Here is a 57671-nt window from a genome sequence, read left to right as displayed (position 1 = left end):
ACTCAAATCGTATGTCATCAGTCCCATTCCAGAGATGTCATAGTCGAGGTCAAAACGGTCCGTTTTGATGGCGGTTCAGTATCTATAGTTGGAGTTATTAAAGATGTAACGGCTCTCAAAAAGGCAGAAACGGCACTTTGCGAACGCAGGGACTTGCTGCACCGTATTACCGACAATATGTTGGATCTGGTCAGTGAAGCCGATCTGCATGGATTTTTCCGCTATCTTTCCCCTTCTCATGGACCGATTTTGGGTTTTGCACCAGAGGAATTGATAGGTTCCTTCCTTTATGACCTGATGCATCCGGATGATTTGGAACGCATGCGGAACACTTTTCAAGTGACTCTGCCCGCACTCAAAAGCGTGCGCGCCGAATTTCGTTATCGCCATGCCGACGGGCATTATATTTGGTTGGATACCATTGCCAAAGGCACCACCGACAGATTTGGTCGAATCAACGGCGCCGTTTTTGCCAGTCGCGATGTAACCGAGCATGTTCGGGCCGAAAAAGCTCTGCGCAACAGCGAAGAACACTTGCGGCGCATCACGGACAACATGCCGGCCCTGGTCAGTACCGCTGACCGGTACGGTGTTTTCACCTATCTCAGTCCTTCCCATCGGGGGATTCTGGGGTTCGATCCCGAGGCGCTGGTCGGGACCTGTCTCTGGGATTGGATGCATCCCGAGGATATGGAGCGCATGCGGGAGGCATTTCAGGTCACCTTGCCCGCCCAAAAAAAGGTGCGCGCCGAATTTCGCTACCGCCATATCGACGGGCATTACATCTGGCTCGAAACGGTGGCCAAATGCACCATGGACGGATTGCAAGTTACGGGCTCGATTTTCGCCAGCCGCGACATCACAGAGCGGCGTCGGGCCGAAATCGCCCTGCGTGAGGTCAACCAGACCCTGCAGGCGACCATTCAGGCCTCCCCGCTGGCCATTTTTGTCCTGGATCGGAACGGATGCATCCAACTCTGGAATCCTGCTGCTCAACAGATGTTCGGCTGGGCCGAGGAGGAGGTGTTGGGGCAATACTATCGACTGGTTCCCGACGGGCTGGACCCCGAGTTTCGGGAAAACCTGGCGCGCATGAACCGGGGCGAGAAATTTCACGGGCAGGAAACCCGCCGCCGCCGGAAAGATGGAACCCTGCTTGATATCAGTTTCTCCACCGCGCCCTTATACGATCAAGGAGGTGAGATTATCGGTACCGTCGGCATTTTAGCCGATATCACCGAGCGCAAACGCACCGAAGTTGCTCTAAGAGAGAGTGAGGAACTCTTCCGGCAGATCTTCGAGCAGCATGAAGACCCGGCCTTTTTGCTCGATCCCGAGACGCTGGCCATCCTCGACGTCAATGCCGTAGGGGTGCGGCTCTACGGTTACAGCAAAGAGGACCTGCGGGCCGGCGGCCTTGAGTTGCTCATGAAGCCGGAGACGCGGGCATTGTTTGCCCAGAAACTTGCGTGCGAGCAGAATGCTTTATGCGACGATGCACCGTGGCGACATGTTTCGCCCCTAAACACCACAGACAGTCGCGGTATTACCGTGATGGCTGCGTTTCGCGGCCGTTTGTTGCGTTCCAGAGGACAAGACTATCTTTACGGAACGTTTCGCGATATCACCGAAAAACTTCGCATTCGCAAGGAGCGCAGCGAATTGCAGGCCAAATTGATCCAGGCCAACAAAATGACCGCCATCGGTACCCTGGCTTCAGGAATCGCTCACGAAATCAACAACCCGAACAATTATCTTCTTGCCAATGCTCAGTTTCTGGAAGGGGCCTGGCCCGATATCTGCCACATCCTCGAAGATCATGCCGACCATCAACCTGATCTGACGATTGGCGGCTTGCCTGTTCAGGAGGCTCTCGAGGATATTCCTCAATTGCTGCAAAGTCTTGTCGAAGGGTCCCGGCGCATTAAAAATATCGTCGCCAGTCTCAAGGATTTTTCCCGGCAGGATGACGAATCCATGCGGCGTCCTTTTGAAATCAACCGAGTAATCAAGGCCGCACTGGTTATCCTGGCTAACAAGATCAAGAAGAGTACGGATCATTTTTCTTGCCAACTGTCGGCGGAACTCCCCCAGGTCGTGGGCCACTATCAGAAGATTGAACAGGTCGTCATCAATCTGCTCATCAACGCTCTGCAATCCCTGCCCGATCGGCGTGCGGGCGTATTTCTTTCCACCTCACTGCAGGAATTGCCGCGCTGTGTAATCATCAAGATTCGCGATCAGGGTATAGGCATTCCCGAGGAAATTCGGGGCCGTATTCTGGATCCCTTTTTCACCACCAAGCACAAGTCCGGCGGCACCGGACTCGGCCTGTCCATCTGCTATGCGATCATCAATGATCACAAGGGCACCATGGATTTCGATTCCGAGACGGGGGTTGGGACGACGGTGACGGTGACGCTGCCGGTTGCTTAATCGCTCTGCCGTGGCGGCAGGTCGCCCCAAGGGAACTTCGGGTCATAACTTTTTCCACAACCTTGCAAGGCTGGCTTGCAAGGCGAAAAGGCAGAACCCGCCCTGTTGGAAAGCGGCCATAATCCGGGTAAACTGGAAAACTGCCCGGATAAAGTTACGGTGGCATCGGACGAAATCGTCCCTGTGCTGCCTGACGCTGCAATATTCATTGCTTTTGCAAGGTATCCTTTTCCCGTCTGAAAAACTCGCTTCTGCGCCCGTACCTTGGTCGCTGCCCTCCCTCAAGACCCTGCTCCCCTTGCATCCCCAAGAGCGCCAAAAATAAGCTTCATAAAAAATATTTCGTAATAAATACGATATTTTAGAAGATTTTTCGGCGCTGGCATATGGCTTGCTCTCAGAATGCTTTCCTGTCGGATCTCCGGTCAAAGCCGGATATCAAAACAAAAACAGCTGCCAAGGATAAGCAAATGTCAACATCGACCGTACATCGCATTCTCGCCATCAATCCAGGATCCACATCGACCAAGGTTGCCCTGTTCGAGAACGAGGCCTTGCTCCTGCAGGATACGCTGCGCTACGACACGGAAGACCTGGTGTCCTTTGACCATGTGCCCGATCAGTATTGCTTCCGGCGGGACACGGTGCTGCAGTGGCTGGAAAAAAACCGCATCGAAGTGTCGGGACTGGACGCCGTCGTCGGTCGGGGCGGCCTTTTCGGCCCCCTTGAGAGTGGAACCTATGCCGTCAATCAGGCCATGCTGAAGGAAATGCGGGCCATCGGTCCCCGCCAGCACGCCAGTAATCTGGGCGTGTTGATCGCTGACGAAATCGCCGGAATGGCCGACGCCCAGGCATTCACCGTCGATCCCGTTACCGTCGATGAGATGGATGATGTCGCCCGGTATTCGGGCCTTGCGCAAATCCAGCGGCAGAGCATCGCCCATGCCCTGAATATCAAGGCGGTGGCGCGGCGGGCGGCGGCCGATCACTTTGCCGAGTATCGAGAGCTCAATCTGGTCATCGCCCACCTTGGCGGCGGGGTCTCCGTCACCGCCCATCGGCAGGGGCGCATGGTCGATGTCAGCGGCGCTCTCGACGCCGGTCCCTTTTCTCCGGAGCGCAGCGGTTCCCTGCCGCTGCTGGAGGTGGTGGAACTGTGTTGCGCCGGTAACTTCACCCCGGAACAGATCAAGAAAAAGCTCATCGGACAAGGCGGGCTGGTTTCCTACCTGGGGACCAATTCGGCTATCGAGGTTGGCCGGCGCATCGCCGGCGGGGATAGCGAAGCCCTGGAGGTGGCGCAAGCCATGGCCTACCAGGTCGCCAAGGAAATCGGTGCCATGGCGACGGTGCTCAATGGCGCTGTCGACGCCATCCTTCTTACCGGCGGAGTGGCGCACTGGAGCGACATGGTCGATTGGATCCGCGACCGGGTCGGATTTATTGCCACGGTTTGGGTCTATCCCGGTGAAGACGAGATGCTGGCCCTGGTTGAAGGCGCTCTACGGGTCCTCCGGGGGGGCGAGGAGGCCCGGCAGTATGTTCCGAAATGATGGTTGCGGGGGTGTCCCCGGGAACTGTGTTGCATAGCGAGCCGCGGCAGAAAGCTCATCATTCAAAACCAATATCAGGAGGTTATCCGTATGAAAACCGTACCAGCCATGCATCTGAGCAAGGAACCGTCCACCGGGCCGATGGAGGTTCTCTGTGCCATCCCCGACGCGACGGCCAATCCGGCACCCCTGGGCCTGTTCGGCTTCGGCCTGACTACCATGCTGGTCAATCTGCACATCGTCGGATTGTTTCCCACCGACAGCATGATTCTGGCCATGGGCATCTTCTACGGCGGCTGCGCCCAGATCCTTGCAGGCATTATGGAGTGGCGAAAAAACAACACCTTCGCCACCACCGTGTTCACATCCTATGGCCTTTTCTGGCTCAGCTTCATCGGTCTGATGGCGTTGCCGAAACTCGGTATCGGTCAGGCCCCCGGAATCCCTTCCATGGTTGCCTACCTGGTGATCTGGGGTTCGTTCACCTCAGCCATGTTTGTGGGAACCTTCCGACTTAATCGGGCGCTGCAGATCACCTTTTTTCTCGCCATCCTGCTTTTTTTCGGGCTGGCCCTCGGCGAGGCGTTGGACAGCCACAGCATCAAAGGGGCCATTGGGTTCGTGGGGATCTTGTGCGGCCTTTGTGCGGCCTATACCGGACTGGCCCAGGTACTCAACGAGCTTTACCGTCGCAATGTTCTGCCCCTTGGCCCAGTGATTCGATAACTTCATGACCGCATGAAATCAAACAGGTATGAACAAAGGTGTAGAGAAAAATGGATTTTTACAGGTTTTTTGATTCGACGACCAAAGCCATTATTGTGCTGGAAGGCTTATCCGGACGACCAGTGCCGGAAATATGTCAGGAATACAGGATTCGGGAAGAGCAATATCGGTGCTGGATGAAATTTTTTCTGCAAAACTCTCCCAAAGTATTTGATTGGGATTTTGAAGATCGCTATAGCTGTGGCGCAGGAGCACAAGGCATGAACTGATATGCTTTTCATGGCTTGAAAAATTGAGAATATGGCCAAGGAATAGATGCCGTTTCCCGGCCGTCTCAGACAACCGAGTTTGCCGATCTTTTATGTCTGACGCGGTCGCTGACTGCGAGCCCCCGGTTCTTCGGGCAGGAACCGGGGCTTTTCATTCCAGTCCCACATCAGGACGCGAGCAGTTCAGATGTCCTGCCAGTGACGGATTTGTTGCACCTCCTTGTATCCGGAAAACCTATTAAAAATTCGATAAATATATGAAATAAAATGAGTTTTTTAAGTTTGATGAAATGGCATGGTCGCTGCTGATTGAAGGCCGTATCAGTAAATGGTCCGGCGGATGGCTGTCGTAAATGGATTGATTTTTGATTCCAGTGAGGAAAACAACATGGACCTGATTGCCGATATCAAGGAAAAAGCCCGTCGACAGATGAGAACCATCGTGTTGCCGGAAAGTTATGATGATCGCATGCTGCTGGCTGCCGCGCAGCTTGCCGCCGAGGGACTGGCCCGTATCGTTCTGCTCGGTGACCCCGAATCCCTGAGGAGCAGGGCCGCGGCGATGGGCGCGGATCTGAGCCGGACAACCCTCCTGTCTCCCGCCGCCAGTCCCCGGTTGCAGGAGTATGTCGATGAGCTGGTGGCCCTGCGTCGCCACAAGGGGCTTGCCGCGGACGACGCCCGCAAACAGCTGCTGGCCCTTGACCAGCTGTATTTTGCGGCCATGATGGTACGCACAGGACAGGCCGACGGTGCTGTGGCGGGAGCCTTCAACAGTACCGGCGACGTGTTGCGCGCGGCTTTGCAGGTGGTGGGTACCGTCCCCGGCATCCGTACCGTCTCTTCCGTGATGCTGATGGTGACCCCGAATCCGGAATTGGGCGAAAACGGCACCCTGCTGTTCGCCGATTGCGTGGTCAATCCCCGCCCCGATGCGCAGGCCCTGGCTGAAATCGCCGTCACCACGGCGCGCAGCTGCCGCAGCCTGCTCGGGGTGGAAGCGCGCGCTGCCATGCTGTCCTTCTCCACCATGGGCAGCGCCGGCCATGAAGAAGTGGACCGGATCCGACAGGCCGCGGATATGGCCCGAGCGATGGCGCCGGATCTGCTCATCGATGGCGAAATGCAGTTGGATGCGGCCCTGGTGCCCGGTGTGGCGGCCCAGAAAGCACCGGATTCGCTGGTTGCCGGCCGTGCCAACACCTTGATATTTCCTGACCTCAATGCGGGCAATATCGGCTATAAACTGACTGAGCGGATTGCCGGGGCCAAAGTGGCCGGCCTGATGGTGCAGGGTCTGGCCAAACCGTTCAACGATATGTCGCGCGGTTGTACGGTGGAGGATATTGTCAGCACGGTGGCCATGACCGCCGTTCAGGCGCAAGGCTGAATCTGCGAAGGTCCGAAGCCGGCGTGGTATGCTGGCCAAATTCGACCATCACAGGTATATTGCTTTTGATGCCGGCGATGGCCGGAAAACATGATGTCTTAAATAGCCCTCTTCTTTTTCTGGAAGGCGAGGAAAGCATGTTGCCTGCGTGCGATAATCTGTCCGTTTTGCTGGTCGACGATGAACCCAATATCCTGCTCGGTTCCCGCACCACCTTGCGCAGTGCCGGAATCCGCGAAGTTGAAACGTGCGATGACAGCCGCCTGGTTATGCCGCTGCTGGCCAAGCGTAATTTTGGGGTGATTGTTCTAGATCTCTTTATGCCGCATGTTTCCGGACTGGAACTGCTGATGGAGATTGCTCGAAAATATCCCCATATTCCGGTATTGGTCATGACCGCCAGCGATGAACTGGATCTAGCGGTGCAATGCATGAAGGCCGGGGCCCATGATTACCTGGTAAAACCCGTGGATAGAACCCGCTTCATCACCAGTGTGCAGCGCACCCTTGAATTGTGCAGTCTGCGCAATGAGGTCCATCTGCTCAAGGAACACCTGCTTTCCGACCAACTGGAACATCCTGAAGTTTTTGCGCCGATCATCACCAGCAGTAAGAAGATGATGGCCATTTTCCGTTATATGGAGGTTGTGGCCCGTTCCAGGCAGCCCATCCTCATTACCGGGGAGACCGGTGTTGGCAAGGAAATGTTTGCCTCGGCCATCCACAAACTCAGCGTTCTGCCTGGTAAGTTGGTGTGTGTCAATGTCGCCGGTTTGGATGACAACCTGTTTTCGGATACTCTGTTCGGGCATGAGCGGGGCGCGTTTACCGGGGCCGAGCGCCCACGGGCGGGGCTGATTTCACAGGCTGCGGGCGGTACGCTGTTTCTGGATGAATTCGGCGATTTGAAGGAAGCTTCCCAGGTCAAGCTGTTGCGTTTGCTGCAGGAGGGGGAGTATTACCCCATTGGCTCGGATGTGCCGCGTAAAAGCGATGCCCGAGTGGTGGTTGCGACCAACAAAAATTTGCAGCAGATGATGGCCAAGGAACGCTTTCGCAGCGACCTTTACTACCGGCTATGCGCTCACCATGTCCATATTCCGCCGTTGCGGGAGCGAAAAGAGGATATCCCCTTTCTGCTCGAGTACTTTATGAGCCAGGCGGCCCGGGAATTTCAAAAGAAACCGCCGGTATCCAATCCGGAACTGCTGCGCCTCCTCAGCACTTATGCCTTTCCCGGGAATGTGCGGGAACTGCAAGCGATGATCTTTGATGCCGTGGCCCGGCATCAATCCGGTATTCTTTCCATGGACAGCATTAAAAACATCATCTGCCGCGAGCACGTGAAGCAGACACCCGGCGTTGATCCGGACCTGCCCGACGGAGAGCGACTGCGAAATTTTTTCGGGCGTTTTCCCACCCTCAAAGAAGTCGATGTCTTGCTGGTATCCGCAGCGATGAATCTTGCCAAGGGCAACCAGGGGATTGCCTCCAACCTCCTGGGCATTTCGCGTCAGGCCCTCAACCAGCGCTTGAAGCGGCAAGCGGGGCACGGCTAAGGCTGGTGCTGCCAAGTAAGCCAAATTTTGAATTCGGTCCTCTGCCAGGCCCAAATAAATCCTTTTCTGCGTTTTCCGTGGGACACTAGGCTGAAAATTCGAAACTACTCTGCTCCGCATAAACCCATCTTGCATTTCATCAATTTTTCTTTCATCCCAAGCCAACCTTCTCTGACCTTGCCTTTTGCCTGGCCATTATAAGTAGAACCCAGTTTTTGTCTTTTGGGCAGGGTGGAACATTGCACCCTCCGGGGGCGAACGTCTCCCGGGTCATATACTTAACATTTCGAAATAACTACCTTTTTTATGTTTACGGTTTTTGGTACGGTCCCTGCTCTGTTCTCCGACAGTGCCGGATTCGGCCAGCGATTTCGAGGTGTCCGAAAACCGGGTTCTATCATTTCATGTCGTCAGCATCGGCATGTATTCAACCCCTCGACGAGGGAAGGAGAGGTGCATTATGGGCGTAATGGCAGAACAGGTTTATGGGTTTTTCATGCCTACCACTTCCTTGCTCGGTAATGGAGCTGTAAAGGAAATTGGCAAGCAGGCGAAAGTGCTTGGCGGCACCAAGGCCCTGATCGTTACCGATGTCGGTCTGGTGAAGCTCGGCATGGTCGATACGGTGAAGGGCTATCTCGAACAGGCCGGCCTGCAGGTGGCGGTCTTCGACGGTGCCGAACCCAACCCTACCGATATCAATGTACGTGACTGTTTGAAAGCGTGGAAAGAGAACGGCTGCGATCTGCTGATTACCTTCGGTGGTGGCAGCTCCCACGACTGCGGCAAAGGCATGGGTATCATGGCTACCAGCGGCGGGGATATTCGCGACTGGGCCGGCATCGATACCCTGCAGGCCGATCTGCCGCCCTATATTTCGATCAATACGACCGCCGGAACCGCCAGTGAAATGACTCGATTCGCGGTCGTCACCAATACCGATACCCACGTTAAGATGATTTTTGCCGATGCCCGCCTGACTGCCGACGTCGCCATCAACGATCCCGCTCTGATGCTCGGCCTGCCGCCGGCGTTGACCGCCGCCACCGGCATGGATGCCCTGACCCATGCCGTTGAAGCCTATGTGACCACGCTGCTGTCCAATCCCATCACCGATGCCTGCGCCATCCAGGCGATAACCCTGATTGGCAAATGGTTGCGCAAGGCGGTGGCCAATGGCTCCGACATGGAAGCCCGCGATGCCATGGCTTACGCCGAGTATCTCGCCGGTATGGCTTTTAACAGCGCCGGCCTCGGCATCGTCCATTCCATGGCCCATCAGCCCGGCAGTCTGCTGGGTAAGCCGCACGGTGTCTGCAACGCCATCTGCCTGCCGGTTGTGTGCGAATTCAACCTTATGGCCAATGCCGAGAAATATGCCAGGGTGGCGGAGTTGCTGGGCGAAGATATCTCGGGCTTGAGCGTCATGGAGGCCGCCGAGAAAGCCGTGGCAGCCATTCGTCGCCTTTCCCGGGACATTGGTATTCCGGCCGGTCTGGCGGAAATAGGGGTCACCGAAAAAGACATACCTTTTATGGCTGAAAATGCCCTTAAGGATGTTTGTACCCTGTTCAACCCCCGCAGCGTCAAGCTCGAGGATATTGTCGGCTTGTATAAAAAGGCCATGTAAGTTCGGCGGGGCGTCGCCAGCGAGGGGCGCCCCGTCTTTCCAGTCCGGGGCGGAGCCTTGGCTTGACGCCGAGGGACCCGGGGGCGGCAGCCGTAAACGGGCGGAAGGGCTGCCGCAGGTGATTTCAATGCATCAATCATTGCCCCGTCTGGGGTATTGGGGAGGCAGGTATATGAAAAAAACCTTACTGATCGGCATTCTGCTGGGCAGCTTCTTTCTGCCCGATCTGGTCGGGGCGACGGACCCCAGGGATTACATCCCGTTGCCGGCCGGCTCTTTCCTGTTCTGCACCTATCTGCAGCACACGACCGGGCACCGCCTGAAGGTCGATGACCAAGTTGTTTCAAGCGATTTCAATCTCAGTCAGAACATCGTCATTTTCCGCCCGGTATATTACACCAATCTGGGGCCTTTCGTGGTCGATCCCCAGGCTTTGATTATTGCCGGGGAAGCCAGCGTGGATGGTGCAGGCGTCGGTGGTAACAGCTTTTCAAGTTCCGGCATCGCCGATCCGGTGCTGCTCATGACCACTTGGTTCGTCAACAACCCGGAAAAACAGCTGTGGTTCGGCTGGACGCCGTACTTTACCCTGCCCATCGGTGAATACAGTAAAAAGCGTGCTCTCAACCTGGGGGCAAACCGCTGGGCCGTGAAAAACGAACTGGGGTTGGTCAAGGGCTTCGGCCCGCTTTACCTGGATCTGGTCGGGCATGTCACCGTCTTTGGCGATAATGACGACTATTGGACCGGGACGGAAATGGTGACTAAAAAACAGGATCCTCTCTACGGCGCTGAAGTGCACGTCAGCTACGACATCACCAAGCGCTGGTGGCTCGGCCTGAGCTATTTCTACAGCAACGGTGGTGAAACCAAGATCGACGGCATCGATCAGCGGGACGATCAGGACAACCATGCCCTGATGTTTACCTCCGCTTTCGGTATCGGCGACAATTACCAGTTGTTGCTGCAATACCGGGATGACTTTTCTGTCAAAAGCGGCATCGAGACCAAGTCGATTCAAGCCCGCTTCGCCTATTTTTTCTGAAAAAATCCTTGCATGATCTAACCCCACCAATCTGCGAGATTTTCCCCTCCCTGGCGGAGGGGATTTTTTTTGGTTCTTCATGTGCTCGGGATCCAGGTTGTCTGGCAAATCATCAGAATAAATCGTCAAATTACAGCTGGTATGGTGGTTGGCGGAAAGACAAAGGCGGAACCTTTCGGTTCCGCCTTTGTCCTGGTGCGCGCTTGTGGGATATGACAGTGCGTCAGTGGGACGCGAGGAAGCGGTTATAAAATGGTTTTCTCCATGGCCCAGACGCCGCAGGGACAGATGCCGGCGCACAGGCCGCAGCCGATGCAGTACTGCTCGTCGGCGACGTATTCGTAGGAGCCGTCAAGTTTTTCCTGGCGGATGATGGCCCCTTCGGGGCAGGTTTCCAGGCACAGGGAGCAGTCGCGGCAGGTGCCGCAGCTGATGCAGCGGTTGGCTTCTTCGCAGGCGTCGGTGACCTTGAAGCGGCCGCGGTTGCGGGCCTGGAAGGACTCCTTGTGGAGTTTCCACTGGGGGATCATCTCGGGCTGTTTCTTGGCGACCAGTTCGCGGCCGCCCAGGAAGTCGTCGATGTACTCGGACACCTCGCGGCCGCTGCCGATGGCATGGGTCAGCAAGCCGGGCTTGATGGTATCGCCCAGGGCGAAAACGCCGGGAGCCTGCTTCGACTGCCAACAGTCGTCGACATTCATCATGCCGCGCTCGGTGAGCCACTCCCGCGGCACGTAGGACAGGTCGGGCCGTTCGCCGATGGCGATAATGACCATGTCCGCCTCGATGAGACGGCCGTCCTTGGTGTGCAGTCCTTGTTCGGAGATGCGCTCGGTGAAGACCGGCCATTCGATGCGACCGCCGAGGCCTTCGAAATGATCGATCTCCTTCTTGTAGGCGGCCGGACGCTGCACGTCGATGGCCGTCACCTGTTGGGCGCCCATGGCGTAGGCGCCGAGGGCCACGTCCATGCCGGCGTTGCCGGCGCCGATGACCACTACCTTGCGGCCGACCTGGGGCTGCCGGCCGGCGTTGATCTCCTTGAGAAAATCGAGGCCCTTGACCAGCCGTTCGTGGCCGGGGAAGGGAATGACCACCGGGTTGTGGGCGCCGGTGGCGATGACCACGGCGTCGTTTTCCCCGCGGATGGCGTCAAAGGCAGCGCGATCGATCTGGTGCCCGGTGCGGATGTCGACGCCGATCTGCTTGATGCGCTCGATTTCGGCGTTGAGCACTTCCCGCGGCAGACGATCCGTGGGGATGACCTGACGCAGCTTGCCGCCGACTTCCTCATCGCCCTCGTAGAGGGTGACGCTGTGACCGCGCAGGGCCAACTGCCAGGCCGCCGAGAGGCCGGCGGGGCCGCCGCCGATGACGGCCACGGTTTTCCCCGTGGCAGGCTGCAGGGCCGGGGCCGCGGCGTCCTGGGACAGGCGGCCGAGTTCCTTCATGGCTACCGGATGGTCGAGATGGCGGCGGCTGCAGGCATCCATGCAGAGATTCGGACAGACCTGGCCGCAGACGCTGGCCGGAAACGGCGAAAAGTTCAACACCAGCTCCAGGGCCTCCTGGGTCTTGCCTTCGCGCAGCAGGCGAATGCGGTCCTGGGTCGGGATGCCCGTCGGGCAGGACGCCTGGCAGGGGGCCGCGTAGGATTTGTTCTGCCAGTGGGGGATTTTCAACCGACCGTCGCCGGTGTTGACGAAGCCCGCCACCAGATCGTAGTCGTCGCTGACCACATCGCCGAAGATGCCGCCTTCCACCCATTTGCCGAGGCGGAATTCGCGCAAAGTGATGCGCTCGACGGTCTGACGCTCCTGGTAGGTCTTGGCGACGATCTTCTTCCACTGGGAAAAATCCGTCAGTTCCGCCAGCAACTGCGACTTGTCGATCTTGCCCAGGAAGACGGGCATGTTGGTGGTGAGAAATTCCCGGTCACCTTCATCGAGATCGAGCAGCCAGACGTCATTGGACAGCCCCTTGACCGGCCCGCGAACGTAGATGGTGCCGCCGACCATGCCGACGCAGCCGCGGTCGCCGAGCACCGATTCAAACTGCTCGCTGTCGACGCCGCATACCACGCCGATGCCGCCGCCCATGAACTCGAAGGAGAAGGAACCGGTGTTTTTCAGGATCCACAACTCCGGCGGCGCATAGGACGGGTCGTGCTTCATCAGCGAGCCGGTGCGGGTGCCGCCGCGGCCGGCGACGTAGATCTTGCCGCTGGCGGCGCAGTGGGCGGTGGTGTCGCCGCCGTCGCCCTTGAGAACCACCGTGGCGCCGGCGTTGAGCCAGCCGACATCGGCCGGCGCCGGACCGTTGATGACGATTTCCGTACCCTCGAGGCCGAAGGCACCGACCCGCTGTCCCGGATTCTGGACCGTGAACTTCAGGGGCGTGCCGTCCGAGGTCCAGAGCGGGCCGCCGATGTCGTGATGGCCCGAGGCCAACACTTCGAATTCGGTCTCTCCCGCTTCCAGGGCGGCATATATCTTCTGCAGCAGTTGCTGGGTGGAGATGCGCTGATTGTTGTCGTCAAAACCTTTGATATAGGCTGCCATGATCTGAAACCTCCTTAGCAGACGTACTGAACCTGCAGGCGATCGGCGACGGCCTTGTCGGTGGAGACCAGGCAGTCGGAACGGCCGACGGGCAGGGAGGAGTTGCCGATGGGGGCCATGAGCTTACGCAGTTCCACGTCCATGGCCAAAAAGTAATTGACGATGTTCTCGGCAACCCGCTCCGGATCGAGGCGTTTGGCCAATACTGGTTCCTGGGTGGTGATGCCGGCCGGGCAAAGTCCGGTGTTGCAGGCATTACAGCGGCCGTGGTCGTTACCGAGGCAGCCGGCCATCTGCAGGATCAGCTTGCCGGTGAAGACGCCGTTGGCGCCGAGGCAGAACATCTTGAAGGCGTCGGCCGCCAGGTTGCCGGTCTTGCCGAGGCCGCCCGCCGCCCACAGGGGAATCTGGCCCTGCCGGCCCTGGGCCACCGCGGCCAGGTAGCAGTCGCGCAGCTTGCTCACCACCGGGTGGCCGGTGTGGTCGAGAGAGATGTCGTGGGCCGCGCCGGTGCCGCCGTCGATGCCGTCGAGGAAAAACCCGCCGACGATGTTGTAGGGGTCGCGCACCAGGTTGTTGAACACCGACACCGAGGTGGCGCTGGCCGCCACCTTGATGGCCACCGGCACGCGGAACTTGAAGGCGGCGTTGAAGGAGAGGAACATCTTCTGCACGCTCTCCTCGATGGAGTACAGACCCTGGTGGTTGGGCGGCGACAGCAGGTCGGTCTTGGGCACGCCGCGAATCGCCTGGATGTGGGACGCCACCTTGGCCGCCATGAGCAGGCCGCCGTCGCCGGGCTTGGCGCCCTGGCCGATTTTGATGAGCACGCCGGCCGGATCCTCGACCATGTGGGGCATGGCCTTGATGATGCGATTCCAGCCGAAGTGGCCGGAAGCGATCTGCAGGATCATGTACTTGAGGTACTTGCTCTTCAGCAGTCGCACCGGCATGCCGCCTTCACCGGAGCACATGCGCACCGGCAGGCCGCATTCCTCGTTGAGGTAGGCGACGGCCATGGCCACCGCTTCCCACATGCGCCAGGAGAGGGCGCCGATGGACATGTCGCCGATGATGACCGGATAGATCCAGCGCACCGGCGGGGTCTGGCCGCTCTGCTCCAGGCGGTTCTCGCCGACCTGTTGGAACGGCAGGCCCTTGGCCGGCAGGATGCGGCCCAGGGGTGCCCGGCAGTCGAAGGTATGACGCTGGGCGTCCAGGCTCGGGTCGGTCATCTGCGAGATGCGGCCGACGCGGATGGTATCCAGGGTGCGGGCCTGGTTTTCCAGGTTGTTGCGGCCGCCGCGTTTCGGGCCGCTGGCCGTTGCCGTCTGATAGACGACGTTGAAACGGGAGTCAGGATTGCGCTCCGCGCGGATGGCGCTGTTGGGGCAGACCCGTTCGCAGACGCCGCAGCCGCGACAGAAATTTTTGATGACATTGCGCTGGGCGATGACCGGCTGGGCCGAAAAGCGGGTTTTCGGTTCCGGGGTTTCGCTTTCGGTGTAGGTGATCCGGCGCCGTTCCATCTTGGGGCCGATGGCTTCGAAGGTGCAGGCCGCGATGCAGGATCCGCACAGGGTGCAGCGAACCGGATCGTAGTGGATCTTCCAGGGCAGATCGTTGCAGGCGAGGTCGTTTATTTTTACTGTTTCCATCTCTGGACCTCCAGGGTGTCGTCGATGACTACGATTTCACGTTCATTGGGGTAGATGTCCGTCTCCCAGTTGCGGTCCGGGAGTACCTCGTTGATGCCGCAGGCTTCGGAAGAGATGACCACCGTGTCCGCATCCCGGCCGACCACCACCGGCCGCAGTTTCTTGGCGTCGCAGCAGGTGAACAGGGTGTTGTCGGGCAGCACGCCGATGATGGTGTTGGGGCCGTTGATTTCCAGGTGCGCCAGGGACTGGCGCATGGCCAGCAACTGCTGCTGATCCTCCCGCTTGACCACGTCCTCGAAGGGCAACGGTGTAATCACGTGCTTGTAGTAGGAGAGCGGCCAGCCGAGTTCCCGGTGCAGGTAGTGCAGGGTGTAGAGAAAGCACTGGGAGTCTGACTCGAAGCCGATGTAGCCCCGGTTCAGGGACTGCTGGAATTCCTTGTTCTTTTGATAGAAGGTGTTCTCGCCGTTGGCCAGCGCGGTGTAGCCCTGCAGGAAGAAGGGATGGGCCGCATAGCGGACGATGGCGTAGTTGGTGTTCTGCCGGCATTGGGCGGTGATCACCTTGGCGGTGAAGTTGTCGTCCGCCTTCCAGAGGTTGAAGAAGGTGCCGATGTCCCGCGGATCGCCGATCTCTTTCAGGGTGATGACGTCCGGCCAGAAGGAGTAGGCGAAGCCGGTCTCGTTCTCCTCCAGGGCGGCCCGCAGCTGCAGGCGGGTGCCGACCAGCAGTTCTTCCTTGACCTTCGGTTCCGCGGTCCGATAGGGCTCCGGATAATCGAAGGTCTGAAACACGTAATTGGGCATGGCCATGATGTCCAGGCCCGGTTTCCGATTGGTGTCCGGTACCCATTGATAGACCCGGCGGAACCCCTTGGCGTGCAGCAGGTCCTCGGCAATTTTCAGGCCGGTATCGGTACAGGCCAGCGACAGGGTGGGCAGATGCTTGTAAGCCTCGAAGATGCCTCCCAGATCCTGCATGACCATGGCGAAACCGGAGTTGTCATGGCCTTCCTGCTGTGATTGCATCAGCAGCAGGGCTTGGCTGGGATGCACGTAGTGGCGACTTTTGATGGCTCCTATGCGACACATGTAATGCAACCTCCTGGTGACGGGTGTAAACGGAATTGGCCGGCCCAAATGGCCCGGATACTACTCTTTAGCAAATTGAATGCCAATATGGAGATGCGTGCCGAGAGTCAGTGTGTTCTTGGTTGCCTGATTTAAAAACTTGTAAAAACAATAATTTATACTTGAATGGCGTGGAGTTGGGGGATCGTCTGGAACGTCTGGGGATGGGCTGGTGGCAGGACGGTCTACACTGAGTGTGTTGTTTGATTACTTAAAAAATTGCCCGGCGCCTCCGGGAGCAGAGGGCCGGGCCAGCACCCGGGGTGGGTAAGGTTTGGTCCGGCTCCGGCCGCCAGGGCCGGCTCGGAGCCGGAATGTTCGTGAACCGACGCGGTGGCTTTGGTTTAGTTAGCGGTGACGTACCTTGCTGGAACCCTGCCCGAACTCCGGGTAGGCCTCCAGGCCCAGTTCGGTGGTGTCCGAACCGGCGTATTCCTCGTCTTCGGAAACCCGAATGCCGACGGTGTACTTCAGGGCCAACCAGACCAGAGAGGTGCACAGGACGACAAAGGCACCGATGGAGGCCACGCCGAGCAGCTGGATGTGGAAGCTGGCTTCCGGATTGGTGAAGGGCACCGCCAGGGTTCCCCAGATGCCGCACACCAGGTGTACCGACAGGGCGCCGACCACGTCATCGATCTTCAGCCGGTCAAAGAAGGGTACGGCCAGCACCGCCAGGCAGCCGCCGACGGCGCCGATGAGGATGGCGCCGAGGGGGGAGGGCGTGACGGGCCCGGCGGTGATGCTCACCAGGCCGGCCAGGGCGCCGTTGAGGGACATGGTCAGGTCGGTTTTTTTGTACAGGATCTGCAGCAGCAGCATGGCGGCAATCAGGCCGCCGCAGGCCCCCATGTTGGTATTGATGTAGACCGTGGACTGTTCAAGGATCGCGTCGACGGTGCCGAGGGCCAGGGCCGAGCCGCCGTTGAAACCGAACCAGCCCATCCAGAGAATGAAGGTGCCGAGGGTGGCCAGGGTGAGATTGGAGCCGGGAATGGCGTTGACGCTGCCGTCCTTGCGATATTTGCCTTTGCGGGCGCCGAGAATGATGGCACCGGTCAGGGCCGACCAGCCGCCGACGGAATGAACGATGCTGGAGCCGGCATAGTCGGCAAAGCCCAGGTTGCTCAACCAGCCGCCGCCCCAGGTCCAGGAGCCCTGGATGGGGTAGATGATGGCGGTCAGTACGGCGCAGAAGGTCAAAAACGGCCAGAGCTTGATGCGCTCGGCAACGGTACCGGAAACCACCGATGCCGCCGTGGCGACGAACACCATCTGGAAAAACCAATCCGACCCGGCGGTGTGGCCGAGGGCGAAATCCCCGCCCTTGGCGGCGGCATCGTCGGCGAACCAGAGGCCGAGTTGGCCGATGAAGCCGCCATCCACCCCGCTATACATGAGGTTGTAGCCGATGAGGTAATAGAGCACGCTGGCGATGGCAAAGATGGCGATGTTTTTCAGGCAGATGATGGCGACGTTCTTGCTCTGCACCAGGCCCGATTCGAGCATGGCGAAGCCGGCGGCCATCCACATGACCAGGACGCCGCTGATCAGAAAGGAGAAGGTGTTGAGGATGAAGGTGACGTCGCTGACCGGAGCCTCTTCGGCCAGGGCCAGGGCGGGCGTGAGAAGCACGGCCATGATGGCAAGTTTCCATATTCTGAACATTGTTTGACCTCGTTGTGAAAGCGTTGAAAAGGTTGGGCGAACCTGGGCACTGATATGGCGGTGGTTCAGTATGATCCGGTTCCGGATCGGCTTCGGGTCGGAATCGGGGGCGACCAGGCCACGGCCCGGCAGGTTGCAGCCAGGGCCGATAGGTGCCGGGACGCCGGGGGGGTGCAAAAAACACAACCGATGCGGGTCATTGCTCAACCTCCGTTGCTCCGTTGCATGGGAATGAAAACCGGACCCGCAGTCATTGCGGCGCCCTGAGACCAATCCATAGGCAAGCACCGTACCAATAATTTATAATTGTGATTTCAGTGTGTTGGGTGGCGGTCAGGGAAAAGATGGAAGGTTTTTGCCTAAAAAAAGGGCAGGGCTGCCTGGGATCCAGGCGAAATGAAGCGGGCCGTCATCGAGGATGACGGCCCGCGGTCATGGTTGGCAGTCGGCAGAACTTGGTGGTCCGAAAACACGGCCGCCGACAGGGGCCGCCGGATTTTTTAGACGGGTTCGATCCAGCCGTGGTTGTCGGCCAGGCGTCCATACTGAATGCCGGTCAGGGTTTCGTACAGTTTCAGGGTGAGGGGGCCGACCTGGTTGTTGTTGATGGTGACGGTGCGGTCCCGGTAGGTCAGTTGGCCGACGGGACTGACCACCGCCGCGGTGCCGGTGCCGAAACTCTCGCTGATGCGGCCGTTGGCGGCGCCGTCGAGGAGTTCGTCCACGCTGAGGGCCCGTTCTTCCACCGCCAGGCCCATTTCCCGGGCCAGGGTCAGGACCGAACGCCGGGTGATGCCGTCGAGGATGGTGCCATGCAGCGGCGAGGTGACCAGGGTGCCGTCCACCACGAAACAGATGTTCATGCTGCCGACTTCCTCGACATAGCGGCGTTCCACGGCATCGAGCCACAGTACCTGGTCGAAGCCGCGTGCCGCCGCTTCCTGGGCGGCCAGCAGGCTGGCGGCATAATTGCCGCCGGTTTTGGCTTCGCCGGTGCCGCCGGGCGCGCTGCGGGTATAGCTGTCCGAGATCCAGATTTTGACCGGTTGGAAGCCGCCCTTGTAATAGGGTCCGACGGGCGACAGGATGACGTAACAGTAGTAGCGGGCGGCGGGCTTGACGCCCAGTACCGCTTCGGTGGCGATCATGGTCGGCCGGATATAGAGACTGGTGCCCTCGCTGCGCGGCACCCAGTCGGCTTCCAGGCGAACCAGGTCCTTGATGGCACGCAGGAAGAAGGCCTCATCGACCTCCGGCATGCACATGCGCCGGGCGCTTTTGTTGAAGCGATGAATATTGTCCGCCGGACGAAACAGGGCGATGCTGCCGTCCTGGCGCCGAAACGCCTTGAGGCCTTCGAAGATCTCCTGGCCGTAGTGCAACACCAGGGCCGCCGGATCGAGGGTGAAGGGACCGTAGGGCTTGATGCGGGCCGAATGCCAGCCTTGGCCGGCATCGTATTCCATGAGGAACATGCGGTCGCTGAACTGGCGGCCGAAAACCAGTTTGGATTCATCGGCGAGGCGCGGTTTCAACGTCTCCAGGGGACAGATTTCGATATCCATGCAAAAGGCCTCCATTCCATGGCAGGATTGCCGAACAATGCTCGATGTTTAGCATAATTAAACAAGGCCTGCAAGGGCTTTTGCCGGGTTTTTGCGCCGTTGCGGCGGCGTCGGATAGGGCCTGGCGATCAGGCGGGAAGGCCGAGAAATTCCAGGGTCGAAGCCAGGGTGCGGTTGACAATCTGCTCGGCGGCGACGCCGGCCTCCTCCAAGGCCTGGAGGGCATCGTCGAAATAGCCGATGCCCTGGGCGATATGGGCGTCGCTGCCGAGGGCGACGGGGGTGCCGAAGCGGGCGCAGAGTCGCGCGATGTGGCGGCAATTGTCGGCACTGCCGGCGCGGCTCATGGAAAAGGAGGAATTGTTCAGTTCCAGGGCGGTGCCGGTAAGGGCGGCATGGCGGGCAATGACTTCGTAGTCGAGGGGATACTCGGGGTTGCCGGGGTGGCAGATGATGTGGGCCCGGCGTTTATCCATCAGGGCGAGAACGGCGCGGGTGTTGTCCCGCATGCCGCGCTGATCGAAACCGCAGGCCGGATGAAAGCCGGCCAGGATCAGTTCCAGTTGATCGAGCATGGTGTCGGGCAGGTCCAATTTGCCGATGGCCACGATGTTGGCCTCAACACCGCGCAGGATGCGAACGCCCCGCAGGTAGGGGGGGATGAAATTCAAGGTCGCGAAATGATAGTAGTGGGGGCCGCCCGGCAGGGCCGGACCGTGATCCGTCATGCCGACGGCTCTGAGGCCCCGTTCGGCGGCCTCCAGGGCGATTTCGTTGATGGTGCTGAAAGCGTGACCGGAGGCCACGGTATGGACATGGAGATCGGCCTCGATGGCGAGCTTTTCGAGCATGTTGGGGTATCCTTTCTTCGGGTCCGGATTCGGTGGCGAATCGCGGATTCGGCGATGTTAGCATACCGGCCGGCGGGTTTCAAATCCCCTCTCCGGGCGGCCGGCAGCGACCGGATTTCGGCCGCGGCCGCGGGCAAGGTTGTTTCCCGGGGAAAGACCATGGTATAAACGCTGACCTTGTAAGCATTTTACCCATGGATGTTACGAAATTATGAAATTAGACCAGTTGTTGCAGCAGGTCGCCCGGCCCTCCCGCTACCTGGGCGGCGAGCGCGGCAGTGTCTGCAAGGATGCGGCGCAGGTCGAGGTGCGTTTTGCCCTCGCCTTTCCCGATGTGTATGAAGTCGGCATGAGCCACATCGGTTTGCCGCTGCTGTATCACCGGCTCAATGCCCTGGCCTGGGTGGCGGCGGAGCGGGTCTACGCACCCTGGCCCGATCTCGAGGCACGCATGCGCGCCGCCGGGTTGCCGCTGGAGACCCTTGAAACCAGTCGCCCCCTGGCCCGGTTCGATGCCGTCGGCTTTACCCTGCAATACGAACTATCCTATACCAATGTGCTCAACATGCTGGATTTGGCGGGCCTGCCGCGCCGCCGTGCGCAGCGCAACGCGGACCATCCGCTGATTGTGGTCGGCGGTCCCGGGGCCTTCAATCCCGAACCCCTGGCCGACTTCATCGATTGTGCCGTGGTCGGTGACGGGGAGGAGGCGGTGGTGGACCTGGCCGAGGCGCTGCGGGTGTCGAAGGCGGCCGGCGAGGATCGGGCCGCTCTCTATCGGCGCCTGGCGGCCATCGAAGGGGTTTACGTGCCGGCCCTGTTCGCCGTCGATTATCAACCGGATGGCCGTCTGGCTGCCATCCGGCCTTTGCGGCCGGGCTACGAGCAGATTCGGCGGCGGGTGGTGGCAGATCTGAATCGCGCCTTCTATCCGACCCGGCCCATCGTCCCCTTCATGAATACGGTTCACGATCGGGTGGCGGTGGAGATTGCCCGCGGCTGTACCCGCGGCTGCCGCTTCTGTCAGGCCGGCTTCATTTCGCGGCCGGTGCGGGAGCGCAATCCGGCAACCATCTCCGACATCATCGCTGCGGCCCTCGGTTGTTCCGGTTATGAAGAAGTTTCCCTGCTCTCCCTGTCGACGGGGGACTACAGCCATATCGGCGAGTTGCTCAAGACGCTCATGGATCGCTACCGCGAACAGCGGGTGGCTCTGTCCCTGCCCAGTCTGCGGGTCGGTTCCCTGACCGGGGAGTTGATGGAGGAGATCCGCAAAGTACGCAAAACCGGCTTCACCCTGGCGCCGGAGGCCGGCAGCGAGCGCCTGCGCCAGGTGGTCAACAAGGGCATCACGGAAGAGGATCTGCTGGCAACGGCGCGTACCGCCTTCGGGCTGGGCTGGCGGCTGATCAAGCTCTATTTCATGATCGGCCTGCCCACGGAAACGGCCCAGGACCGGGCCGCCATCGTCGATCTGGCGGCCCAGGTCAAGCGCGCCGGCAAGGGCAGCGGCGGCGCCGACGTCAATGTTGCCGTCTCGACCTTCGTGCCCAAGCCCCACACCCCCTTCCAGTGGGAGCGGCAGCTGAGCATGGCCGAAACCCTGGCCGAGCAGGAGCGCCTGCGGGAGGCCCTGCGCGGCAAAAAGCTGCGCTTCAAGTGGCACGAAGCACCCATGTCCTTTATCGAAGGGGTTTTCGCCCGCGGCGACCGGCGCCTGGGCGCGGTCCTGGAACGGGCCGTGGAGCTGGGCTGCCGTTTCGACGGCTGGCGCGATCACTTTCGCTTCGATCTCTGGCAGCAGGCCTTCGCCGACTGCGGCCTGGATCCGGACTGGTATCTGCGGCAGCGGCAGCCGGACGAGGTGCTGCCCTGGGATCATATCGACAGCGGCATCCCCAAGGCCTTTTTCCTGGCGGAGCGGGAACGGGCCCTCGCCGGCGTCTATACCCCGGACTGCCGCCACGGCGACTGCGCCGGCTGCGGGGTGTGCGATTTCGAGACCCTGCGACCGCAACTGGCGGTTCCCGATTTCGTTGCTGCGGAGCAGGCGCCGCCGGAGACGGCGGCCGAGCAGCCGGCCAAGGTGCGGCTGTTGGTGAGCAAGGCCGGGGCGGCCCGGTTCGTGAGCCATCTCGAATTTATGACCGTGCTGCATCGGGCCATTCGCCGGGCGGACATTCCGGTGCGGTTTTCGGCCGGCTTTCATCCTGCTCCGCAGGTGTCGTTTCCCGATGCCCTGCCGACCGGAGTGGAAAGCGACGCCGAGGTCATCGACATCAAATTGTCGCGGCCCATGGCTGCCGAGGTATTGGCCGCGGCGCTGAATGCCGAACTGCCGGGAGGCTTTGCCGTTCTGGGCGCCGAGGAGGTGGCCTGGTCGACGCCGGCGCCGTCCTGCTGTATCGCTGCCTCGACCTATCGCATTCAATTGCCGGAAGGGCTCGAACAGGGCCTGGATGACCGTCTGGCGGCTTTTCTGACCGCTGCCGAGGTGCCGGTGGAGCGGCTCAAAAAGGGCCGGTTGCAGACCCTTGACCTGCGCGCCGGGGTGCTGGAGGCGGAGCGCCGCGACGGGGCCTTGTGGCTGACCCTGAGCAAGGGCAGTCCGGTGCCGGTGGCGGCCTGGCTGCTGGCGCTGAATCAGGATGAGGTAGCCCATCTGCCGATACGCAAGCTGTCGGTGCGTTTGCACTGAGCTGCGGCTCGGATGCGAAATCTGGTTTATAATTAGATTCATTGTCTTGCAGACGACCGGGGCAGCGCATGGCTTTAATCCCTTGCCGTCAGGCATTTTCGATTTCTTTGCTGCACAGGGAGGTTTCATGACCAAGGAACTGGTCATCAATACGACGTCCCACGAAACCCGGGTGGCGCTCCTCGAGAACAGCCACATTGCCGAGTTGTACATCGAGCGTACCCGGGAACGGGGGATTGTGGGCAACATTTACAAGGGACGGGTCATTCGGGTCCTGCCCGGCATGCAGGCCGCCTTTGTCGATATCGGCCTGGAAAAAGCGGCTTTTCTTTACGTAGCGGATGTGCTCGATGAAATGAAGGCGGTGGAGCGTTTCGTCGATGAAGGCGACAACGGCGTCCGGTTGCCGGAAGAAGACGGCCGGGAGGTGGCGACCCTGCCGCCCATCGAGAATCTGCTGCAGGAAGGGCAGGAGGTGCTGGTCCAGGTTTCCAAGGAACCCATCGGCACCAAAGGCGCCCGTATCACCTCCCACATCTCCCTGCCGGGAAGGCATCTGGTCTACATGCCGACGGTGGACCACATCGGCATTTCGCGACGCATCGAAAACGAAGAGGAAAAGGAGCGTCTGCGCGGTATTATCGAGGCCATCCGGCCGCCCGGTTCCGGCTTTATCGTCCGCACCGCCTCGGAAGGCAAAAGCGAGGAGGACCTGCGCGCCGATCGCGATTTTCTGGCCGGTCTATGGCAGGACATCACCTCCATCCGGGACAGCAACAAGGCACCCTGCCTGATCTTCTCCGATCTCGATGTGACCAGCAAGGTATTGCGTGACATTCTCACCGAGGACGTGCAGCGCATCGTGGTCGACTCGCGGCGCGAACACGACAAGATCATCCGCTTCATCGAGACCTTCATGCCCCGCCTGCAGTACGCCATCGAACACTACCAGGGGCAGGAACCGGTGTTCGACGCCTTCGGCCTCGAAGTGGAGATCGCCCGCGCCCTGGGCCGCAAGGTTTGGCTGAAAAGCGGTGGCTACATCATCATCGAACAGACCGAGGCCCTGACTGCCATCGACGTCAACACCGGGCGCTTTGTCGGCAAGCACAATCTGGAGGACACCATCCTCAAGACCAACCTGGAAGCGGTACGGGAGGTGGCCTACCAGTTGCGGCTGCGCAACATCGGCGGGCTGATCATCATCGATTTCATCGATATGGAAAAGGAGGCCCACCGCGAAAAGGTGCACATGGCCCTCGAGGAGGCCCTCAAGGGGGATCGCGCCAAGACCAATATCCTGAAGATTTCCGAACTCGGTCTGGTGGAAATGACCCGCAAGCGGGTGCGCGAAAACCTCACCCGGACCCTGTGCGAGCCTTGCCCGTACTGCGAAGGCAAGGGCTACGTCAAGAGTCGGCCGACCATGGTCTATGAAATTTTCCGGGAACTGCGGCGTGAAATTCTCCATCGCGCCGAACGCCAGGTCACGTTGCTGGTGCATCCCGCGGTAGCGGCCCTGATCTGCGACGAGGAGCGGCAGGCGGTGGATGAACTGGAAAGGACCTTCGGCAAGCAGATTGTCATTACCGCCCGCTTCGATTTTCACCAGGAACAGTTCGAGCTGGTTTCCAGCTGAGGTTTTCCCTTGACAGTCGGAAAGTTCCGGATCTATAGTGCGCCTTCGGCGAAAGCCAGATAAAAGGGAAAGTGAGGTGAACGGGTATGTATGCGGTGATCAAGACCGGAGGAAAGCAGTACAAAGTTTCCGAAGGAGACCTGGTGAAGGTCGAAAAGCTCGCAGGTGCGGTTGGTGACACGGTGGAGCTGAACGAGGTCCTCATGGTCGGCGGAGAAGAGGTTAAGATCGGAACACCTCTATTGCCTGGCGCGAAAGTCGTCGCCCGCATTGTCGAGCAGGACAAGGACAAAAAAGTCCTGGTGTTCCACTCCAAGCGGCGCAAGGGCTATCGCAAGACCTACGGACACCGTCAGCCCATCACCCGCCTGAAAATTACAGGCATCGAGGCGTAAGGAGTATCCATCCGGCATTTGCGGATGGACGCAAAGGAGGTTTTCCATGGCTCACAAGAAAGCCGGTGGCAGTTCCAAGAACGGTCGCGACAGCGCCGGCAAACGCCTGGGCGTCAAGCGCTTCGGCGGTCAGCAGGTGACGGCGGGCTCGATCCTGGTGCGGCAGCGCGGCACGACCATTCATCCCGGCAACAATGTCGGGTGCGGTAAGGATTACACCCTGTTCGCCCTCATCGACGGCGTGGTGAAGTTCGAACGCAAAGGCAAGGACAAGAAAAAGGTCAGTGTTTTCGCCGGATAAGACGTTCTCTGCGAACGGCTTTACCGGTTTGTCGACCTGCTTGAGAAAGGCCCGGGGTTCCCTATGGAGAGCTTCGGGCTTTTCTGCTTTTTCTGTCTGCGGCTGAAACGAATAAACGGAATCCATGAAATTTGTCGATGAAGTTAAAATCCATGTGGTCGCCGGTGATGGCGGGCGCGGCTGCCTGTCCTTCCGCCGCGAAAAGTTCATCCCCCTGGGCGGACCCGACGGCGGCGATGGCGGCAACGGCGGTGAGGTCCGATTTCGGGTCGACGAGGGTCTCGGCACCCTGCTGGATCTGCGTTATCAGGTGCACTACAAGGCGGAGCGCGGCGGGCACGGCATGGGCAAGAACCGTCATGGCCGTAACGGCGCCGATCGCGAGATCCGGGTGCCGCCGGGCGTGCTGGTGTACGATGACGCCACGGGGGAACTGCTGGCCGATTTGAAAGAGGCCGGCCAGACCTTCGTGGCGGCCCGTGGCGGTTTGGGCGGACGCGGCAACGCCCGCTTCGTAACCAGTACCAACCGGGCGCCGCGCCATGTGCAGCCGGGGCTCCCGGGGGAGGAGCGCTGGTTGCGGCTGGAACTGAAGCTGCTGGCGGATGTCGGCCTGGTGGGCCTGCCCAATGCCGGCAAATCGACCCTCATCGCGGCGGTATCCGCGGCCCGACCAAAAATAGCCGACTATCCCTTCACCACTCTGGTGCCCAATCTGGGGGTGGTGCGTTACGGCAGTTTCAAGAGTTTCGTCATGGCCGATATCCCGGGCCTCATCGAAGGGGCCAGCGAGGGGCACGGCCTCGGCACCCGTTTTCTGCGCCATGTGGAGCGCACCGACCTGTTCCTGCATCTGCTCGATGTTTCCGAATTGCTGCCGGACCAGGCCCTGGAGCGGTTCGACATGATCAATCAGGAATTGGCCCGGCACAATCCGCAACTGTTGGAGAAACCGCAGTTGGTGGTGCTGACCAAGCTCGATGTCTCCGAGGTGCGCGAGCAGGTGCCGGAGGTGCAGGCGCTGTTTGCCGCTCGCGGCCGGCGTTGCTTTGCCCTCTCGGCGGTGACCGGCGAAGGGGTGAAGGAGCTGGTCCACGTTGTAGGCGAACAGCTGGAGGCCTTGCGGCGCCCGGCGGAAACCTCTTCCGGAACCCCGCCGATGCCTTGACAAGGGCTTTGGCCGGTGACTAGAATCGTACCGGTTTGAGCACTGTTCAACAGCTGTGGAGATGGGTCTTGCGCCCCCACGCCGAGGGCCGCATGAACCCATGCCTGGGGCTTGGCGGTTGCCCTCCGGGCGCCAGGCACCTACGGCGTGGAGGGCACGAGACCTGTTGGCGAACAATTGCCCGGTTTTTTAAACAGCCATTACTGCCAACTCCGAAAAGGAATCGAGGGATGCGCGGGGAACTTCTCGGCTCGGTCAAAAGGGTCGTGGTGAAAGTCGGCAGCGGGGTTATCTTCGGCCAGGACGGGCTTGACCTGGAGGTTATCCGGGCCCTGTCCAAGGACATCTGTACCCTGTGGGACCAAGGCATGGAGGTGGTCCTGGTCTCGTCCGGGGCCGTGGCCACGGGCAAGGGTGCCCTGGGCATCGTCGGCCGGCCGCCGACCATCGTTCTCAAGCAGGCCGCCGCCGCCATCGGCCAGAGTCGCCTGATGCGGGCCTACAAGGAAGCCTTTCAGCCCTACAACCGGGTGGTGGCGCAGATTCTGCTGACCGGGGATGACCTGGCCAACCGGCGCCGGTTTCTCAATGCCCGCAACACCCTCATGACCCTGCTCGAATACCGGGTTACGCCCATCATCAATGAAAACGACACGGTGGTGGTTCAGGAAATCCGCTTCGGCGACAACGACAACCTGTCTGCCCTGATCACCAGCCTGGCGGAGGCCGATCTGCTGGTGATCCTGTCCGACGTCGACGGTCTTTACGACAGCAATCCCAAGACCAACCCCGAGGCGCGCAGACTGTCCCTGGTGGAGCAGGTGACTCCGGAGATCGAAGCCATGGCCGGTGGCGCCGGTTCAATGGTCGGCACCGGCGGCATGGCCACCAAGGTCGAGGCCGCCAAACGCGCCAGTCTCTATGGGGTCGGCACCATCATCGTCAATGGTCGTCTGCCGGAAATCCTGCCGCGCGTTCTGGCCGGCGAGGAGTTGGGGACCTTCTTTCTGCCCGTGCGGCAGCGCCTCAGCTCCCGCAAGCACTGGATTTCTTTCTCCAAGCGCAGTCGCGGCACCCTGCTGGTCGATGAGGGGGCCCGCCGGGCGTTGTTGGACAAGGGCAAAAGTCTGCTGCCTTCCGGCATCAAGGCCATGGAAGGCCATTTCGAACGCGGTGATGCGGTGCGTATCTGCGATGAGCAGAAACGGGAAATCGCCAAAGGCATTGTCGGCTATTCGAGCCAGGAACTGCTCCGTATCATGGGGCACAATTCGGCCGAGATCGAAGCCCTGCTCGGCTACAAGTACGGCGACGAAGTGGTGCATCGGGACAACATGGTGGTGGCGGTACGCTGACCAGCGAGACTGTCGAGCAAACGAACTAAGTCAGCAGCCATGGAGCAGGTTTTCGCGCCCCGGTCAGCGGGGGGGCTCCGAGGCCGTCAAGTGAGCAGTTACAAGGAGACAAACAATGACCCTGCGGGAGGAAATGCTGCAGTTGGCCGGCCAGGCCCGGGACGCGTCGAGAACTCTGGCGCAGCTGTCCACCACCGTCAAGAACGATCTGCTGCGGCGCATGGCCGAGGCCCTGGAGCGGGAAACACCGGCTCTCATCGAGGCCAATGCCAAGGACCTCGCCAACGGCCGCGAAAAAGGCCTGTCCACGGCCATGCTTGATCGGTTGCGCCTCGATGCGGACCGTATCAGGGCCATGGCGGACGGTTTGCGGGAAGTGGCGGAACTGCCCGATCCCGTCGGCGAGATCACCGGCATGTGGCGCCGTCCCAGCGGCATTCAGGTCGGTCGCATGCGCATTCCCCTGGGGGTCATCGGCATCATTTTCGAGTCGCGGCCCAACGTCACCGCCGATGCCGCCGGTCTGTGCCTGAAGAGCGGTAACGCCGTGGTACTGCGCGGCGGCTCCGAGGCGATTCATTCCAACGTCGCCATCGGCGCCATCCTCAAGGGCCAGTTGACGGCCATGGGGCTGCCGGACGGCGCCCTGCAGGTGGTCACCACCACGGATCGGGCGGCGGTGACGGAACTGCTGCAGCTGGAGGAGTACATCGATCTCATCATTCCCCGCGGTGGCGAGGGGCTGATCCGCTTTGTCAGCGAAAACTCCCGCATCCCGGTCATCAAGCACTACAAGGGGGTCTGCCATACCTTCGTCGACGCCGATGCCGACCTCGACATGGCGGAAAAGATCTGCATCAACGCCAAGGTGCAGCGACCGGGGGTATGCAACGCCATGGAAACCCTGCTCGTTCACCGGGCGGCCGCGGCGACCTTCGTGCCGCGCATTGCCGCGACCCTGGCCGCCCTCGGTGTCGAACTGCGCGGTTGCCCGACCACCCGGCAGCATGCCCCGAACATCAAGGCGGCCGTCGAGGAGGATTGGGGCGCCGAATTCCTGGATCTGATCCTGGCGGTCAAGGTGGTCGACGGTCTGGATGAGGCCATCGCCCATATCCAGCGCTACGGCTCCCTGCACACCGAGGTCATCGTCACCCGCGACTATGCCAATTCACAGCGTTTTCTGCGCGAGATCAATTCCAGCGTGGTGATGGTCAATGCCTCGTCGCGTTTTTCCGACGGCAACCAGTTCGGTCTGGGCGCCGAGATCGGCATTTCCACTACCAAGCTGCATTCCTTCGGTCCCATGGGTCTGGAAGATTTGACCACCCGCAAGTTCATCGTCTTCGGGGACGGCCAGGTCCGGGCCTGAGGGTGACCGCCAAGCTCGGCATTCTGGGGGGCACCTTCAACCCCATCCATCTGGCCCATCTGCGGGTGGCTGAAGAGGTGCGTGAACTGTGCGGGCTGGATCGGGTGCTGTTCATCCCGGCGGCCATGCCGCCCCACAAGGCCCTGGCCGACGACATCCCCTTTGCCCATCGGTGCGCCATGGTCCGGGCGGCCATCGCCGACCACCCGCAGTTCGCCGTCAGCGACCTGGAGGCGCGGCGGCCGGGCAAAAGCTATTCGGTGCGTACCCTGGAACTGCTGCGCGAAGAGTATCCGGATGACGAATTCTATTTCATCATCGGCATGGACTCCTACCGTAGCCTGGAGATCTGGAAGGACTATCCGCGGCTGTTCGACTTGGCCAACCTGGTGGTGGCGGCCCGGCCCGGCAGCGCCGGCGATGATCCCTTGCGACTGCTGCCCGTTGTCATCCAGGACCAGTTCTGTTACGATGACCAAGGCGGGCGGTTGCTGCATCGCAGCGGCAACCGGGTGATTTTTCTGAGCGAAACATTCCTCGATATCTCTTCGACCCATATCCGCAAGCTGGTGGCCGCCGGCCGTTCGCTGCGCTATCTGGTGCCGGCCGCCGTGGCCGACTATATCGACAGGCACGGTCTCTACCGTTGCCGTGAAAGGTGCTGAATTTTGCACGCCAAACAAGAAGCTCTGCTCTGTGCCGCCTATGCCCTGGAAAAAAAGGGCTTTGATCTGCGTTTGCTGGATGTGACGGGACTTTCCTCCCTGACCGACTTCGTGCTCATCGTCTCCGGCCGCTCCGACCGCCAAGTGCAGGCCATCGCCGAGTCCATCGAAACCGGCCTGAAAAAGGATCACGAACTGCGCCCCCTGGCGGTGGAGGGTCAGCAGGAAGGGCGCTGGATTCTCCTCGATTACGGGGATGTCATGGTGCATGTCTTTCAGGAGCCGGTGCGGCAGTATTACGATCTGGAAGGGCTCTGGCGACAGGCCCCGGAAGTTTCCATACCGGATGCCGAGCCCGAAACCGGTCGGACCGGGAGGGCATGAAGCTCAGCCTGGTCTGCGTCGGCCGCCTGTCCCTGCCCTATCTGCGCGATGGCGCCGAGGACTATGGGGGGCGCCTGCAGCGCTACCTGCCGATGCGGACGCTGGAGTTGAAGGAGGAGAAGGCGGCCCGGGCCGAGCCGGCCTATCTCCAGGAGCGGGAGGGCCGCCGCATCCTGGATAAGGTTCCGGACGGGGCCTGGGTCATCGCCCTGGACGAACGCGGTCGTTCCTACACCTCGGAAGGGGTTGCCGAGTTGCTGGGCAAGCACATGCTGCAGGGTACCGCCGAACTGGTATTCATTATCGGCGGCGCCTACGGGCTGAGCGACGCCGTCCGGCAGCGGGCCGACCTGGTCTGGTCCCTGTCGAGCCTGACCCTGACCCATCAGATGGCGCGCCTGCTGCTGCTGGAGCAGCTCTATCGGGGCCTGACCATTCTGCGCAATGAACCGTACCATAACCGTTAGCGCGGCGCATGCCGCCCGCTGTCCATAATCCCGGCGCAAGCCGGAGGCGGAGAATCGAGGAGCCGATCATGACCCTGATGGCATTTCTGTTGCTGGTGATCCTGTTTCTGGCCATGTTCATCTTCTTTTTCAACCTCAATCCGGAACAGGTCGCCATCATCTTCTGGCCCGGCCAGGAGGTCACCACCTCCCTGGCGGTTCTGGTGGTGGGCAGCATGCTCCTCGGGTTGCTGATCGGCTATCTGTTTCATCTGTACGGCGCCATCGCCCATCTGCTCAAGGATTGGCGGCGCAGCCGGCGGGAGAAAAAGGCCCGCTCTGTTTCCAGTCTCTACCAGCAGGGCAACGAGCGGATTCTTTCCGGTGACTTCAAAAAAGCCCGGCGGCTGTTGCAGAAGGCGCTGGATCTCGATGCTTCCCGCGTCGAGGTGGTACTGGCCCTGGCCAAACTGTACCGCTTGGAAGGCGCCGCCACGGAGAGCATCAGCTGCCTGCAGAGGGCTCAGAAACTGGCTCCGGACAATCTCGAAGTGCTGTTTCGGCTCGGCGAAGGTTATCTGGCCGGCGGCCAGACGGAAGAGGCGCTCAACGCCTATCGCGGCATTCTGGCCCTCGAAGGCGACAATGCCGAGGCCCTGCGACGGCTGCGGGATCTGCACATGCGCGGCGAGCGCTGGGGCGAAGCCCTCGATCTGCAGCGTCGCATCGTCAAGAAGGCGCCGGAAGCGGTGCTGGCCACGGAATCCGACACCCTCGCCGCGCTGCGTCTCGAGAAAGCCCGCCAAGCCCTTGCGGACAGCCGTTTCGATTCGGCGGCCGCGGAGCTGAAGTCGCTGGTCAAGGAGCGCCCCGACTATGCGCCGGCCCAGGTGCTGCTCGGCGATGCCCTGTGCGGTCTGCAGAACCATGAAGAGGCGGCCACCGTCTGGCAGCAGGGCTACGACCAGTTCGGCCAGGGCGTGTTTCTGTCCCGCCTCGAAGAGCTGGCCCTGGCTGCGGAGGACCCAAGCGGTTTGCTGGCTTTCTACCGGGCAGCAGCGCAGGCGCGGCCGGAGGATTTGCTTTTGCGGCTGTTCTACGGCAAGTTCTGCCTGCGCCTGGAAATGGTCGATGAGGCCTTGGAGCTGTTGAGCGAGATCGAAAAGAGCGGCGCCGACTTTCCCCAGTTGCACCATCTGCTGGCGGAAGTGCATGCCCGGCGCGATCGGCCGGAGATGGCCATTCGCGAGTTCCGCCAGGCCGTTGCGGCCAACGGCCGGCTGGCCTTTGCCTTTGCCTGCGAACGGTGCGGTGTAGAAACCGCCGACTGGCAGGGGCGGTGTCCGGCCTGCGGCGCCTGGGATGCCTGCCGCCTGGCGGGGCGCGAGTTCATCAAGCCGGCGCCGGCGTTGTCGCTGCGCGAGATTCACCATGGAGAAATCGGCGTATGACCAGCCAGGTACCGCGACCTGTTGCTCTGGTCATCCTCGATGGGTGGGGCATCAATCCCTCCTGTTCGCATAACGCCGTCTGTCTGGCCCGTACCCCGCGCCTGGATGGCCTGCTGCAGGACTGGCCCCACACCCGTTTGCGGGCCTCCGGCCTCGATGTCGGCCTGCCCGACGGCCAGATGGGCAACTCCGAGGTCGGCCATCTCAACATCGGGGCCGGGCGCATCGTATACCAGGATTTGACCCGCATCGGTCGCAGCATCGAAGAGGGGGATTTTTTTCGCAATCCGGTTCTGGTCGAAGTCATGGACAAGGTGCGTCGGCGGCAGGGCACATTGCATCTGATGGGACTGCTGTCCGACGGCGGGGTGCATTCCCATCTCAGCCACGTCTTCGCCCTGGTGGAGATGGCCCGGCAGCAAGGCATCGGGGAGTTGTGCATCCATGCTTTTCTGGATGGCCGCGATACCCCGCCGCAGAGCGGTGCCGGCTACCTGGCCGACCTGGAACGGGAACTGGCGCGACAGGGCCTGGGGCGGGTGGTGACGGTCATGGGGCGCTACTGGGCCATGGATCGCGACAACCGCTGGGAACGGGTGAAACGGGCCTATGCCGCCATGGTGCAGGGGGCCGGACCGCAATTTCCCGACAGCGCCGCGGCCATCACCGCAGCCTACCAGGCCGGCCAGACGGACGAGTTTGTCGAACCTTGCCGGGTGGGGGCCGGATCGGAGGGCGGCCTCATCGGGGATGACGACGGCATCATCTTCTTCAACTTCCGCGCCGACCGGGCACGGGAGATCACGCGGGCCCTCACCGAAACCGCGTTTCCCGGCTTTGACCGGCAGCGAAAGCCGCAACTGGCCGGCTTCGTCTGCCTGACGGAATACGACGCCACCTTCGAACTGCCCGTGGCTTTTCCCCCCGAGACCTATCCCAACATTCTCGGCGAGGTCGTGGCCGCAGCCGGGCGCCGGCAATTGCGCATCGCCGAAACCGAGAAATATGCCCACGTCACCTTCTTTTTCAACGGTGGCCGGGAAGCGCCTTTCGCCAACGAGGATCGGGTCCTGATTCCTTCGCCGCGCGAGGTGGCGACCTATGATCTCAAACCGGAGATGAGTGCCCCCGAGGTGGCCGCTGAACTAGTGCGTCGGGTGGAATCGGGCGAATACGATCTGATCATACTGAATTTCGCCAACCCCGACATGGTTGGTCATACGGGGGTCGAGGCGGCGGCGGTGCGGGCCATGGAAACCGTCGATGCCTGCACCGGGCAGGTGGCGGATGCGATATTGGCCGCCGGCGGCTGTCTGCTGATCACGGCCGATCACGGCAATTGCGAACAGATGGTCGATGCCCAGGGCGCGCCCCATACCGCCCATACTTCCAACCCGGTGCCGTTGATCCTGGTCGATCCGACCCGGCGCGAGGCGGTCCTGCGGTCGGGCCGACTGGCCGATTTGGCCCCCACCATCCTGGAGTTGATGGATCTGCCGGCGCCGGCCGAGATGACCGGACGCAGCCTGATCGAAGCCTGATGACGGCGCCGGGCGCCGGATGGCGAGGCTGGATGGCGGCCCTCCAAGGGGAACTGCGCGGCTTCCTCGACTGGTGGCTGCCGCCGGCCTGCCCCCTGTGCGGCCAGGTTCTCAGCGAACGGCCGGTACCTCCCGCCTGCCCTGCCTGTCGTACGGCAATCTCCCCCATCCCATCACCCCGTTGTCCCCTCTGCGAAGAACCTTTTCTGACCGAAGGTGGCAGCGACCATCTCTGCGAAGTCTGCCTGCGTCAGCCTCCGCCTTTCACCTGGTGCCGCAGTCTCGGTTGCTACGAAGATCTGCTCCGCCTGGCCGTGCAGCGGTTCAAATACCAGGAGGCCGTCGGCCTGGACCGTTGTCTGGGGACTCTGCTGGCGGAACGCTTGCGGGCGGCGGTGACCGAGTTTGCGCCCGCGGTGCTGGTACCCGTGCCGTTGCACCGGGAACGCCTGCGGCAACGCACCTACAACCAATCGCTGTTGCTGGCCCGGACTCTGGGACGACGATGGCATCGCCCGGTGGCGGCCCGGTTGCTGGAACGAACCCGGGCGACGCCTTCTCAACAGGGGCTTTCGGCCGAGGAACGTCGCCGCAATCTGCGGGGCGCCTTTGTCGTGCGGCAACCCCTCGACGGGGCCCGAGTGCTGCTCATCGACGATGTGCTGACCACCGGCGCTACCGCCCGGGAGTGTGCCGCCACCCTGCTGCAGGGCGGCGCCGAAGCCGTGGCCGTGGCGGTGCTGGGGCGGGCCCGCCGCCTGCGTTGAAGGACTCGCCCATGGTAGTACAACAGGGTATCGAACGACTTTTCCGGTCCTTGGCCGGATATTACGGGCCACTGCACTGGTGGCCGGCCGACAGTCCCTGGGAAGTGGTCCTCGGCGCCATCCTGACCCAGAACACCGCCTGGCGCAATGTCGAGCAGGCCATCGCCGCGCTGAAGGCGACCATTTCTCTAACCCCCGAAGCTCTTCTGCAACTGCCGCTCGGTCAGCTCGAAGCCTTGATTCGTCCGGCAGGATTCTTTCGTCAGAAGGCCGAGCGTCTGCAATTGTTCGCCCGTTATCTGGTGGAGCGGCATGGCGGAAGTCTTGCGACGCTCCTCGATGGCACCTTGGAGGCGGTACGGGCCGAATTGCTGACCCTCAAGGGAGTGGGTCCGGAAACCGCCGATTCCATCCTGCTCTATGCCGGCGGCCGGCCCTCTTTCGTGATCGACGCCTATACCCGGCGGTTGCTGGGGCGCTTGGGGCTGCTGACCGGCGGCGAGAGCTATGCGGAGATTCGCCATCTGTTCATGAGCCGGTTGCCCGCCGATGCTGACCTGTTCAACGAATACCATGCCCTGATCGTCGAGCATTGCAAGCAGTTCTGCCGCAAACGGCCCCTCTGCGATACCTGCCCCCTCCGCGTCGACTGCCCCCGCTATCTCTGAGCGTTTTTCACCTCATACCCGTTCCTGATGGTCTGCCGGATTGTCAACGGCTCTTCAAAGGCTAAACTTGAGGAAGGACTCCGCTTCGGACTGCTCAGGTGCAGGCAGATTGCTGACACGCGTACGGGAGGAACCGATGAGGCGGCGCAAGACTACCGGCCGGTTACGGATCAAGGCCATGGCGGTCCTGCTGTTGGTCGCAGCGGTGGTCGCCTGTGCTCCCGGCCGCGGCTATGAAGCCCTGCTGGTGCTGGCGGATATTGCCGCCGCCGGAGGGGACAGCCGCCTGCAAAGGCGCACCGCCCCGCCGCAGCGTCGGACCATCGAGTTTGCCGTCGAAGGGCGGGCCTACAACGGTGATCTCTATCTGCCGGCGGCGGTGCGTGCCGGCGTGGTCCTGGTGCCTGGTCTGGCCGAAGGGGGCAAGGATGACCCCCGACTGGTGGCCTTCGCCACCACCTTGGCACGGGCCCGCTTTGCCGTGTTGGTGCCGGATCTGGCCGAACTGCGGCGCCTGCGGGTGTCGCCGGACAACATCATCGAGGTGGCCGACGCATTTTCCTGGTTGAGCGAACAGCCGGAATTATCGCCGGCCGGCCGGGCCGGGCTGGTCGCCTTCAGTTATGCCGCCGGACCGGCCCTGCTGGCCGCCCTCGAGGAGCCCATCCGCGAGCGGGTGCGGTTCATTCTGGCGGTCGGCGGCTACCATGACCTGCGGCGGGTTTTGAAATTCCTGACCACCGGGTTTTATCGGGTAGCCGACGAGGAGCGCTATCGAAAACCGGAGGCTTACGGTCGCTGGGCTTTTCTAATCACCAATGCCGAACATATGTCCGACCCGCGGGATAGGACCCTGGTTGCCAGGTTGGGGGAGCGACGCCAGGCGGATGCCGATGCCCCCGTCGACGACCTGTTGGCCGAACTGACACCGGCCGGTCTGGCTATCTGGAACTTTGTCACCAACACCGATCCCGGGCGCGTTGCACCGCTTTTGGCCGCACTGCCGGAAGAGATTCTCGAGGAAATGACCGCCCTCAACCTGGCCGGCCGTGATATGTCCCGCTTGAGGGCCCAGGTGCTGCTCTTGCACGGCTATGAGGATCCCATGATCCCCTTCAGCGAAAGCCTTGCCCTGGCCGGGGCTTTGCCCGAGGACCGGGTGCAATTGTTTCTGGTGCATGGACTGCAGCATGTGGACATCGAACCCGGTCTGCCGGATCGCTGGCGTCTCTGGCGGGTGGTACGGGCCTTTCTGGCGGCCCGCGACGGGGTGCTGTGAGGCTGCCCAAAAAATCCCGTGGTTGCGGAATTGCGGGTGAAAAATTAAGCAGGTTGGGCAGAGGCGGAAATCGGACCGTATGCGGTGCGACATGCGTCGACACGGGAATTCCTTGTCATCTTTAGGGGTTTGACGGATTTTTTGCGAGTGCATGGGGCAGGCTTCGGCCGTATCCGGTCTGGTGCGTTGCTTGCACCTCGGTTATCCATGGACAATGGATAATCGGAAGGGAGGCGGCATGGCCCGGATCACAATCATGGAAGCGGGGCGCACCTACCCCTGGCTGGCTCACCGGCGGGGAGACTTTGGGCAATGGGTGGCGAACGGCCTGGAGGTCGGCGAGGGAGATTGTCGGCTGGTACCGGCCTGGGACGGTGGCCGGTTGCCCGACATGGACAGTTTGGACGGGGTGGTGATTACCGGTTCCCATGCCATGGTGACGACGCGGGAGCCTTGGAGCGAGCGGTTGGCGGACTGGCTGGCCGGGGCGGTGGCCGGCGGCATTCCGGTGCTGGGCATCTGTTTCGGTCACCAGTTGCTGGCCCATGCCCTGGGCGGCGAGGTCGGTTTCCATCCCGCCGGGCCGGAGGTGGGCACGGTCACCGTGCAGAGCCATCCGGCCGCCCGCACCGATGCCCTGTTCGCCGACCTGCCGCCATACTTCAGGGCCCAGGCTTTCCATTTTCAGACGGTACGAACCCTGCCGCCCGGCGCCCGTCTGCTGGCCGGCAACAATTTCGAGCCCCATCACGCCTTCGCCTATGGCGAAAGTGCCTGGGGGGTACAGTTTCATCCTGAATTCGATGCCGCGGTCATGCGTCTCTACATCGCCACGGAAGCGGCAACTCTGCGCGGGGCCGCTCGCGATCCGGCCGCTCTCCTGGCCGGTGTCCTCGAGACGCCGGTCAGTGCCGGCTTGCTGAAGCGGTTCGCCCGGCTCGTCGCCGAACGCTTCTGACGTCAGTTCTCCAAAGCATCGAAGGCCGGCAGCAGTTGAATGGTTTTGCCGCTGGCCCGGATGACTTCCTCTTCGGAGAGTTTTTTCAGCAGGCGGGAAAAGGTTTCCGGGGTGGTGCCGAGCAGCAGGGCGATTTCCCGTTTGGGCGCCGGCAGAAACACCACGCCGGTATGGTGCTTCTCATTCAGAACCCGCAAATAGCTGATGAAGCGTTGGCGAATGTCGGCGATGGCCAGCTGTTCGACGCGACCCAACAGGTAGCTGAGCCGCTGGGAGAGAATGCTGATCAGCTGCATGGCGAGCCCCGGGGTTTGCTGCAGGCGGGCAAACAGCTGCTGCACGTCGATGAGCAGCAGCTGACAGTCTTCCAGAGCCACGGCGCTCACCGGATAGCGTTTGCGCAGATCGAGAAGCACCTCGGCGAAAAACTCCCCCGGCTGCACGAAGCGGATCACCGCCTCCTTGCCCTCGTCGTTGGCGCGGTACAGTTTGACCCGGCCGGCAGCCAGGAAATGGACCGCGGCACCTTCCTCGCCCTCCAGGAACAGGACCTCTTTCCGCCCCCGCTTCTGTAATACGCTGATGCTGTCGATAAGGGCATGCAGATCCGCATCGGTCTTACCGAAAAAACGCTGCAGGAACAACTCGATGACTTTGCCGCGATCCATAGAGAGCCTTTCGCGCGGGTCCGGCGGGCCGAATGAAAAGCCCGCCACGCCGGGTGGAGGGTTTGGCTACTTGTTGCCGGTCACGGCCTGGGCGATGTTGAAACAGTAGCCGCCGATGCGTTCCAGGTAAGCCATGATGTCGATATACCACAGCCCCGGCTCGATGGCACAGCCCTGTTGCTGCAAACGGTGGATTTTTTCCGTGCGCATGCTGCCGTAGAGCAGGTTGATGCTCGTCTCCAGCTTCAGGGCCTGCTGCATGAAATCTTCCTCGGGGTTCTTCATCCCCTGAATCACCAAGTCGAGAAAAGCGATGATCCTCGCCGTCATTTTTTCCAGATCCTGAATCGATTGGGCGGAAAACACCAGTTTGTGTTCGAACATCTGCTCCGCCAGACGTGCCAGACTTTCCACTGCGTCGCCGATCTTTTCGATATTGTTGGCCATGCGGAAAAAGCCATGGATTTCCAGGGCCGCTTCTTCGTTGATCTCCAGTTGGTAGATGCGAATCAGATAACGGGTGATTTCCTTGCGGGTTTCATCAAGGTGCTCTTCCTGGATTTTGAAACTGGCCAGAGCTTCCGGATCGCGACTTTTGATGCTCGGCACCACCTGTTCCAGGGTTTGGCGGGCGGCTTGGGCCATGCGGATGATTTCGGTGCGTACCTGGGTCAGGGCGGCGATGGGGGACTGGTCGAAGAAGTCGTTGAAGTCGGGCACCTGGGGCAGGGTTTTTGCTTCCGCCTGACGGGGGGAGATGGCTACCGCCATTCTCACCAGCAGGGGCAGGAAGACCAGAAACAGCAGGGCGTTGGTCAGGTTGAACAGGGTGTGACCGTTGGCGATGTAACGGGCCACGTGGATGGCCTCGTTGTTGACCACGGTGCCGACCGCCCCGACGCCGGACCAGCGTGTGACCGTTTCCACGAAGCCGACAAAATAGGGGAAGATGGCCACCATCACGGCCACGCCGATGACATTGAACAGGGTATGGGCGCGAGCCGCCCGATGAGCATCGACGTTGCGGGTGCCGAGGGTCGCCAGTTCGGCGGTGATGGTGGTGCCGATATTTTCACCCAGCACCAGGGCCATGGCGGCGGGAAAGGACAGCAGCCCCTGGGCGGCCAGGGTCATGGTCAGGCCGACGGTGGCCGAGGAGGACTGGACGGCGACGGTCAACAGGGCGCCGGTGACCACGCACAGCAGCAAGCCGCCGGCGGTGCTCGGATCGAAACGGGTGAAATAGGACAGGAAGGTGGGGTCGGAGCGCAGCGGCGCCAGACCGTCCTTCATGGTTTCCATGCCGAGAAACAGCATGCCGAAACCGAAAATGACCTCGCCGACATAGTTGAGTTTTTTTCGTCGGGCGAAAAATTTTAGACATACGCCCAGGGCGATGGCTGGCAGGGACAGGCTCGACAGCTTGAAGGCGATGAGCTGGGAAGTCATGGTGGTGCCGACGTTGGCGCCCAGGATGACGCCGACCGCCTGCTGCAGGGACAACAACCCGGCGCTGACGAAGCCGATGAGCATCACCGTGGTGGCCGAGGAGGACTGCACCATGGCCGTCACCAAGGTGCCGGTGGCGCATCCCACCACGCGGTTGCAGGACAGGGCGCAGAGGATTTTCTTGATGCGGTGGCCGGCCGACATCTGCAGGCCGTCGGTCATGGTCTTCATGCCGACCACGAACAGTCCCAGGCCGCCCAAGGTCTGGGCCAGAATCTTGAGAAAGAACACCGGATACCCTCCTTGCAATAAAGCTTGGCCGCCGGCAACCCATTCGGTTGCGGCAAGGTTCGGTCTAAACAAACCGCCGTATGCTAGCAGACTCCGGAAGGATCGCCAAGGATTGATTGGGAAAGGGGGGCGAATAAAATTCCGTGAAAAATTTTTCCGAAAACAGGCATAATGCCCTATGGGTAATTCAATGCCGATGTTTCCAGGGCTCCATCTGCAGGTTTTTCCGTCCCCGGAGGCTGAATGAACGAATTTTTTGAACTGCCCCATAGGCTGGACTCGGATGGGGACGGCAGCCTCTCCAGGGAGGAACTGTTCCACGCGACCCGGTTCGGCGGGATTTCGTCGGTGGAAGTCGCCGTGGGGAAGATGTCGGCCAGCGGGCTCACCTTAGCCGGGCAGGTGGTCTGGATCTGAGCATTGTTGAGGGGAGGTGTGCGTTTTGAATGAGTGGTCGCCAGATAAAAAGTGGAACCCTTTCAACAGCTACAAGCTTCTGGCGCAAGTCTATCGCTGGCGTCATATTGTGCGCGGCCGGCCTGTTCCGCAACCAGCCCTGGTCACCATCGACCCTATCAACCATTGCAACCTCAAGTGTGACTGGTGCAACGCCGGGTATCTGCTGAAGGAAAACAACGGAATGCTCAGCCGGGATACGCTGATGGCCCTGGCCGATTTCCTGCCAGTCTGGCAGGGTTCGCCGAACTGGCCGGCCGGCGTGGAGGCGGTCTGTATCGCCGGTGGGGGGGAGCCCCTGTTGCATCCGGATATCGGGGCATTTATCGACCGGGTGGTGGCCAACGGGATTGAAGTGGGGGTGGTCACCAACGGGACCCAACTGGAGCGGCACCTGGAACCTCTGTCCAAATGCACCTGGGTCGGCGTTTCGGTGGACGCGGGTACGGCCCTCACCTACCGGCGCCTGAAACAGATGGATTGTTTCGAGGCCGTGTTGGGCAATATCCGGCAACTGACCACATATGCCGCCGGGCCCGGCTGCCGTCTGGGGATGGCCGGCGCCGGTTCCGGGGTCTCCTACAAATACCTTCTGACGCCGGAGAACATGGACGATATCGTTCCCGCCGCGCGGCTGGCCAAGGAGTTGGGGTGTGCAAATTTCCATTTGCGGCCGGCGGGGATTGCCTGGGATAAATTGAGATCCGGTCCGCCAAACCTGTTTCGCAACGAGGAGAATATCCGTCTGCAGGCCGCCTTGGATCTTGTCCGCCCCCTGGAGGACGAAACCTTTGGTGTCTATGGCATTACCCACAAGTTCACCGGCGACCTCAATCCCTGCCATCGTTTCAACCATTGCCATGCCATTTTTATGACCTGCGTGGTGATGCCGCCGAGAGATGAAACCAGAGAACGGTTTCGGTTGGGACTCTGCTGTGATCGGCGCGGCGACCAACGGCTGGAAGCCTTCGGTGTGGGCGGCTCGGTGAGGGAGATCGCGGATTTTTGGGGCAGTGACAGGCACTGGGACCTGTTCGATGCCATCGACCTGAGCGACTGTCCCCGCTGTACCTACCAGCCGCACAATCAGATTATGGAAAGTGTGATTCTGGAAGATCGCATGACCTACAAATTCATCTGAAAAGTCCATGACATGCGCCTTATCCTCGTTGCTCACGGGCTCATCGACCGAACCGGGCACCACTATATGGAAGCCCGCGCTTTCAAGGAGGAGGCCGCCAGGCAAGGCTTGGAGTGCCTGCTCCTGGCCCACCGCGATATCAGTGCCTCGATTCGTGAGGAGTTGGAAGCCCTTCCGCTGTTTCCACATACCCCCTATAAAATATTATTTCGACCACGGTATCTTGGGCCGTTGCGGGACTTCAGACTTTATAGCCGGCAGATGGGCAGAGCGATGACGGGTCTGCCCCCTGGAATAATCTCTTCATCGGACGTGCTGGTCTCCACCCTTACGAAAGCCCGTGACATGCAAGGCCTGGCTTTATGGTTGACCCGGATTCCCCGCGAGCAGCGCCCCTTTGTGGCGATTAATTTCATGATCGACGATATCTCGCGTCCGGGCAACCAAGCAAAAAAGTGGAGGACAAATTTAAAATCCGCGCTGCTCTACCGTTTCGCCTTTTCACGCCTTCGGAAAGTGCTGGGCGCGGATCGGTTCTTGTTGTCTGCCGGCGGAACCACCTTCGCCCAAGCCATGACCCGGGTCCTTGACCACCCGGTGCGGACTCTTCCTCTGCCGGTTCAACATGAGCTTTCCTGCTGTAACGCGAAAAGTTCCGTCCCCGGCAAGTCACCATGGATCGTTTTCCTGGGTCACAGTCAGCAACGTAAAGGCTCGGATTTAATCGGTTTCGTGGTCCCCAAAGTTCTGGAGCGATATCCCGATTGCCGATTTTTCTTGCAAGCCAATCCGGAAAGCTGGGAAAGGCGCTGGCGGGATGAAATCGGTCCCGTCGCCATGGCGCGCGTTCAAATCCATCGCGGAGAAATGAGCCAGGAGGAATATCAAAGCGCCATGAGCAGGGCCGATCTGGTGCTGCTGCCTTATCTTCCCGCAGGGTACGCCTTGCAGACATCGGGGGTGTTCTCCGAAGCCATGGCCATGGGAAAGGTAAGTGTTATTCCTGACGGAACCTGGATGGCGGCCATGGCGCGCAAGCATGGAGGAGGGGCGGTAATGTTTCCAAGGTTTGAAGTGGCCGCAATTGCCGAGGCGAGTTGCCGGGCGTTGCAGGCCCTTCCTGGACTGACCAGGGAGATGGAAGGTATCCGCAGCGCCTGGCGAGAGAGCATGGGCATGAAAGCTTTTTTGCAGCGCATTCTCGATGCCGCTGGACACTCACGCGCCACTATGGCCCATTCGCCGGCTGAAGGTTCACCATGAAATCTCCCACCGACTACATTCAGGCCCTCAATTTGCTGCCTCACCCCGAAGGGGGCTGGTACCGCGAAACCTACCGGGCGGCGGAGACCATTCCGCCGCAGTGTCTACCGGCGCGGTTCGCAGGTGCGCGGTGTTTTGCCACGTCGATCTATTTTCTGCTCACCTCCGAAACCTTTTCGGCCCTGCACCGACTCAAGGCGGACGAAATCTGGCATTTCCATGCCGGCAGTGCCTTGACCGTGCATGTCATCGAGCCGGGCGGCGAACATCGCGTGCTACGCCTCGGCGCCGCCGTCGACCAGGGGGAATCCTTTCAGGCGGTCGTGCCGGCGGGCTGCTGGTTCGGCGCACGGGTTGAGGCGCCGGGCGGTTTCGCCCTGGTCGGCTGCACGGTCGCGCCGGGCTTCGATTTCGCCGATTTTCAGATGGGGAGGCGGAAGGAGCTGATTCGCCAGTATCCGTTGCATAGAGAGCTGATCGAGGCGTTGACCAGGGACCCCGGAGGAGGAGACTAAGGGGGCCGTTCTGCAGCATTCAAGGTTTGAGCTTTGCTGACGCGAACCTTAAGAGGAAAAGCCTTTTGACTAACGTTGAAGCTTTCGCAAATTCGCTTCGTCATGCACGAGTGCTTCAATCCGGCATCCATGGTTTCGAGATTTTACAGGCAGGATTCCCGACCATAAGGGTCTCGGGAATGACTTTTTGCGAAGCCATGAAGGTTGGTCAAGCAGGGTCCATCAGCGACATTGCTCTCGGCATAGCGGCGGACGTCGCGCCACCCAAAAGTTTAGCTGCATACAAAGACTGAATAGGATAAGGAAGATTAGAAATATTGACATTAAAAAAATAAATGGCTAGCTTTGCCTGTTGGGATTTTTATCAATGGCGCGAATGAGCCACGATTCGATGGCGTGGCTTTTACTCAGGTTCGTTAAGGGCATAGCAGTATTGTTGCCGACATTGGGATCTTCAGTGTCTGTGCCAACTCTTTGCACCAGAGGAACATTTGCTCTCCCCACATCTTCCCAGGCAGCAGCAAACCATTCGAAAAAGGGTGAACATGGACAATCCGTTTTTCGATCAACCGATTCTCAATTCCCCCTACGAATATCCCATCAGACATTGGGAGCTCGATGAACAGGGCCAGCCGACCCAGAAGATCATCGAAAAACGCCGTCGCGCGGATTTCATCACGCCGATTCCAAAGCCCAAAAAACGGAAATCAAGTGGGGAACAGCAGGGTTTCGTTTTCGATGAAGGCAAGGGGCTTTCGACTGAGGATCAGCAGTACGACCAGACATCCATCATCAATCGCCTGCGTGAATTGGTCGATCGCTGGCGCATGATCCCGAACCCTGCCCATTGGAAAGTCACTCCCGAAACCGTTCGCTTACTCCAGCACTGGCGGCATCATTCCTTCAACAGCATCCGTCCGTTCTTCTGTCAGGTTGAAGCCATTGAGACGGCGATCTGGCTCACCGAAGTTGCGCCTACCGAAAAAGTGGGCAAAGATTTTCTTGACCATCTGGCCCGGGCCAACCAGGACGCCAACCCCGAGTTGCTGCGTCTGGCGTTGAAGTTGGCTACCGGCGCTGGCAAAACAACCGTCATGGCGATGCTGATCGCCTGGCAGACCATCAATGCGGTCCGACGCCCCAACAGCAAGAAATTCACCCGGGGGTTTCTGATTGTCGCTCCTGGTATCACCATTCGTGATCGCCTGCGGGTTCTGCAACCCAACGACCCGGACAGCTACTACCAGAGTCGCGAGCTTGTCCCCGGCGATATGCTTGGCGACATTGAACGGGCCAAGATCGTCATCACCAACTACCATGCTTTCAAGCTGCGGGAACGTATCGATATTTCCAAGGGCGGCCGGTCGCTTCTGCAGGGTCGCGGCGAGGCCCTCAACACCCTGGAAACCGAAGGGCAGATGCTCCAGCGGGTCATGCCCGAACTGATGGGGTTGAAAAATATCCTCGCCATCAATGATGAAGCGCATCATTGCTATCGGGAAAAGCCCGGCGGGGATGATATCGGTGACTTAAAGGGTGAGGAAAAGAAAGAAGCCGAGAAGAACAACGAAGCGGCCCGGTTGTGGATTTCGGGGCTGGAGATCGTCAACCGCAAGCTGGGGCTGGCACAGGTCATCGATCTGTCGGCAACACCCTTTTTCCTGCGCGGTTCAGGTTATGTCGAGGGGACGCTTTTCCCCTGGACCATGAGCGATTTCTCGCTGATGGATGCCATCGAGTGCGGCATCGTCAAGCTGCCCCGGGTGCCGGTCGCCGACAACATCCCCGGTGAAGAGATGCCGATGTTCCGCAACCTCTGGGAGCACATCGGCCAAAAGATGCCGAAAAAGGGACGTGGCAAAGCCGACACCCTTAATCCGCTCGATCTGCCGCCGCAACTGCAAACCGCTCTCCAGGCGCTCTACGGACATTACGAAAAAACCTTTGACCTGTGGCAGAAAGAGGGGATCAACGTCCCGCCCTGTTTCATCGTCGTCTGCAACAACACCGCCACTTCGAAGCTGGTCTATGACTACATCTCCGGCTTTGAACGGCAGAACAAGGATGGCACCAGCCAGCTCGAATTCGGCCGCCTGCCGCTGTTCCGCAATACCGACGAGCACGGCAATCCCCTCGCCCGGCCGAACACGCTCCTGATCGACAGTGAGCAGCTCGAATCCGGTGAAGCCTTGGATACGAACTTCCGCGAGATGGCCTCCTTCGAGATCGAACGCTTCCGCCGCGAGATCATCGAACGTACCGGCGACCTTCGTCAGGCCGAAAACATCACCGATCAGGATCTGCTGCGTGAGGTCATGAACACCGTAGGCAAGCACGGACGGCTTGGCGGAGCGATCCGCTGCGTCGTCTCGGTTTCCATGCTCACCGAAGGCTGGGACGCCAATACCGTCACCCATGTGCTCGGGGTACGGGCCTTCGGCACGCAACTTCTCTGCGAGCAGGTTATCGGCCGGGCGCTTCGTCGCCAGTCTTATGATTTGAATGAAGAGGGTCTCTTCAACACCGAATATGCCGATGTCCTGGGGATTCCCTTCGATTTCACCGCCAAGCCGGTGATCTCCAAGCCCCAGCCGCCGAGTGAGACCATCCAAGTCAAGGCGGTGCGGCCAGAGCGCGATGCGCTGGAAATACGTTTTCCCCGTGTGGCCGGTTATCGAACCGAACTCCCCGAGACGCGCCTGGCGGCAGATTTCAACGACGAATCCTCGCTTGTGCTGACGCCGGACCTGGTCGGCGCGACGGAGACCCGCAACTCGGGGATTATCGGGGCAACCGTCGATCTTAACCTGGTGCACACCGGTGATATCCGCCCCTCCCAGATCGTCTATGAGCTGACCTCCCATCTGGTGTTGACCAAGTGGCGCGATGCCAATGGCGAACCCCAGTTGAGCCTGTTCGGGCAGCTCAAGCGCATCGCCCGCCAATGGCTGGACAGTTATCTGGATTGCCGGGGCGGCACCTATCCCGCTCAGCTTAAGTACAAGACCCTGGCCGATCTGGCCTGCGACAAGATCACCGCTGCCATCACCCGGCATCATGCCGGTGAAAGTCCGATCAAGGCAGTCCTCGATCCCTACAATCCGGTCGGCTCGACCTGCCACGTCAATTTCAATACCTCCAAGAAGTCCCGCTGGGAGACCGACTCGCGCCGCTGCCATGTCAACTGGGTGGTTCTCGACAGCGACTGGGAGGCGGAGTTCTGCCGGGTCGCCGAAGGTCATCCCAAGGTCAGGGCCTATGTCAAAAACCACAGCCTCGGGCTGGAGGTGCCCTATCGTTACGGCTCCGAAACCCGCAAATACCTGCCCGATTTCATCGTGCAGATCGACGATGGTCGGGGTGAGGACGATCTGCTGAACTTGATCGTCGAGATCAAGGGCTATCGGCGCGAGGATGCCAAGGAGAAAAAATCGACCATGGACACCTACTGGGTGCCGGGCGTCAACAACTTGGGCAATTACGGTCGATGGGCTTTTGCCGAGTTTTGCGAAGTTTACCAGATTGAGTCTGATTTTGAAGCGGAAGTCCAAGGCGCTTTCGATGAAATGATCACGTCCGTTATCAGTTCCGATGCCGTAATCGAAGGAGAATATGCTGCCAGGATTGCGAAAAACATACTCGACTTGCTGACGGCGAAGCCGGATCGAATCTTTCGATTAACGGATATTGACACCGTGGCAAAAACGGGGAGGTGCACGCCCGAGGAGGTTCTAGGGATTTTAGGGCTTCTGTCTCACCCTTCTATTCAAGTGTTGCGAATGGAGCTTCGGTCAGAGAGCCGGGATGGAGCTCAGGTCTCCCCAACGGAATTTATTGGGAAGCTTCGTGATTGGTGGCGAAAAGGAATCATTAGCAAGAATGATTGGGAACGCTGGGCTGAAGATGTCAAAGTCGGATGGGTACGGGTAGCGAAAGGGGATAGGGGTTTATGAGTACCAATACCGATAGTGTAGCTGCCCTTGTGGAAAGAATTCAAAAAAAGGCTCCCGAGTACCTCGACCTTCTGACTGCCGAAACTGACGCTGACTTTGAACAAGCTTTCAACGCTGTCCTGGCGACAGCTGTTTCTTGGATGGAGCGAAACAAAAAGAGCTACCAGACCCTCGATGAAGTCGGTCTTACTAGCGTACTCGCTGCCAGACTTTCAATACCAGGGCTAACCGTTTCACAGGAGTCGCATTCCAACGGGCACGTGGATTTGTTTATCGTTGCGGACCATTGCGTACCGGAGCGTATTAAACTAGGTGAGGCAAAGATTTACGATGGCTATTCATATCATATCGGAGGCTTAAAACAATTGCTCGGCCGTTACACGACCGGCAGAGAAACGCGGGGTCTCCTGATCGTGTATGTGCAAAAAAAGGACATAACTGGTTTGATAAAAAAACTCCGTGGAAGGATGAACACGGAAAGGCCATGTTCTCAGGGAAGGGATACAGCTGATCATGTTTTGAAATGGTCGTTTCTTTCTGAGCATTTTCATTCCTGTGGTGAAAATTTAGAAATAAGCCACATTGGTTGTAACCTCTATGTTGATAATGACGCGACAACAGCGAGCTAGATATGGCGAATAAAACAAAGACATCAAAATCCGTTGAGACCTTGACCCACGACGAGGCAACCCGCAAGAACATCCCCTCGGCCGAACATCAGTCGCTCATGCACGAGGCCGACAAATCGCCTATCCGCGTTGCATACGAGCGCCGCAACCGTGATCTCGATCCGCAACTGGTCTGGCGCGGCAAGGATGAGCGGGACTGGTCGGATCTGGTGGTGCAGGCGCCCCCGCTCTACATCCAGGAGAAGGTGCATCCCAAGGTGCTGATCGATGATCTGCTGCGGCGCACAGTGGCTGATGCCAGAGCCGACGAAGATCAATTTGACCTGTTTGCCGATTTCAACGGTTTGCCCAACGAAGCGGCCAAGACCGAGTTTTATCAGCACGATGCCCACTGGGCCAACCGGATGATTCTGGGGGACAGCTTGCAGGTGATGGCCTCGCTGGCCGAGCGGGAAGGGCTGCGCGGCAAGGTGCAGTGCATCTACTTCGATCCTCCTTACGGCATCAAGTTCAACTCCAATTTTCAATGGTCCACCACCAGTCGCGATGTGAAGGATGGCAAGGTGGATCACATTACCCGCGAACCGGAGCAGGTGAAGGCGTTTCGCGATACCTGGCGCGACGGAATTCATTCGTATCTGACCTACCTGCGGGACCGGTTGACCGTGGCGCGGGACCTGTTGACCGATTCCGGGTCGATCTTTGTGCAGATTGGGGATGAGAATGTGCATCGGGTGCGGGCGGTGATGGATGAGGTTTTTGGGGAAGATAACTTTGTTGCGCAAATCGCTTCCACCAAAACCGCTGGGCAAACGGATTCTCTGCTGCCTGCCCTTTTCGACACTATTCTTTGGTACGCAAAAAGCGCTAATGAAGTCAAATTTCGACGAATATTCAAGAAGAAGGGTGTGGGATTTGACGAGATTGGACAGTATTACCATGTTGAGTTGCCGGACGGTTCACGCCGACGAATGACAGATCGTGAGATTGAGTCTGGAGAGGCTCTCAACATTGGACGTCCCTTCCGCAGCTCTGACATATCTAGCAATAAGCCTTATAGTTTGGGCAGAGTTCCTTTTGAATTTGAAGGCAAGTCTTTCATGCCGCCGAAAGGAAGATATTGGACTCATAGCCCAAATGGGCGAGAGCGGCTGCGCAAAGCGAATCGAATTCTAGCTGTTGGGAAAAGTGCCCGATTTGTTGGATACCTTGAAGATGATTCCGTATCCACTCTTTCAAACCAATGGACTGATACTGGCGTAAGCGGTTTTGCTACAGAAAAGGTTTATGTTGTCCAAACCAGCCCTAAATTGATAGAACGCTGCATCCTTATGGCCACCGACCCCGGTGACCTCGTTCTCGACCCCACCTGTGGTTCCGGAACTACCGCCTATGTTGCAGAACAGTGGGGCCGACGCTGGATTACCATCGACACTTCCCGTGTCGCCTTAACTTTGGCTCGGTCACGCGTCATGGGTGCCCGCTATTCCTATTATCTCCTCGCTGACAGTCCGGAAGGGCAACAGAAAGAAGCCGAAATCACACGAACCGTGCCTTCCAGCAAAGCGACCAATGGCAATATCCGCCACGGCTTCGTTTATGAGCGGGTGCCACATATCACTTTGAAATCGATCGCCAACAATACCGAGATCGATGTCATTTGGGACAAGTTTCAGGAAACGCTCGAGTTGTTGCGTGAACAGTTGAATAAAGCCCAGGGAAAGAGCTGGCAGGAATGGGAAATCACTCGCGAGGCGGAAGCCAAGTGGTCGGACGCATCCAAAAAGCTGCATGCCGACTGGTGGAGTGCGCGCATTGCCCGCCAAAAGGAAATCGACGCCTCCGTCTCCGCCAAGGCCGATCACGAATATCTCTACGACAAGCCCTTCGAGGACATGAAAAAGGTCCGAGTCGCCGGACCTTTCACTGTGGAGAGCCTCTCACCCCACCGGGTGCTGGCTATTGGGGCTGATGACGAGCTGATCGACACCGTAGCCGAAGCTAAAGAAGTATTTGGGCAGGAGCAGGATTTCGTCCAGATGATTCTGGAAAACCTCAAAACCGCCGGGGTGCAGCAGGCACACAAGGAAGACAAGATCAATTTCACCTCCCTTACCCCCTGGCCGGGCGACCTTATTTGTGCCGAAGGACGATTTGAGGATGCCGATGGCGAAAAGCGCGCTGCCATTTTCATCGGCCCCGAATTCGGCACGGTCTCCCGTCCCGATCTGGTCGCCGCCGCCCGCGAAGCCGGTGATGCCGGTTTTGACGTGCTAACCGCCTGCGCGTTCAACTACGACGCCCACTCCTCCGAATTCGACAAGCTCGGTCGCATCCCGGTGCTCAAAGCCCGCATGAACGCCGACCTGCACATGGCCGACGATCTCAAGAATACCGGCAAAGGCAACCTGTTCGTCATCTTCGGGGAGCCGGATATCGATATCTTCGATGTTGCCGACGGACAGATTCAGGTCAAGGTCAACGGGGTCGATGTCTTCCACCCCAACACTGGCGAAGTCCGCAGTGATGGCGCCGAAGGCATCGCCTGCTGGTTCATCGATACCGATTACAACGAAGAAAGCTTCTTTGTTCGCCATGCTTACTTCCTTGGGGCCAACGATCCCTACAAGGCCCTCAAGACCACCCTCAAGGCAGAAATCAACGAAGAGGCCTGGGCCACGTTGAACAGCGACACGTCGCGCCCCTTTGACAAACCGAAGACCGGACGGATTGCGGTGAAGGTGATTAATCACCTTGGGGATGAGGTGATGAAGGTTTTTAGGGTTTAACAGGCTATGCAATTCATCAAGAATGGGCCAGATGTTCCTGAACGCCTCTTACAGGCTCATGAAGACGGACGAGTTGTCTTCTTCTGTGGCGCTGGTATTTCCTGTCCTGCACGCTTGCCTGGGTTTTCGGAACTTGTTGAGAGGCTCTATTCGAGGCTGGGAGCGATACCAGACGCAGTGCAGCAGGGAGCGATCAGGGCAAAGCAGTTCGACACCGCCATTAGTCTGCTGGAAACCGGAATCGTCGGCGGTCGATCCATGGTACGCCGGGCGTTGGCGGGCATTCTCACCCCTGACCTCACAGCTAAGAAGGCAACGGCCAACCATGAGGCACTCCTTACGCTTAGCAAAAGTCGAGAGGGGCGAACACGGCTGATCACCACTAACTTTGATCGATTATTCGAGGAGGTGATTGCCGCCAAAGAACTGAAGGTCGAGCGGTTTAAGGCACCTTTATTGCCGGTTCCAAAAAACCGCTGGGATGGCCTGGTTTACCTGCATGGCCTCATACCTGCGATACTTAGCGACAGCGAATTGGATTGCCTGGTGGTGTCTAGTGGTGATTTCGGACTAGCTTACCTGACTGAGCGCTGGGCTGCACGTTTCGTCAGTGAGTTGTTTCGCAATTACACCGTCTGCTTCATTGGCTATAGCATCAATGACCCAGTCCTTCGCTATATGATGGATGCCCTTGCCGCCGATCGATTACTGGGTGAATCTCACCCGGAGATGTTCGCCTTTGGCAGCTATTCGAATGGCAAGGAAACCGATCGCGCGAACGAGTGGCGGGCGAAGAACGTTACACCTATCCTCTACCGTGAGCACAACCGCCACGCTTACCTGCAAAAGACGTTGCGCGCTTGGGCGGACACTTACCGCGATGGCGTTCAAGGCAAGGAACGCGTAGTCGTAGAGTGTGCGATGGCACGTCCTTTAGCCAGCACGAAACAGGACGATTTCGTCGGCCGCCTGCTTTGGGCACTGAGTGACTCACGGGGCCTGCCTGCCAAGCGATTTGCTGATCTGGTCCCGGTGCCATCACTGGAGTGGCTGGGGCCTTTATGTGAGGAACGTTACCGACAGGCAGATCTTATACGATTCGGCGTGCCACCCAAGTCCACTACTGATGGCAAACTTTCGTTCAGCCTAACCTGCCGGCCTTCTCCTTACGATCTTTCCCCCCGGATGGCTCTAGTTGATATCGGGGCGTGTCGCACCGGCTGGGATGCTGTAATGCGACATATTGCGCGTTGGCTGTTACGCCATCTCGACGACCCTACACTGTTATTGTGGTTAGTTAAACGCGGCGGCCGATTGCATGAAGAACTGATTAGGAATATAGACGACCGTCTGAATGAGCTGGCCAAGTTCGAAAGCGATGGCAATACGGATGAGCTTAACCGTATCCGCACATATTCTCCGAATGCCATCCCGCGCCCCATGATGCGTTCGCTTTGGCGGTTGCTGTTAACTGGGCGTTTGAGGGCGCGGGCACGCAATCTTGATCTCTACGACTGGCAGGTTCGTTTCAATCACGAGGGCCTCACCACCACCTTGCGTTTGGAATTGCGCGAAATTTTTACGCCACGTGTGTTATTGCGAGACCCGATCCGCTGGCCCGGAGAGCATGACGGCGAGGGCGAGCCGCAATTGCTGAAGGACCTCGTCGAATGGGAGATCGTATTGTCCACAGACCACGTGCATTCCAGTTTGCACGATTTGAAGAAGGAGCAGCTCTGGACCGAGGTGCTGCCCGATCTACTGCCCGATTTCAACGCTTTGCTAAAAGACGCGCTGGACTTGATGCAGGAATTGGGCGGAGCGGACGCCGGAAGCGACCGATCATACATGGATCAGCCGTCGATTAGTGAGCATCCGCAGAACAAGGATTTTCGCGACTGGACAGCGCTGATCGAGCTCACCCGTGACGCTTGGCTTGCGACCGCTGCTCGATATCCTGATAAGGCCCGTTTGGTTGCTGAGAGCTGGTGGCAAGTACCGTATCCGCTGTTCAAACGATTAGCGTTTTTTGCTGCAGGGCATGACGACCTCATTTTTCTGCGTAGGCCACTCGACTGGTTATTGGCAGACGATCACTGGTGGCTGTGGTCGGTAGAGACAGAGCGAGAGTCTTTGCGTCTGCTCGTTGTCTTGGCGCCGAAACTGGATACCGCCGATTTTGAGCAACTGGAACAAGCCATACTTGCCGGACCACCGCGTGCCATGTTTATGGACGACATCGAAGATGATCGTTGGACCCAAATCGTGGAGAGGGGAATATGGCTCAGGTTGTCCAAAATTGCCCAGACTGGTACAACTCTGCATCCGCTCGGTGAGGAGAGGCTCCAAGTATTGTCTGCCCAAAACCCAGAATGGAGGTTGGCCGAAGACGAACGTGACGAATTTCCGGTCTGGATGGGTGAGGTACGTTGGGTTGGAGAAGGTGACCCGTGGCGCACGTTTGTCGCTACGCCGCGTCGTCGTCGGGAATTGATCGAGTGGCTCAGGCAGCATCCAAGCACGGACCACTGGCAGGAAGATGATTGGCGGCAGCGTTGCCGCGACCATTTCGCCACTACCGCTTGTGCCATATGTGCCTTGGCCAGGGAAGGCGTATGGTTGACTGATCGTTGGCGTTTGGCTTTGCAGGCCTGGTCGGAAGAAAAACTAATCAAAAGGTCCTGGCGTTATATGAGGGCTTTAATTGCTGATGCCCCCGATCATGTGATCCAGAAGCTCGCCCGAAGTGTCAGTTGGTGGCTAAAGGCCATTGCCGAGACTTTCGAGGGCCATGAGATGGAATTCTTGGCCATTTGCCGACGAATACTGAATCTGTGTGATCTGGACGGCGTTGATACTGAAGATCCTGTCATGCGTGCCATTAATCACCCTGTAGGGCTCGTGGCACAGGCGCTTCTGCTGTGGTGGCATCGTCAGTCGCTCGAAGATGGGCAAGGCCTGCCTAAGGAGCTTAATTGCATTTTTGCCGAGATTTGCGATACGAACGTGGAGAAGTTCAGGCACGGTCGCGTTCTTCTGGCAGTGCATATCGTCACTCTATTTCGCGTGGATTGTACATGGGCCACAAAATACCTTCTGCCGCTTTTTGAATGGCAGCGGTCTGAAGCGGAAGCGCGCGCAGCCTGGGAGGGTTTTCTCTGGTCACCACGTCTCTATCGCCCTCTAATGGAGGCAATTAAGCAACCGTTTCTCGATACAGCTAGACACTATACGGACCTTGGCAAACACGATGGGCAGTATGCTGCCCTGCTGACCTTCGCTGCACTTGACCTTGGGGATACTTTCAGTACAGCAGAACTGGCGCGTGCCACGCGTACTTTGCCTCCAGATGGGCTACTAGAAGCTGCGGAAGCTCTGGTCCGTGGTTTGGAAGGAGCCGGCGACCAGCGCTCCGATTACTGGAAGAACCGCGTGGTGCCGTACCTGCACTCGATATGGCCAAAGTCGCGTGAGCACGTTACCGCATCCTTTGGCGAAAGCTTTGGTCGGTTGTGCATTGCGGCCCAGCAGGACTTTCCACAGGCAGTTACGATGCTTGGTGCCTGGCTTCAGCCGCTAGAACATCCCGATTTCCTGTTGAACCTCTTACACAAAACTGATATCTGCCAAAAGTTCCCGGAACCTGCCTTAGGCTTCCTGGATCGGGTGATTGGCGATCAACCACAATGGGTGCCGAGACGATTTTTAAATGAGAGTTTACGTGCGATCAGCGCCGCTGAACCTCAGATAGTAGGAGACCAAAGATTTCAACGCCTTGCCAATTTTTTGCGTTGCTATGGGCAGGAGTTGACCTGATGCTGTTCCGTATCGCTGATACATTCACTGAAAGTTTGGCCAAGCTAACTGGCGACGAACAAAAGGCGGTAAAGACCACCGCGTTTGACCTGCAACTGAATCCCGCCAATCCGGGATTGAGCTTCCACAAGCTCGACAAGGCCAGAGACAAGAATTTCTGGTCAGTGCGTGTCAGCAGCGATCTGCGCATTATCGTCCACAAGACCAAAGACAGCCTGCTCTTGTGCTATGTCGGCCACCACGACTCCGCCTACAACTGGGCCAGCCGCCGCAAACTCGAAACCCATCCTAAAACCGGTGCCGCCCAGCTCGTTGAAGTCAGAGAAACAATTCAGGAAATCGCGGTACCGGTTTATATGCCGACGGAAGCCCTGACGCCGGTAAAGCCTCTTCTCTTTGCCGGCATCACCGCCGAAACCCTGCTCAGTTATGGGGTGCCGGAAGAATGGCTGGATGACGTGCGTGCCGCCAATGAGGACACGATCCTCGATCTGGCCGATCACCTGCCGAGCGAGGCGGCTGAGGCTCTTCTGGACCTGGCCATCGGCGTCAAGCCGCAGTTGCCTCAGCCGGTTCCTGCTGATATCAGCCCCTTCGATCACCCCGATGCGCAGCGTCGCTTCCGCTTGATGACTAATGTCGAAGAGTTGGAGCAGGCTCTCAATTACCTATGGGAGAAGTGGACGGTTTTTCTCCATCCCGCTCAGCGAGAACTGGTTGAACGAGACTACAGCGGCCCAGCCCGCGTCTCCGGCTCTGCCGGGACCGGGAAGACGATCGTCGCGCTGCACCGGGCCGTTTATCTGACCCGCAATAACCCGGATGCCAGGGTCTTGCTGACAACCTTCTCCGAATCACTGGCCAGCGCTCTGCGCACTAAATTACGACGCCTGATCGGCAACGAACCACGACTGGGAGAACGTCTCGAAGTCCATGCGCTGGATACCATCGGGGAACGACTTTATGGCTTTCTCTTCGGCAAGCCTGAAATCGCCTCACGAGCCGACATCAGCAAATTACTCAAGCAGGCGGCCAGTGAATTCGAAGGCCATAAGTTCACTCAGCGTTTTCTGATCACGGAATGGGAGCAGGTAGTCGATGCCTGGCAGCTTAAGGATTGGGTCTCTTACCGGGATGTGGTGAGGCTCGGCCGCAAAACGCGACTGCCAGAAAGCCACCGTCAGACGCTCTGGGCGATTTTTGAAAAGGTGCAGCAAGAGTTGCATGCACGGGGTCAGGTGACTTACGCGGACATGTTCAGCAAATTGGCCGTTCGACTTGCTGAGAATCACAACCAACCCTTTGATTTTGCGGTCATCGATGAGGCGCAGGATATCAGCGTTGCCCAGTTGCGATTCCTGGCGGCACTGGGGGCGGGAAACGATAACAGCCTGTTTTTCGCCGGAGATCTGGGGCAGAGGATATTCCAGCAGCCGTTTTCCTGGAAATCGCTCGGTGTCGATATCCGGGGCCGCTCTCGCAACCTGCGTATCAACTACCGTACCTCCCATCAAATCCGCATGCAGGCCGATCGCCTGTTGGGACCAGAAGTGGCCGATGTCGACGGCAACGTTGAAGAACGACGCGGCACCATCTCGGTCTTCAATGGTCCCAAACCGATCATTTTGGAATGCGCCTCGGCCGAAGAGGAAATCCAGTCTGTCGCCGACTGGCTTAAAGAGCGGTCAGGTGAAGGTCTCATGCCCCACGAGTTCGGGGTTTTCGTCCGATCAGACAATGAAATGGGAAGAGCCAAAGGCGCGGTTGCCACAGCCGATCTGCCGTATGTGATTCTTGACGAAAAAGCCGAAACGGTCAGCGGACAGGTGTCGATCAGCACCATGCATCTGGCGAAAGGTCTCGAATTCCGCGCTGTGGTGGTCATGGCCTGTGATGACGAGATCATCCCCCTGCAAGAACGCATCGAGACGGTTGCCGATGACGCCGACCTGCAGGAGGTCTACGACACCGAGCGGCATCTACTCTACGTCGCTTGCACCCGGGCACGTGATCATCTGCTGGTAACTAGCGGGGATGTGCCGTCTGAATTTTTGGATGATTTGAGGCTTTGATTTTCTAAAGAGAAAACGCGTGGCATAAGTGGGGCATGCCTTTAATGAAAGAAATCGATACTCAGTTGGGTGGGCGAGTTGGACAAAAAACTGTTGACATTTGACAAGAGTTAACCTAAAGGTAAACTTCTTATGGGTCAGATAACCCGTTCTCTTCTTTTTGAAGGGGCAAAATTTCAACTATTCGAAATAGTCGTTGATGGGCGCCATTTGGTGCAGGAGTTCGTTGATGGACTCTCTGAATCAGAACAGAAGAAGCTGGTTGCTCTCCTCCGCCGCACTGCGGATCATGGTCCCCCAAACAATACTGAACAATTCAAAAAATTGGCTGACGACCTGTTTGAATTCAAATCCTTTCAGGTGCGGATATTTTGCGCATTTCGTGGGAAATCTATTCTGGTTCTGACCCATGGTATAAAGAAGAAAAAGGATAAACACTCTAAACAGGATATGGATAAAGCAAGAGAGCTCTTAAGAGCCCTCGACGGGCGAAAAGGATAATAAGATGAGTAAAAAGACCTGGTTGGAAGAGAAATACGACCTCTGGGCCGAAGATCCTGAGTTTCTGACTGAAGAAAAGATTCTTGACTTCACCGAACGGGTGGTTCTCGAAATGGGAAAAAAGGAGATCACCCGTGCGCAGTTGGCGGACTCTCTTGGCAAAAGCAAAGCCTTTGTCACCAAGTTGCTCAAGGGTGATGCCAACATGACGATTAAAACCATGGTGACCGTGGCGCAAGCACTTGGCTGCAGCCTTCACCTTGACCTTTATCCCAAGGGCTTTTACGCAAAAACCCTGTATGCTAGGGACAGCCGAGGCTTTGAACCTGTGGACTCGACTTACATGGAGGACGGCCAATATGCCTGCGCTGCTTGAAATCGACGAATATTCGATTGATGGTTTCAACTTCCAGGTTAACCCCTCCTTTAATGGGGAGAAGGAATCCCACAATGAGCTGGATGTTGATTTTAACATTGGCAGGGCGACAACCGGAGAGGCCCGGTTTGAAGTTCGTCTTTTTATTAGCCTGAATCAGAAAGACGAGCAGTTCGCTCAGGCGCCTTATCGCATGAATCTGAATGTCGCAGGGTACTTCCATTTTCCCGATGGAACAGAAGAAGACACCATCAAAAAAATGATTGCACCTAATGGGCTTTCAATTCTCTATGGGATTGCCCGGGGCACGGTCTCTCACATGACCGGTTGCAGTCGATTTGGCAAAGTTGTTTTGCCATCTGTCAATTTCATTGAATTGATTAAGGCAAGGGCAGGGGAGGAAAAAGCCAAGCCTTCCAGAAAACGGGCCAAGAAACCGTCAAAAGAATGATTTTCTTTCAAGGCCTGCTTTTCCCGGCACATCGTGGAAGGCGATGTAGTCATAGCCATCTTCCGAGTCGTGGGCAGCATCGTCTGTCCGAAAAACTTGGCTGCGTATTCCGGACGAATCCGGCCACGGTTCCGACGGGAAAGCGTCCACCGTTCCGACACGAATCC

The 57671-nt window shown here is 59.2% G+C and carries 43 protein-coding genes and 1 pseudogene (1 of these 44 running past the window's edge); 36 read left to right on the top strand and 8 right to left on the bottom strand.

Annotated elements, in window-relative coordinates; translation table 11 throughout:
• The 8 genes from JQN68_RS10785 to JQN68_RS10750 all read left to right on the top strand — a co-directional run.
• Window positions 1–2436, top strand: the 3' portion of a protein-coding gene (locus tag JQN68_RS10785; RefSeq protein ID WP_225072129.1) for a PAS domain S-box protein. It extends 318 nt beyond the left edge of the window; 2436 of the gene's 2754 nt are visible here — the last part of the coding sequence; the start codon falls outside the window, past its left edge; the stop codon is at window positions 2434–2436.
• Between the two features lie 470 nt (window positions 2437–2906).
• Window positions 2907–3992 carry a butyrate kinase gene (buk, locus tag JQN68_RS10780; protein WP_225072130.1) on the top strand — a complete coding sequence of 362 codons (1086 nt, stop codon included), beginning with the start codon at window positions 2907–2909 and terminating at the stop codon, window positions 3990–3992.
• A gap of 90 nt (window positions 3993–4082) precedes the next feature.
• The gene (locus tag JQN68_RS10775; RefSeq protein ID WP_225072131.1) at window positions 4083–4718 is read left to right on the top strand and encodes an acetate uptake transporter; all 636 of its coding nucleotides are present in this window, start codon (window positions 4083–4085) and stop codon (window positions 4716–4718) included.
• Between the two features lie 50 nt (window positions 4719–4768).
• Window positions 4769–4987 (top strand): hypothetical protein, encoded by a 219-nt coding sequence (locus tag JQN68_RS10770; RefSeq protein WP_225072132.1) that lies wholly within the window; start codon window positions 4769–4771, stop codon window positions 4985–4987.
• Between the two features lie 388 nt (window positions 4988–5375).
• Window positions 5376–6377, top strand: a complete 1002-nt coding sequence (gene pta, locus JQN68_RS10765) for a phosphate acetyltransferase (RefSeq protein WP_225072133.1) — start codon at window positions 5376–5378, stop codon at window positions 6375–6377.
• A 137-nt stretch (window positions 6378–6514) separates the two neighbouring features.
• Window positions 6515–7936 (top strand): sigma-54-dependent transcriptional regulator, encoded by a 1422-nt coding sequence (locus tag JQN68_RS10760; protein WP_225072134.1) that lies wholly within the window; start codon window positions 6515–6517, stop codon window positions 7934–7936.
• A 460-nt stretch (window positions 7937–8396) separates the two neighbouring features.
• Window positions 8397–9566: an iron-containing alcohol dehydrogenase gene (locus JQN68_RS10755; protein ID WP_283775510.1), complete on the top strand. Its 1170-nt coding sequence runs from the start codon at window positions 8397–8399 to the stop codon at window positions 9564–9566.
• Between the two features lie 172 nt (window positions 9567–9738).
• Window positions 9739–10611, top strand: coding sequence for a transporter (locus JQN68_RS10750; protein WP_225072135.1), 873 nt, complete (start codon window positions 9739–9741; stop codon window positions 10609–10611).
• 245 nt (window positions 10612–10856) lie between these two features.
• On the opposite strand, the gene JQN68_RS10745 is transcribed toward JQN68_RS10750, so the two are convergent.
• The 6 genes from JQN68_RS10745 to JQN68_RS10720 form a co-directional block, all read right to left on the bottom strand.
• Window positions 10857–13172, bottom strand: coding sequence for an FAD-dependent oxidoreductase (locus JQN68_RS10745; RefSeq protein ID WP_225072136.1), 2316 nt, complete (start codon window positions 13170–13172; stop codon window positions 10857–10859).
• Between the two features lie 14 nt (window positions 13173–13186).
• Complete coding sequence (locus JQN68_RS10740) at window positions 13187–14830, bottom strand: glutamate synthase-related protein (RefSeq protein WP_225072137.1); 1644 nt, start codon at window positions 14828–14830, stop codon at window positions 13187–13189.
• Window positions 14818–15924, bottom strand: coding sequence for a class II glutamine amidotransferase (locus JQN68_RS10735; protein WP_225072138.1), 1107 nt, complete (start codon window positions 15922–15924; stop codon window positions 14818–14820). Before JQN68_RS10735 ends, JQN68_RS10740 begins: the two co-directional genes overlap by 13 nt.
• 387 nt (window positions 15925–16311) lie before the next feature.
• Window positions 16312–17631, bottom strand: coding sequence for an ammonium transporter AmtB (locus JQN68_RS10730; RefSeq protein WP_225072139.1), 1320 nt, complete (start codon window positions 17629–17631; stop codon window positions 16312–16314).
• 500 nt (window positions 17632–18131) lie between these two features.
• Entirely contained in the window at window positions 18132–19196 is a 1065-nt protein-coding gene (locus tag JQN68_RS10725) for a branched-chain amino acid aminotransferase (RefSeq protein WP_225072140.1), read from the bottom strand.
• Window positions 19197–19324: 128 nt separating this feature from the next.
• Window positions 19325–20047 carry a PHP domain-containing protein gene (locus tag JQN68_RS10720; protein WP_225072141.1) on the bottom strand — a complete coding sequence of 241 codons (723 nt, stop codon included), beginning with the start codon at window positions 20045–20047 and terminating at the stop codon, window positions 19325–19327.
• A 211-nt stretch (window positions 20048–20258) separates the two neighbouring features.
• Here JQN68_RS10720 and JQN68_RS10715 point away from each other — a divergent pair, with 211 nt between their 5' ends.
• The 16 genes from JQN68_RS10715 to JQN68_RS10640 all read left to right on the top strand — a co-directional run bounded on the left by JQN68_RS10715 (window position 20259) and on the right by JQN68_RS10640 (window position 37134).
• Window positions 20259–22745 (top strand): TIGR03960 family B12-binding radical SAM protein, encoded by a 2487-nt coding sequence (locus JQN68_RS10715; RefSeq protein WP_225072142.1) that lies wholly within the window; start codon window positions 20259–20261, stop codon window positions 22743–22745.
• Between the two features lie 127 nt (window positions 22746–22872).
• Window positions 22873–24384, top strand: coding sequence for an Rne/Rng family ribonuclease (locus JQN68_RS10710; protein ID WP_225072143.1), 1512 nt, complete (start codon window positions 22873–22875; stop codon window positions 24382–24384).
• 86 nt (window positions 24385–24470) lie between these two features.
• Window positions 24471–24779 carry a 50S ribosomal protein L21 gene (gene rplU, locus JQN68_RS10705; RefSeq protein ID WP_225072144.1) on the top strand — a complete coding sequence of 103 codons (309 nt, stop codon included), beginning with the start codon at window positions 24471–24473 and terminating at the stop codon, window positions 24777–24779.
• A 46-nt stretch (window positions 24780–24825) separates the two neighbouring features.
• On the top strand, window positions 24826–25080 hold the full coding sequence (rpmA, locus tag JQN68_RS10700) for a 50S ribosomal protein L27 (RefSeq protein WP_225072145.1): 255 nt from the start codon (window positions 24826–24828) through the stop codon (window positions 25078–25080).
• 124 nt (window positions 25081–25204) lie between these two features.
• Window positions 25205–26248 (top strand): GTPase ObgE, encoded by a 1044-nt coding sequence (gene obgE / locus JQN68_RS10695; RefSeq protein WP_225072146.1) that lies wholly within the window; start codon window positions 25205–25207, stop codon window positions 26246–26248.
• 230 nt (window positions 26249–26478) lie between these two features.
• The gene (gene proB / locus JQN68_RS10690) at window positions 26479–27603 is read left to right on the top strand and encodes a glutamate 5-kinase (RefSeq protein ID WP_225072147.1); all 1125 of its coding nucleotides are present in this window, start codon (window positions 26479–26481) and stop codon (window positions 27601–27603) included.
• 115 nt (window positions 27604–27718) lie between these two features.
• Window positions 27719–28975, top strand: a complete 1257-nt coding sequence (locus JQN68_RS10685; protein WP_225072148.1) for a glutamate-5-semialdehyde dehydrogenase — start codon at window positions 27719–27721, stop codon at window positions 28973–28975.
• Between the two features lie 2 nt (window positions 28976–28977).
• Window positions 28978–29640 (top strand): nicotinate-nucleotide adenylyltransferase, encoded by a 663-nt coding sequence (gene nadD / locus JQN68_RS10680; protein ID WP_225072149.1) that lies wholly within the window; start codon window positions 28978–28980, stop codon window positions 29638–29640.
• A 3-nt stretch (window positions 29641–29643) separates the two neighbouring features.
• Window positions 29644–30024: a ribosome silencing factor gene (rsfS, locus tag JQN68_RS10675; protein WP_225072150.1), complete on the top strand. Its 381-nt coding sequence runs from the start codon at window positions 29644–29646 to the stop codon at window positions 30022–30024.
• Window positions 30021–30491 (top strand): 23S rRNA (pseudouridine(1915)-N(3))-methyltransferase RlmH, encoded by a 471-nt coding sequence (locus tag JQN68_RS10670; protein WP_225072151.1) that lies wholly within the window; start codon window positions 30021–30023, stop codon window positions 30489–30491. The genes rsfS and JQN68_RS10670 overlap by 4 nt, the downstream gene beginning before the upstream one ends.
• 68 nt (window positions 30492–30559) lie before the next feature.
• Window positions 30560–31921, top strand: coding sequence for a lipopolysaccharide assembly protein LapA domain-containing protein (locus tag JQN68_RS10665; protein WP_225072152.1), 1362 nt, complete (start codon window positions 30560–30562; stop codon window positions 31919–31921).
• Window positions 31918–33462, top strand: coding sequence for a 2,3-bisphosphoglycerate-independent phosphoglycerate mutase (gpmI, locus tag JQN68_RS10660; protein WP_225072153.1), 1545 nt, complete (start codon window positions 31918–31920; stop codon window positions 33460–33462). The genes JQN68_RS10665 and gpmI overlap by 4 nt, the downstream gene beginning before the upstream one ends.
• Before the next feature lie 32 nt (window positions 33463–33494).
• Window positions 33495–34229 (top strand): ComFC family protein, encoded by a 735-nt coding sequence (locus tag JQN68_RS10655; protein WP_225072154.1) that lies wholly within the window; start codon window positions 33495–33497, stop codon window positions 34227–34229.
• A gap of 11 nt (window positions 34230–34240) precedes the next feature.
• A complete protein-coding gene (locus JQN68_RS10650; RefSeq protein WP_225072155.1) occupies window positions 34241–34897 on the top strand; it encodes an endonuclease III domain-containing protein in 657 nt (218 codons plus the stop codon).
• 136 nt (window positions 34898–35033) lie between these two features.
• Window positions 35034–36176, top strand: a complete 1143-nt coding sequence (locus tag JQN68_RS10645; protein WP_225072156.1) for an alpha/beta hydrolase — start codon at window positions 35034–35036, stop codon at window positions 36174–36176.
• 238 nt (window positions 36177–36414) lie between these two features.
• Window positions 36415–37134: a glutamine amidotransferase gene (locus JQN68_RS10640; protein ID WP_225072157.1), complete on the top strand. Its 720-nt coding sequence runs from the start codon at window positions 36415–36417 to the stop codon at window positions 37132–37134.
• A 2-nt stretch (window positions 37135–37136) separates the two neighbouring features.
• Here JQN68_RS10640 and JQN68_RS10635 read toward each other — a convergent pair whose 3' ends face one another.
• Together JQN68_RS10635 and JQN68_RS10630 are read right to left on the bottom strand one after the other, a co-directional pair.
• Window positions 37137–37802: a Crp/Fnr family transcriptional regulator gene (locus tag JQN68_RS10635; protein WP_225072158.1), complete on the bottom strand. Its 666-nt coding sequence runs from the start codon at window positions 37800–37802 to the stop codon at window positions 37137–37139.
• Between the two features lie 66 nt (window positions 37803–37868).
• Entirely contained in the window at window positions 37869–39542 is a 1674-nt protein-coding gene (locus JQN68_RS10630) for a Na/Pi cotransporter family protein (protein ID WP_225072159.1), read from the bottom strand.
• A 243-nt stretch (window positions 39543–39785) separates the two neighbouring features.
• Here JQN68_RS10630 and JQN68_RS10625 point away from each other — a divergent pair, with 243 nt between their 5' ends.
• From JQN68_RS10625 to JQN68_RS10570, 12 genes and pseudogenes are all read left to right on the top strand, one after another.
• Entirely contained in the window at window positions 39786–39959 is a 174-nt protein-coding gene (locus JQN68_RS10625) for a hypothetical protein (protein ID WP_225072160.1), read from the top strand.
• A 25-nt stretch (window positions 39960–39984) separates the two neighbouring features.
• Window positions 39985–41139, top strand: coding sequence for a radical SAM protein (locus JQN68_RS10620; protein WP_225072161.1), 1155 nt, complete (start codon window positions 39985–39987; stop codon window positions 41137–41139).
• A gap of 12 nt (window positions 41140–41151) precedes the next feature.
• A complete protein-coding gene (locus JQN68_RS10615) occupies window positions 41152–42402 on the top strand; it encodes a glycosyltransferase (RefSeq protein WP_225072162.1) in 1251 nt (416 codons plus the stop codon).
• The gene (locus JQN68_RS10610) at window positions 42399–42917 is read left to right on the top strand and encodes a cupin domain-containing protein (protein WP_225072163.1); all 519 of its coding nucleotides are present in this window, start codon (window positions 42399–42401) and stop codon (window positions 42915–42917) included. Before JQN68_RS10615 ends, JQN68_RS10610 begins: the two co-directional genes overlap by 4 nt.
• A 545-nt stretch (window positions 42918–43462) precedes the next feature.
• Window positions 43463–46504, top strand: a pseudogene (locus JQN68_RS10605) (BPTD_3080 family restriction endonuclease); the annotation flags it as partial.
• A 362-nt stretch (window positions 46505–46866) separates the two neighbouring features.
• The gene (locus JQN68_RS10600) at window positions 46867–47499 is read left to right on the top strand and encodes a hypothetical protein (RefSeq protein ID WP_225072165.1); all 633 of its coding nucleotides are present in this window, start codon (window positions 46867–46869) and stop codon (window positions 47497–47499) included.
• 2 nt (window positions 47500–47501) lie between these two features.
• Window positions 47502–50288 carry a site-specific DNA-methyltransferase gene (locus JQN68_RS10595; protein WP_225072166.1) on the top strand — a complete coding sequence of 929 codons (2787 nt, stop codon included), beginning with the start codon at window positions 47502–47504 and terminating at the stop codon, window positions 50286–50288.
• Window positions 50289–50294: 6 nt separating this feature from the next.
• Entirely contained in the window at window positions 50295–54104 is a 3810-nt protein-coding gene (dsr1, locus tag JQN68_RS10590; protein ID WP_225072167.1) for an anti-phage defense-associated sirtuin Dsr1, read from the top strand.
• Entirely contained in the window at window positions 54104–56176 is a 2073-nt protein-coding gene (locus JQN68_RS10585) for a UvrD-helicase domain-containing protein (RefSeq protein ID WP_249621183.1), read from the top strand. The genes dsr1 and JQN68_RS10585 overlap by 1 nt, the downstream gene beginning before the upstream one ends.
• A gap of 132 nt (window positions 56177–56308) precedes the next feature.
• Window positions 56309–56677: a type II toxin-antitoxin system RelE/ParE family toxin gene (locus JQN68_RS10580; RefSeq protein WP_225072169.1), complete on the top strand. Its 369-nt coding sequence runs from the start codon at window positions 56309–56311 to the stop codon at window positions 56675–56677.
• Between the two features lie 4 nt (window positions 56678–56681).
• On the top strand, window positions 56682–57053 hold the full coding sequence (locus JQN68_RS10575) for a helix-turn-helix domain-containing protein (protein WP_225072170.1): 372 nt from the start codon (window positions 56682–56684) through the stop codon (window positions 57051–57053).
• A complete protein-coding gene (locus tag JQN68_RS10570) occupies window positions 57037–57504 on the top strand; it encodes a protein-export chaperone SecB (protein ID WP_225072171.1) in 468 nt (155 codons plus the stop codon). The genes JQN68_RS10575 and JQN68_RS10570 overlap by 17 nt, the downstream gene beginning before the upstream one ends.
• The last annotated feature ends 167 nt before the right edge of the window (window positions 57505–57671 follow it).

This window comes from Desulfuromonas sp. CSMB_57, from assembly GCF_020194955.2.
Taxonomy (GTDB): domain Bacteria; phylum Desulfobacterota; class Desulfuromonadia; order Desulfuromonadales; family Syntrophotaleaceae; genus JAFCIY02.
Note: the sequence above shows the minus strand (reverse complement) of the source record. Positions and strands in the feature narration are given on the sequence as shown.

Bases quoted from the DNA above. Each gene is read 5' to 3' on its own strand.
- buk (WP_225072130.1), top strand. From the start codon at position 2,907: ATGTCAACATCGACCGTACATCGCATTCTCGCCATCAATCCAGGATCC.
- JQN68_RS10775 (WP_225072131.1), top strand. From the start codon at position 4,083: ATGAAAACCGTACCAGCCATGCATCTGAGCAAGGAACCGTCCACCGGG.
- JQN68_RS10770 (WP_225072132.1), top strand. From the start codon at position 4,769: ATGGATTTTTACAGGTTTTTTGATTCGACGACCAAAGCCATTATTGTG.
- pta (WP_225072133.1), top strand. From the start codon at position 5,376: ATGGACCTGATTGCCGATATCAAGGAAAAAGCCCGTCGACAGATGAGA.
- JQN68_RS10760 (WP_225072134.1), top strand. From the start codon at position 6,515: ATGTTGCCTGCGTGCGATAATCTGTCCGTTTTGCTGGTCGACGATGAA.
- JQN68_RS10755 (WP_283775510.1), top strand. From the start codon at position 8,397: ATGGGCGTAATGGCAGAACAGGTTTATGGGTTTTTCATGCCTACCACT.
- JQN68_RS10750 (WP_225072135.1), top strand. From the start codon at position 9,739: ATGAAAAAAACCTTACTGATCGGCATTCTGCTGGGCAGCTTCTTTCTG.
- JQN68_RS10745 (WP_225072136.1), bottom strand. From the start codon at position 13,172: ATGGCAGCCTATATCAAAGGTTTTGACGACAACAATCAGCGCATCTCC.
- JQN68_RS10740 (WP_225072137.1), bottom strand. From the start codon at position 14,830: ATGGAAACAGTAAAAATAAACGACCTCGCCTGCAACGATCTGCCCTGG.
- JQN68_RS10735 (WP_225072138.1), bottom strand. From the start codon at position 15,924: ATGTGTCGCATAGGAGCCATCAAAAGTCGCCACTACGTGCATCCCAGC.
- JQN68_RS10730 (WP_225072139.1), bottom strand. From the start codon at position 17,631: ATGTTCAGAATATGGAAACTTGCCATCATGGCCGTGCTTCTCACGCCC.
- JQN68_RS10725 (WP_225072140.1), bottom strand. From the start codon at position 19,196: ATGGATATCGAAATCTGTCCCCTGGAGACGTTGAAACCGCGCCTCGCC.
- JQN68_RS10720 (WP_225072141.1), bottom strand. From the start codon at position 20,047: ATGCTCGAAAAGCTCGCCATCGAGGCCGATCTCCATGTCCATACCGTG.
- JQN68_RS10715 (WP_225072142.1), top strand. From the start codon at position 20,259: ATGAAATTAGACCAGTTGTTGCAGCAGGTCGCCCGGCCCTCCCGCTAC.
- JQN68_RS10710 (WP_225072143.1), top strand. From the start codon at position 22,873: ATGACCAAGGAACTGGTCATCAATACGACGTCCCACGAAACCCGGGTG.
- rplU (WP_225072144.1), top strand. From the start codon at position 24,471: ATGTATGCGGTGATCAAGACCGGAGGAAAGCAGTACAAAGTTTCCGAA.
- rpmA (WP_225072145.1), top strand. From the start codon at position 24,826: ATGGCTCACAAGAAAGCCGGTGGCAGTTCCAAGAACGGTCGCGACAGC.
- obgE (WP_225072146.1), top strand. From the start codon at position 25,205: ATGAAATTTGTCGATGAAGTTAAAATCCATGTGGTCGCCGGTGATGGC.
- proB (WP_225072147.1), top strand. From the start codon at position 26,479: ATGCGCGGGGAACTTCTCGGCTCGGTCAAAAGGGTCGTGGTGAAAGTC.
- JQN68_RS10685 (WP_225072148.1), top strand. From the start codon at position 27,719: ATGACCCTGCGGGAGGAAATGCTGCAGTTGGCCGGCCAGGCCCGGGAC.
- JQN68_RS10670 (WP_225072151.1), top strand. From the start codon at position 30,021: ATGAAGCTCAGCCTGGTCTGCGTCGGCCGCCTGTCCCTGCCCTATCTG.
- JQN68_RS10665 (WP_225072152.1), top strand. From the start codon at position 30,560: ATGACCCTGATGGCATTTCTGTTGCTGGTGATCCTGTTTCTGGCCATG.
- gpmI (WP_225072153.1), top strand. From the start codon at position 31,918: ATGACCAGCCAGGTACCGCGACCTGTTGCTCTGGTCATCCTCGATGGG.
- JQN68_RS10655 (WP_225072154.1), top strand. From the start codon at position 33,495: ATGGCGGCCCTCCAAGGGGAACTGCGCGGCTTCCTCGACTGGTGGCTG.
- JQN68_RS10650 (WP_225072155.1), top strand. From the start codon at position 34,241: ATGGTAGTACAACAGGGTATCGAACGACTTTTCCGGTCCTTGGCCGGA.
- JQN68_RS10645 (WP_225072156.1), top strand. From the start codon at position 35,034: ATGAGGCGGCGCAAGACTACCGGCCGGTTACGGATCAAGGCCATGGCG.
- JQN68_RS10640 (WP_225072157.1), top strand. From the start codon at position 36,415: ATGGCCCGGATCACAATCATGGAAGCGGGGCGCACCTACCCCTGGCTG.
- JQN68_RS10635 (WP_225072158.1), bottom strand. From the start codon at position 37,802: ATGGATCGCGGCAAAGTCATCGAGTTGTTCCTGCAGCGTTTTTTCGGT.
- JQN68_RS10625 (WP_225072160.1), top strand. From the start codon at position 39,786: ATGAACGAATTTTTTGAACTGCCCCATAGGCTGGACTCGGATGGGGAC.
- JQN68_RS10615 (WP_225072162.1), top strand. From the start codon at position 41,152: ATGCGCCTTATCCTCGTTGCTCACGGGCTCATCGACCGAACCGGGCAC.
- JQN68_RS10610 (WP_225072163.1), top strand. From the start codon at position 42,399: ATGAAATCTCCCACCGACTACATTCAGGCCCTCAATTTGCTGCCTCAC.
- JQN68_RS10600 (WP_225072165.1), top strand. From the start codon at position 46,867: ATGAGTACCAATACCGATAGTGTAGCTGCCCTTGTGGAAAGAATTCAA.
- JQN68_RS10595 (WP_225072166.1), top strand. From the start codon at position 47,502: ATGGCGAATAAAACAAAGACATCAAAATCCGTTGAGACCTTGACCCAC.
- dsr1 (WP_225072167.1), top strand. From the start codon at position 50,295: ATGCAATTCATCAAGAATGGGCCAGATGTTCCTGAACGCCTCTTACAG.
- JQN68_RS10585 (WP_249621183.1), top strand. From the start codon at position 54,104: ATGCTGTTCCGTATCGCTGATACATTCACTGAAAGTTTGGCCAAGCTA.
- JQN68_RS10580 (WP_225072169.1), top strand. From the start codon at position 56,309: ATGGGTCAGATAACCCGTTCTCTTCTTTTTGAAGGGGCAAAATTTCAA.
- JQN68_RS10575 (WP_225072170.1), top strand. From the start codon at position 56,682: ATGAGTAAAAAGACCTGGTTGGAAGAGAAATACGACCTCTGGGCCGAA.
- JQN68_RS10570 (WP_225072171.1), top strand. From the start codon at position 57,037: ATGCCTGCGCTGCTTGAAATCGACGAATATTCGATTGATGGTTTCAAC.